Annotated in this window: 51 protein-coding genes, 1 tRNA gene and 1 pseudogene (1 of these 53 cut by a window edge); 24 read left to right on the forward strand and 29 right to left on the reverse strand. The window is 70.1% G+C overall.

The window, feature by feature from the left end:
• From FLW16_RS02620 to FLW16_RS02635, 4 genes are all read left to right on the forward strand, one after another.
• Positions 1-108 carry the 3' end of a cyclase family protein gene (locus FLW16_RS02620; RefSeq protein WP_142557141.1) on the forward strand. Its footprint begins 666 nt before the window's first position, so only the last 108 of its 774 coding nucleotides appear in the window; the start codon falls outside the window, past its left edge; it ends in the stop codon at positions 106-108.
• Positions 105-1853 carry a thiamine pyrophosphate-binding protein gene (locus FLW16_RS02625; protein WP_142557143.1) on the forward strand — a complete coding sequence of 583 codons (1749 nt, stop codon included), beginning with the start codon at positions 105-107 and terminating at the stop codon, positions 1851-1853. Before FLW16_RS02620 ends, FLW16_RS02625 begins: the two co-directional genes overlap by 4 nt.
• Positions 1854-1948: 95 nt before the next feature.
• The gene (locus tag FLW16_RS02630; RefSeq protein ID WP_142557145.1) at positions 1949-2686 is read left to right on the forward strand and encodes a 1-acyl-sn-glycerol-3-phosphate acyltransferase; all 738 of its coding nucleotides are present in this window, start codon (positions 1949-1951) and stop codon (positions 2684-2686) included.
• A gap of 116 nt (positions 2687-2802) precedes the next feature.
• Positions 2803-5697: a LuxR family transcriptional regulator gene (locus FLW16_RS02635; protein ID WP_142557146.1), complete on the forward strand. Its 2895-nt coding sequence runs from the start codon at positions 2803-2805 to the stop codon at positions 5695-5697.
• 61 nt (positions 5698-5758) lie between these two features.
• On the opposite strand, the gene FLW16_RS02640 is transcribed toward FLW16_RS02635, so the two are convergent.
• A complete protein-coding gene (locus tag FLW16_RS02640) occupies positions 5759-7987 on the reverse strand; it encodes a M4 family metallopeptidase (RefSeq protein WP_142557148.1) in 2229 nt (742 codons plus the stop codon).
• 410 nt (positions 7988-8397) lie between these two features.
• On the opposite strand from FLW16_RS02640, the gene FLW16_RS02645 reads away from it, so the two are divergent.
• Positions 8398-8823, forward strand: coding sequence for a PPOX class F420-dependent oxidoreductase (locus tag FLW16_RS02645; RefSeq protein WP_142557150.1), 426 nt, complete (start codon positions 8398-8400; stop codon positions 8821-8823).
• Positions 8824-9004: 181 nt separating this feature from the next.
• Here the strand turns inward: FLW16_RS02645 and FLW16_RS02650 are convergent, their stop codons facing one another.
• The 4 genes from FLW16_RS02650 to FLW16_RS02665 all read right to left on the reverse strand — a co-directional run bounded on the left by FLW16_RS02650 (position 9005) and on the right by FLW16_RS02665 (position 11361).
• Entirely contained in the window at positions 9005-9817 is an 813-nt protein-coding gene (locus FLW16_RS02650; RefSeq protein WP_142557152.1) for an SDR family oxidoreductase, read from the reverse strand.
• Positions 9814-10287, reverse strand: coding sequence for a DUF6789 family protein (locus FLW16_RS02655; protein WP_142557154.1), 474 nt, complete (start codon positions 10285-10287; stop codon positions 9814-9816). The genes FLW16_RS02650 and FLW16_RS02655 overlap by 4 nt, the downstream gene beginning before the upstream one ends.
• 20 nt (positions 10288-10307) lie before the next feature.
• Positions 10308-10718 carry a hypothetical protein gene (locus tag FLW16_RS02660; RefSeq protein WP_142557156.1) on the reverse strand — a complete coding sequence of 137 codons (411 nt, stop codon included), beginning with the start codon at positions 10716-10718 and terminating at the stop codon, positions 10308-10310.
• Between the two features lie 226 nt (positions 10719-10944).
• The gene (locus tag FLW16_RS02665) at positions 10945-11361 is read right to left on the reverse strand and encodes a CBS domain-containing protein (protein ID WP_142557158.1); all 417 of its coding nucleotides are present in this window, start codon (positions 11359-11361) and stop codon (positions 10945-10947) included.
• A gap of 138 nt (positions 11362-11499) precedes the next feature.
• On the opposite strand from FLW16_RS02665, the gene FLW16_RS02670 reads away from it, so the two are divergent.
• On the forward strand, positions 11500-11688 hold the full coding sequence (locus tag FLW16_RS02670; RefSeq protein WP_142557160.1) for a hypothetical protein: 189 nt from the start codon (positions 11500-11502) through the stop codon (positions 11686-11688).
• A gap of 127 nt (positions 11689-11815) precedes the next feature.
• Positions 11816-12481, forward strand: a complete 666-nt coding sequence (locus tag FLW16_RS02675) for a triacylglycerol lipase (protein WP_142557161.1) — start codon at positions 11816-11818, stop codon at positions 12479-12481.
• A 49-nt stretch (positions 12482-12530) separates the two neighbouring features.
• On the opposite strand, the gene FLW16_RS02680 is transcribed toward FLW16_RS02675, so the two are convergent.
• On the reverse strand, positions 12531-13199 hold the full coding sequence (locus tag FLW16_RS02680; protein WP_142557162.1) for a hypothetical protein: 669 nt from the start codon (positions 13197-13199) through the stop codon (positions 12531-12533).
• A gap of 127 nt (positions 13200-13326) precedes the next feature.
• Between FLW16_RS02680 and FLW16_RS02685 the strand changes: the two genes are divergently transcribed.
• Complete coding sequence (locus FLW16_RS02685; protein WP_142557164.1) at positions 13327-14400, forward strand: hypothetical protein; 1074 nt, start codon at positions 13327-13329, stop codon at positions 14398-14400.
• Here FLW16_RS02685 and FLW16_RS02690 read toward each other — a convergent pair.
• Positions 14383-14952 (reverse strand): hypothetical protein, encoded by a 570-nt coding sequence (locus tag FLW16_RS02690; protein ID WP_142557166.1) that lies wholly within the window; start codon positions 14950-14952, stop codon positions 14383-14385. The two genes, FLW16_RS02685 and FLW16_RS02690, sit on opposite strands and share 18 nt — an antisense overlap.
• Before the next feature lie 122 nt (positions 14953-15074).
• On the opposite strand from FLW16_RS02690, the gene FLW16_RS02695 reads away from it, so the two are divergent.
• The 3 genes from FLW16_RS02695 (at position 15075) to FLW16_RS02705 (ending at position 17760) form a co-directional block, all read left to right on the forward strand.
• Positions 15075-16061 (forward strand): serine hydrolase, encoded by a 987-nt coding sequence (locus FLW16_RS02695; RefSeq protein WP_142557168.1) that lies wholly within the window; start codon positions 15075-15077, stop codon positions 16059-16061.
• An 11-nt stretch (positions 16062-16072) separates the two neighbouring features.
• Positions 16073-16405, forward strand: coding sequence for a putative quinol monooxygenase (locus FLW16_RS02700; protein ID WP_142557171.1), 333 nt, complete (start codon positions 16073-16075; stop codon positions 16403-16405).
• Between the two features lie 314 nt (positions 16406-16719).
• Positions 16720-17760, forward strand: coding sequence for an NAD(P)-dependent alcohol dehydrogenase (locus FLW16_RS02705; RefSeq protein ID WP_142557172.1), 1041 nt, complete (start codon positions 16720-16722; stop codon positions 17758-17760).
• A 120-nt stretch (positions 17761-17880) separates the two neighbouring features.
• Here the strand turns inward: FLW16_RS02705 and pruA are convergent, their stop codons facing one another.
• Both pruA and FLW16_RS02715 read right to left on the reverse strand, forming a co-directional pair.
• A complete protein-coding gene (gene pruA / locus FLW16_RS02710; RefSeq protein ID WP_142557175.1) occupies positions 17881-19554 on the reverse strand; it encodes an L-glutamate gamma-semialdehyde dehydrogenase in 1674 nt (557 codons plus the stop codon).
• The gene (locus FLW16_RS02715; protein WP_142557177.1) at positions 19554-20465 is read right to left on the reverse strand and encodes a proline dehydrogenase family protein; all 912 of its coding nucleotides are present in this window, start codon (positions 20463-20465) and stop codon (positions 19554-19556) included. The genes pruA and FLW16_RS02715 overlap by 1 nt, the downstream gene beginning before the upstream one ends.
• An 83-nt stretch (positions 20466-20548) precedes the next feature.
• Between FLW16_RS02715 and FLW16_RS02720 the strand changes: the two genes are divergently transcribed.
• The gene (locus FLW16_RS02720) at positions 20549-21604 is read left to right on the forward strand and encodes a CdaR family transcriptional regulator (protein WP_260614793.1); all 1056 of its coding nucleotides are present in this window, start codon (positions 20549-20551) and stop codon (positions 21602-21604) included.
• A 4-nt stretch (positions 21605-21608) separates the two neighbouring features.
• On the opposite strand, the gene FLW16_RS02725 is transcribed toward FLW16_RS02720, so the two are convergent.
• The 6 genes from FLW16_RS02725 to FLW16_RS02750 all read right to left on the reverse strand — a co-directional run bounded on the left by FLW16_RS02725 (position 21609) and on the right by FLW16_RS02750 (position 28658).
• Entirely contained in the window at positions 21609-22049 is a 441-nt protein-coding gene (locus FLW16_RS02725) for a hypothetical protein (protein ID WP_142557180.1), read from the reverse strand.
• 93 nt (positions 22050-22142) lie between these two features.
• On the reverse strand, positions 22143-23291 hold the full coding sequence (locus FLW16_RS02730; protein WP_142557182.1) for an RNA polymerase subunit sigma-70: 1149 nt from the start codon (positions 23289-23291) through the stop codon (positions 22143-22145).
• A 45-nt stretch (positions 23292-23336) separates the two neighbouring features.
• Positions 23337-24599 (reverse strand): glycoside hydrolase family 16 protein, encoded by a 1263-nt coding sequence (locus FLW16_RS02735; protein ID WP_142557184.1) that lies wholly within the window; start codon positions 24597-24599, stop codon positions 23337-23339.
• A 90-nt stretch (positions 24600-24689) separates the two neighbouring features.
• Positions 24690-25742, reverse strand: coding sequence for a glycosyltransferase (locus FLW16_RS02740; protein ID WP_142557187.1), 1053 nt, complete (start codon positions 25740-25742; stop codon positions 24690-24692).
• Between the two features lie 114 nt (positions 25743-25856).
• The gene (locus tag FLW16_RS02745) at positions 25857-26786 is read right to left on the reverse strand and encodes a sensor histidine kinase (RefSeq protein WP_185949205.1); all 930 of its coding nucleotides are present in this window, start codon (positions 26784-26786) and stop codon (positions 25857-25859) included.
• A gap of 66 nt (positions 26787-26852) precedes the next feature.
• Positions 26853-28658 carry a SpoIIE family protein phosphatase gene (locus FLW16_RS02750; RefSeq protein WP_260614794.1) on the reverse strand — a complete coding sequence of 602 codons (1806 nt, stop codon included), beginning with the start codon at positions 28656-28658 and terminating at the stop codon, positions 26853-26855.
• Between the two features lie 97 nt (positions 28659-28755).
• Between FLW16_RS02750 and FLW16_RS02755 the strand changes: the two genes are divergently transcribed.
• Positions 28756-29466: a GAF and ANTAR domain-containing protein gene (locus tag FLW16_RS02755; protein ID WP_142557191.1), complete on the forward strand. Its 711-nt coding sequence runs from the start codon at positions 28756-28758 to the stop codon at positions 29464-29466.
• 81 nt (positions 29467-29547) lie between these two features.
• On the opposite strand, the gene FLW16_RS02760 is transcribed toward FLW16_RS02755, so the two are convergent.
• A complete protein-coding gene (locus tag FLW16_RS02760; protein ID WP_260614795.1) occupies positions 29548-29904 on the reverse strand; it encodes an STAS domain-containing protein in 357 nt (118 codons plus the stop codon).
• A 187-nt stretch (positions 29905-30091) separates the two neighbouring features.
• On the opposite strand from FLW16_RS02760, the gene FLW16_RS02765 reads away from it, so the two are divergent.
• The 3 genes from FLW16_RS02765 (at position 30092) to FLW16_RS02775 (ending at position 32722) form a co-directional block, all read left to right on the forward strand.
• Complete coding sequence (locus FLW16_RS02765) at positions 30092-30871, forward strand: SigB/SigF/SigG family RNA polymerase sigma factor (protein ID WP_142557195.1); 780 nt, start codon at positions 30092-30094, stop codon at positions 30869-30871.
• A gap of 120 nt (positions 30872-30991) precedes the next feature.
• A complete protein-coding gene (locus FLW16_RS02770) occupies positions 30992-31408 on the forward strand; it encodes an ATP-binding protein (RefSeq protein ID WP_185949206.1) in 417 nt (138 codons plus the stop codon).
• Between the two features lie 15 nt (positions 31409-31423).
• A complete protein-coding gene (locus FLW16_RS02775) occupies positions 31424-32722 on the forward strand; it encodes an NAD(P)/FAD-dependent oxidoreductase (RefSeq protein WP_142557200.1) in 1299 nt (432 codons plus the stop codon).
• A 45-nt stretch (positions 32723-32767) separates the two neighbouring features.
• Here the strand turns inward: FLW16_RS02775 and FLW16_RS02780 are convergent, their stop codons facing one another.
• The 6 genes from FLW16_RS02780 to FLW16_RS02805 all read right to left on the reverse strand — a co-directional run bounded on the left by FLW16_RS02780 (position 32768) and on the right by FLW16_RS02805 (position 38903).
• The gene (locus FLW16_RS02780; RefSeq protein ID WP_142557202.1) at positions 32768-34765 is read right to left on the reverse strand and encodes an ABC transporter ATP-binding protein; all 1998 of its coding nucleotides are present in this window, start codon (positions 34763-34765) and stop codon (positions 32768-32770) included.
• Positions 34762-36495, reverse strand: coding sequence for an ABC transporter ATP-binding protein (locus FLW16_RS02785; protein WP_142557204.1), 1734 nt, complete (start codon positions 36493-36495; stop codon positions 34762-34764). Before FLW16_RS02785 ends, FLW16_RS02780 begins: the two co-directional genes overlap by 4 nt.
• Before the next feature lie 152 nt (positions 36496-36647).
• The gene (locus FLW16_RS02790) at positions 36648-37064 is read right to left on the reverse strand and encodes a CBS domain-containing protein (RefSeq protein WP_142557206.1); all 417 of its coding nucleotides are present in this window, start codon (positions 37062-37064) and stop codon (positions 36648-36650) included.
• Between the two features lie 138 nt (positions 37065-37202).
• Positions 37203-37397: a hypothetical protein gene (locus FLW16_RS02795; protein WP_030509495.1), complete on the reverse strand. Its 195-nt coding sequence runs from the start codon at positions 37395-37397 to the stop codon at positions 37203-37205.
• Between the two features lie 7 nt (positions 37398-37404).
• On the reverse strand, positions 37405-38265 hold the full coding sequence (locus FLW16_RS02800) for a hypothetical protein (RefSeq protein WP_142557208.1): 861 nt from the start codon (positions 38263-38265) through the stop codon (positions 37405-37407).
• Positions 38262-38903, reverse strand: coding sequence for a hypothetical protein (locus FLW16_RS02805; RefSeq protein ID WP_142557210.1), 642 nt, complete (start codon positions 38901-38903; stop codon positions 38262-38264). Before FLW16_RS02805 ends, FLW16_RS02800 begins: the two co-directional genes overlap by 4 nt.
• 118 nt (positions 38904-39021) lie before the next feature.
• Between FLW16_RS02805 and FLW16_RS02810 the strand changes: the two genes are divergently transcribed.
• On the forward strand, positions 39022-39357 hold the full coding sequence (locus tag FLW16_RS02810; protein ID WP_079319766.1) for a DUF6458 family protein: 336 nt from the start codon (positions 39022-39024) through the stop codon (positions 39355-39357).
• A gap of 9 nt (positions 39358-39366) precedes the next feature.
• Here the strand turns inward: FLW16_RS02810 and FLW16_RS02815 are convergent, their stop codons facing one another.
• Positions 39367-39801 carry a hypothetical protein gene (locus FLW16_RS02815; protein ID WP_142557212.1) on the reverse strand — a complete coding sequence of 145 codons (435 nt, stop codon included), beginning with the start codon at positions 39799-39801 and terminating at the stop codon, positions 39367-39369.
• 92 nt (positions 39802-39893) lie between these two features.
• On the opposite strand from FLW16_RS02815, the gene FLW16_RS02820 reads away from it, so the two are divergent.
• Positions 39894-39967, forward strand: a tRNA-Pro gene (locus FLW16_RS02820).
• A 466-nt stretch (positions 39968-40433) separates the two neighbouring features.
• Positions 40434-41171: a DUF6461 domain-containing protein gene (locus FLW16_RS02825; protein WP_142557214.1), complete on the forward strand. Its 738-nt coding sequence runs from the start codon at positions 40434-40436 to the stop codon at positions 41169-41171.
• Between the two features lie 554 nt (positions 41172-41725).
• Here the strand turns inward: FLW16_RS02825 and FLW16_RS02830 are convergent.
• A complete protein-coding gene (locus FLW16_RS02830) occupies positions 41726-42688 on the reverse strand; it encodes a cytochrome P450 (protein ID WP_396684880.1) in 963 nt (320 codons plus the stop codon).
• 464 nt (positions 42689-43152) lie between these two features.
• Positions 43153-43884, reverse strand: coding sequence for a class I SAM-dependent methyltransferase (locus FLW16_RS02835; protein ID WP_142557218.1), 732 nt, complete (start codon positions 43882-43884; stop codon positions 43153-43155).
• A gap of 316 nt (positions 43885-44200) precedes the next feature.
• Here FLW16_RS02835 and FLW16_RS02840 point away from each other — a divergent pair, with 316 nt between their 5' ends.
• The gene (locus FLW16_RS02840; RefSeq protein ID WP_142557220.1) at positions 44201-45004 is read left to right on the forward strand and encodes an ISL3 family transposase; all 804 of its coding nucleotides are present in this window, start codon (positions 44201-44203) and stop codon (positions 45002-45004) included.
• A 1628-nt stretch (positions 45005-46632) separates the two neighbouring features.
• Here the strand turns inward: FLW16_RS02840 and FLW16_RS02850 are convergent.
• Positions 46633-47750: pseudogene (locus FLW16_RS02850) on the reverse strand (IS1380 family transposase); the annotation flags it as partial.
• 838 nt (positions 47751-48588) lie between these two features.
• Here FLW16_RS02850 and FLW16_RS02855 point away from each other — a divergent pair.
• Complete coding sequence (locus FLW16_RS02855) at positions 48589-50073, forward strand: hypothetical protein (RefSeq protein WP_142557224.1); 1485 nt, start codon at positions 48589-48591, stop codon at positions 50071-50073.
• Here FLW16_RS02855 and FLW16_RS46100 read toward each other — a convergent pair.
• A complete protein-coding gene (locus FLW16_RS46100; RefSeq protein ID WP_142557226.1) occupies positions 49965-50279 on the reverse strand; it encodes a LuxR C-terminal-related transcriptional regulator in 315 nt (104 codons plus the stop codon). The genes FLW16_RS02855 and FLW16_RS46100 overlap by 109 nt on opposite strands.
• Before the next feature lie 753 nt (positions 50280-51032).
• Here FLW16_RS46100 and FLW16_RS02870 point away from each other — a divergent pair.
• Together FLW16_RS02870 and FLW16_RS02875 are read left to right on the forward strand one after the other, a co-directional pair.
• Entirely contained in the window at positions 51033-52091 is a 1059-nt protein-coding gene (locus tag FLW16_RS02870; RefSeq protein ID WP_221890849.1) for a cytochrome P450, read from the forward strand.
• A gap of 636 nt (positions 52092-52727) precedes the next feature.
• A complete protein-coding gene (locus tag FLW16_RS02875; protein ID WP_185949210.1) occupies positions 52728-53918 on the forward strand; it encodes a JmjC domain-containing protein in 1191 nt (396 codons plus the stop codon).
• An 81-nt stretch (positions 53919-53999) separates the two neighbouring features.
• On the opposite strand, the gene panC is transcribed toward FLW16_RS02875, so the two are convergent.
• Positions 54000-54869: a pantoate--beta-alanine ligase gene (panC, locus tag FLW16_RS02880; protein ID WP_185949211.1), complete on the reverse strand. Its 870-nt coding sequence runs from the start codon at positions 54867-54869 to the stop codon at positions 54000-54002.
• Between the two features lie 806 nt (positions 54870-55675).
• On the opposite strand from panC, the gene FLW16_RS02885 reads away from it, so the two are divergent.
• Positions 55676-56446, forward strand: a complete 771-nt coding sequence (locus FLW16_RS02885; RefSeq protein WP_142557234.1) for a hypothetical protein — start codon at positions 55676-55678, stop codon at positions 56444-56446.
• A gap of 361 nt (positions 56447-56807) precedes the next feature.
• Here FLW16_RS02885 and FLW16_RS02890 read toward each other — a convergent pair.
• Positions 56808-57006: helix-turn-helix transcriptional regulator (locus FLW16_RS02890; protein WP_142557235.1), on the reverse strand; the 199-nt coding region annotated here is incomplete at its 5' end.

A 57006-nucleotide genomic window follows, 5' to 3' on the forward strand; every position in this document is an offset into this window, starting at 1 on the left:
AACCTCGACCGGCTGCCGCCGACCGGCGCGGTTGTGATCGCGAGCCCGCTGCCGATCGTCGGCGGCTCGGGCAGCCCGGTCCGCGTGCTCGCGCTGGTGGAGCGGTGAACGTCGCGGAGGCCGTCGGCGCGGCCCTCGCCGCCCTCGGCGTACAGGCGGCCTTCGGCGTTGTCGGCAGCGGCAACTTCCACGTCACCAACGCCCTCGTCGAGCACGGCGTGCGGTACGTCGCGGCGCGGCACGAGGGCGGGGCCGCCACGATGGCCGACGCCTACGCCCGGATGAGCGGCACGGTCGCCGTGCTCACCGTCCACCAGGGGCCCGGCCTGACCAACGCGCTGACCGGCGTCACCGAGGCGGCCAAGAGCCGCACCCCGCTGCTCGTGCTCGCCCCTGAGGTGACCTCGCCCACCTCCAACTTCCGCATCGACCAGACCGCGCTCGCCGAGGCCGTGGGCGCGCACTGCGCCAGGGTCGCGTCGGCCGCCACGGTCGTGGACGACACCGTGATGGCCTTCCTGGCCGCCCTGCTCGGGCGCCGGACGGTGGTGCTCAACCTGCCCCTGGACGTGCAGGCCGAGACGCTGCCCGACGAGGCCGCCGAGGCCGTACGGGAACTGCTGGCCGGCCGGGGCGGCGCGCACCGCGCCGTGGCGAGCCGCGTGCCGCCGGCGTGGGGGCTGACGTTCCCCATCGAGCCCGGGGACGACGCGGAACCGGAGGGCCTCACCGCGGAGCCGTCCGACGAGCTGACGCGGTTCGCGCGGATGCTGGCGGAGGCGGAGCGGCCGGTCTTCGTGGCCGGCCGGGGAGCCCGCGGCGCGCGGCGGGAGCTGGAGGCCCTCGGCGAGCGGGTGGGGGCGCTGTTCGCCACCTCGGCGGTCGCCAAGGGTCACTTCCACGGCAGCCCCTGGGACCTCGACGTGAGCGGCGGCTTCGCCACCCCGCTCGCGGCCGAGCTGATCCGCGGCGCCGACCTCGTCGTCGGCTGGGGCTGCTCGTTCACCATGTGGACCACCCGGCACGGCGCGCTGATCGGGCCGGACACCAGGGTCGTCCAGGTGGACCTCGACCCCGACGCGCTCGGCGTGCACCGCGAGATCGACCTCGGCGTGGTCGGCGACGTACGCGAGACCGCGCGGGCGGTCGCCGCCCTGCTCGGCGGACCGGGGGCGGGGGGCGGGACGGGGACGCGCGGCTACCGCGCTCCGGAGATCGCCGGGCGCATCGCGCGCGAGGGGCGCTGGCGCGACGTGCCCTACGAGGACCTGAGCGCGGAAGGGCGCATCGACCCCAGGACGCTGACCGTCGGGCTCGACGACCTGCTCCCGCAGGAGCGGCTGGTGGCCGTCGACTCGGGGAACTTCATGGGATATCCGTCGATGTTCCTCACGGTCCCGGACGGCGGCGCGTTCTGCTTCACCCAGGCGTACCAGTCGATCGGGCTCGGCCTGGCCACCGCGATCGGCGCGGCCGTCGCGCGGCCCGACCGGCTCGCGGTCGCCGCCCTCGGTGACGGCGGGGCCCTGATGGGCGTCGCCGAACTGGAGACGGTCGTACGGCTCGGCCTCCCGATGGTGGTCGTGGTCTACGACGACGACGGGTACGGCGCGGAGGTCCACCATTTCGGCCCGCACGGGTTCCCGCTCGGCGCGGTCACCTTCCCGCCCGCCGACATCGCGGGAATCGCGCGGGGCTTCGGCTTCGAGGCGGTGACCGTACGGCGGGAGGAGGACCTGTCGGGGGTCGCCGAGTGGCTGAAGGGGCCGCGCGACAAACCCCTGCTCGTCCACGCGAAGGTCACCGCCGACCGCCCGTCGTGGTGGCTGGAGGAGGCCTTCCGCGGCCACTGACCCGGCCCGGAGCCAAAGCGGAGCCAAGCGGAGCTCGCGGGAAAGAGGACCTTCGGCCCGTAAAAGTTACGGACGAGTAGGTTACGGTTTCAGACATGGCTGAGATCGTGTACCCGCCGGTCCTGCGGACCGCGCTGACCGCCTTCAAACTGCTCGACCTGAGGTTCCGCATGGAGGGCACGGAGCGGATACCCCGCAGCGGCGGCGCGGTCCTGGTGAGCAACCACGTCAGCTACCTCGACTTCATCTTCGCCGGCTTCGCCGCCTACCCCGCGGGGCGGCTGGTCCGGTTCATGGCGAAGAAGGAGGTCTTCGAGCACCCGGTGTCGGGCCCGCTGATGCGCGGCATGCACCACATCCCCGTGGACCGGTCGGCCGGGGCGGGCGCCTACGACGCCGCCGTACGGGCCCTCAAGGACGGCGAGATCATCGGCAACTTCGCCGAGGCGACGATCAGCAGGTCGTTCACGGTCAAGGAGATCAAGAGCGGGCCGATCCGGATGGCGGCCGACGCCGGGGTGCCCGTGATCCCGGTCGCCCTGTGGGGCGGCCAGCGGCTGTGGACGAAGGGCCGGCCGCGCAAGCTGCTGCAGCGGCATGTCCCGATCACGATCCTGGTCGGCGAGCCGATGCTCGCGGGCCCGGGTGACGACATCGGCGCGCTGACCGGCGACCTTCGGCGGCGGATGGCGGACCTGCTCGACGAGGCCCAGCGGACCTACCCCGACCAGCGGCGGGGCGTGTGGTGGCAGCCGGCCCACCTCGGCGGCACCGCGCCCACCCCGGAGGAGGCCGCCGCGCTGGACGCCGCCGCCCGGCCCCGCCGGGAGTAGGGCAGGGCGTCTGTCCGGTTCCGCAACACGGCCGTTACGCCGAAGGGTTGACCGGCGGTCAAGGGACGGGGATAACTGAGCCCGGGGGACTCGCAACCCGTACCTTGGAGCCGTGGATGAGCATCGTGCCCCCGCCCCCGCTGGTCGGACGCGCCACTGAGCTGCGGACTCTCATCGACGCGGTGACCCGCCCGCCGGCGGTCGTGCTGGTGGAGGGCGAGGCGGGCATCGGCAAGACCCGGCTCGTCCGCGCCGCGCTCGACCGCCTGCCGTCCGGCGACCGGGCCGTCCTCCTCGGCTACTGCCACCAGATCCGCGAGCCCTTCCCGTACGGGCCGGTCTTCGAGGCGCTGCGGGACATCAGGGGACGGCTCCCCGCGGCACACCGGCTCAACCCGGTCACCGGCGCGCTCCGCGCCCACCTCCCCGAACTGGCCGGCGCGCTGCCGCCGTCGCCGCAGCCCCTGGACGAGCCGCGGGCCGAACGCCACCGGGTCTTCCGCGCGATACGCGCCCTGCTGGCGGCCGTCGGACCGGCCGTGCTCGTCGTCGAGGACCTGCACTGGGCCGACGACGGGACGCTCGACCTGCTGCGCTTCCTGACCGGGCAGCCGCCGCAGGGGCTGGCGGTGGTCGCGACGTGCCGCAGGGACGGCGTCGCGGGTCCGCCGCTCGGCCGGGCGTACCGGCACCAGCCGGACACGGCCAACGTGGTCGTGCGGCTGGCGCCGCTGGACGCGTCCGGCGTGGCAAGCCTGGCCGGTGCGCTGCTGGAGCGGTCCGACCTGTCTCCCGGGTTCGTCACGCGGCTGCACGAGCGCACGGCGGGCATCCCGTTCGTGGTGGAGGAACTGGTCCGGTCCCTGCCCGCCTCGCCGCCGGGCGCGGACGACCCGGACGCGCTCGACCGTGCCGTCGACCGGGCAGGCGCCCCGCTGCTGCTGCGCGAGGCGATGGCCGAGCGGATGGCCGGTCTGTCCGCGGCGGCGGCCGGAGCGGTCAGGGCGGCGGCGGTGCTGCGGCTTCCCGCGGGTGAGCAGCTGATCACCGCGGTCGGCGGCGACCCGGCCGCGCTGAACCCCGCCACATCGGGTCTCGCCGGGCCGGGTTTCGCCGGGCCGGGCTCCGTCGGACTGGCTGAGGCGCTGCGCGCCGGGGTCCTGCACGAGCACCCCGGCGGCCGGTACGGCTTCCGCCACGCGCTGGCCCAGCAGGCCGTCTACGACGCCATCCCCGGCCCCGAACGCCGGTCGGCGCACGTGCGGGCGATGGCCGCGCTCGCCGCGACGGACGCGCCGCCGCTGGTGCAGCTAGCCTTCCACGCCCGGCAGGCCGGGGACACCGACGCCTGGGTGCGCCACGGGACCGCCGCCGCCCAGCAGGCCGCCGCGCTGGGCGACACCGCCCTGGCCGTGGAGGTGGTCGAGGGCATGCTCGACGACCCCGACCTGCCGGTGCGCGACCGGGGCCCGCTGGTGCTGATGCTGAGCCGTTTCGCGGCGACGGGCCTGTCGCACCAGCGGGTGGTGCGGCTGCTGCGCCAGGTGCTGCGGGGCGACTTCCTCTCCCGGGACGTGCGGGGCGAGGTGCGGCTCAACCTCGGCGTCGTCCTGTCCAACCAGGCGGGCGACGCCGCCGCGGGGCGGCCGGAGATCATGGCCGCCCTCGCCGAGCTGAACGACCGGCCGACGCTGGCCGCCCGAGGCTGGGCCAGCATGGCGATGCCCGAGTGGGGCGCCGAGTCGCTGGCGGAGCACGCGGAGTGGATGGCCCGCGCGGAGGCGCTCGTCGCCACCGCCGACAACCCTGAGCTGTCGGCCGCGGTCCTGGCCAACCGGGCCTCCTTCGAGATGACGACCGGCTCTCCCGGCGCGTTCGACGTCGCCGCCAGGCTTCCGGCCGAGGACCCGCGCACGGGGGTCCGGCGGGAGGTCGCGCGAGCGTACTGCAACCTCCACGACTCGGCGACGACCGTGGGGCTCTACGCGGCGGCCGAGCGGTTCGCCCGGGAAGGGCGGCGGCTCGCCCTGGAGACCGGCGCGCAGTATCCGGCCTTTCTCCTCGACGCCTCCGCGATCCGCAGGGAGTGGCTCACCGGGCGGTGGGACGGCCTGCGCGACCGGGCGGCGTCGCTGGGAGAGTCGGCCACGGAGACGCCGCTGGTCGCGGTGGACCTGTGGCTGGTGCTGGGGCTGCTCGCCCTGGCGACGGGCGAATGGGAGGAGGCGGTCAGGCAGTTCCACCGCGCGGGACTGGACGCGCCGGAGGCCCGCAACGTCCCGGTCGTGACGGCCGCCGCCGGAGGGCTCGTCGATCTGCACCTCGCCCGGGGAGCGGGGGACGAGGCCGTCGCGGAGGCCGAGCGGGCGGTCGCCCGGCTGCGCCGCAAGGGCGTGTGGGTGTGGGGCGCGAGTCTGGTCCCGTCGGCCGTCGCCGCGTTCGCCAGGGCCGGGCGCATGGAGACGGCGGCGGAGCTGGTGGACGAGTACGCCGCCGGGATCGCGGGCCGGGTGGCGCCCGCCGCGCACGCCGCGCTCGACGCCGCCCGCGGCGCGCTCGCCGCCGCAGAACCGCGGCACGCCGACGCCGCCGCCTTCTTCGCCCGGGCCCGCGAGGCGTACGCCGCCCTGCCCCAGCCCTACGCGGCGGCGCGGTCGGCCGAGGGCGAGGCGCGGTCCCTGCTCGCGCTCGGAGACGGCGCCGCGGCGGCGGGCTACCGGGAGGCCGCGGAGTCGTACGGCCGGCTCGGCGCCACGCACGACGCGGCCCGGTGCAGGCGGGTGCTGCGCGACATCGGAGTGGACGTCCCGCTGCCGCGCGGCGGGCGGCGGGGCGCCGGCGCGCTGTCGCAGCGGGAGCGGGAGGTCGCCAGGCTCGTCGCGCTCGGCCGGACCAACCGCGAGATCGCCGACGTGCTCTTCCTGTCCACGCGCACGGTCGAGACGCACGTCGCCACCGTGCTGCGCAAGCTCGGCGTACGGTCGCGGACCCAGATCGCACCGCCCGCCTGACCGCCCCCGGGACGCGGAAACCCCCGGGACCGTGCGGTCCCGGGGGCTGCGCCGCCGTGGCTCAGACCGTGATGCTCCACGAGTCGAGGTAGCCGGTGTCGTAGGTGTACTGGTCGCGGACCTCAAGGGTCCAGGTGCCCGCCGCCGTCTGCGTGACCGGGACGGAGTAGGTCCTGGTGCCGAACGACGTGCAGCTCAGGCCGCCGCTGGACTTGACCGTGTACCAGGTGCCGTTCGGGCCCTGGAGCCTGATCCGCAGGTCCTCGGCGCAGGTGTGCGAGATGGTGATGCTGAGCTTGACCGGGGAGACCGCGGTGCCCGTGGCGGTCGAGGTGATCGGGCTGGTGATCGTGGTCAGGTCGTTGATCGTGTAGTCGGTGCCGTTGGTGAACGTGCGCCCGCCCGAGGTGCCCGACACCGTCAGCGTGTACGACGCGGTGTGGCTGCCCGAGGATCCGCTGCCGGTGACGGTGACCGTGTAGGTGCCGGCCGGTGTCGACGCGCTGGTGGAGACGGTCAGCGTGGAGGAGCCGCCCGAGGTCACCGACGACGGGCTGAAGCTCGCGGTGGCGCCTGAAGGAAGCCCGGAGGCGCTGAGGCTCACCGTCTGCGCGCTACCCGAGCTGGTCGACGTCGCGACCGTGGCGGTGACCGACTGGCCGGGTGTCACCGTGCCCGCGGTGGGGTTGAGCGACAGCGAGAAGTCGTTGCCCGAGGAGGAGCAGCTCGCCTCGTTCGACTGCGCCGGCACTCCGGCCGCGCTCCACGCCGCCTTGGTGGCCGCGCACTCGGGGCTGCTCGCGCCGTACAACTCGACCGCCGCCGCCAGCGACGCGGTCCTGACGTTGACGTACTTCCAGGTCGAGGTCTTGCGCTGCAGCGCGCCCATGTAGATCTTGCCGGCCTTCTGGATGCCGATGCCGGTGACGGAGGAGGGGCCGCCCGAGCAGATCGGGCTGCTCGGCTTGCCGCCGCCCGGCGACGAGCCCTCGGCGAGCAGGTAGAACCAGTGGTTCAGCGGACCGGCCGCGGAGTGGACCTCGGTGCTCGGGATTGAGGAGGAATAGCAGTTGGGGTCGCCCGCGAGGGACGGGTTGTACATGTAGCGGATGGGCCCGTCACCGACGAGGTTGACCTCCTCGCCCACCTGGTAGTCCGGCGGGTCGTTCGGGTTGTTGGCGTACGCCTCGGTGAGCGCGCCGAAGATGTCGCCGGTGCCCTCGTTGATGCCGCCGTTCTCGTTGCCGGAGCCGGCGGCGCCGGGGGTCGTCTGGAAGATGGCGTGACCGAACTCGTGCGCCACGACGTCGATCGGAGTGGCCTGGCGGGCGTTGTCCTGCGAGTGGCCGAAGTTGGTGTAGCTGCCGTTCCAGTACGCGTTGACGTCGGCCAGGCCCACGCGGGTGGGGAAGCCGCCGCCGCTGCCGTTGATGCCGTTGCGGCCGAGCCAGTCGCGCAGCATGTCCCACTCGCGCTGGACGCTGTAGAGCGCGTCGACGCAGGCGGTCTCCAGGTTGGTCCCGCTGCCGTTGCCCCAGGAGTCGTCGGTGCCGGTGTAGGCCGAGCCGTTCTGCCCGCCGCACCTGAGCCCGCTGCGGGTGGAGTCGGTCATCGAGTACGAGGAGCCGGAGCCGCTCGTGTTGATGGTGACCGTGCCGTAGTAGTAGCCGTTGCCGGTGCCCGCCTTCACCTGGTCGTAGGAGTCGGCGATCTCACCGGTGGTCGCGTCGACGAAGACGTGCTGGATGCTCGGCTTGCCGTCGGCGATGCCGGAGACCAGCGCCTCCCACGCCAGGCGCGGCTTGCCGCCCCAGGCCAGGACCACCAGGCGCGGGGCCGCGGTGTCGTCGACCCGGGACAGCACGGTCTTCGCCGTCGAGGTGGCGGTCTCGGCGGTGACCGCCGGCGAGGTCGGCACGCCCAGGGGAAGGGCGCCGGACGCCGCCTCGGTGTCGCGTACGCGCCCATTGGAGTCGGTGACCACGACCGCGTCGCCGCCCACGATGGGCAGGCCCTTGTACGCGCGCTCGTAGGTGACGTAGTACATGCCGCCGCCCGGCGTGACGGCGGTGCGCCGGTAGGTCTCGTTGGGGGACACGCGCAGGTCGTCCAGGCCGCTCGCGACGGCCTGGTCGGCGGCGGCCGCGGCCCGCTGCGCCGGGTCGTCGGCGAGGGACCTGACCGCGCCCTGGCTGCCGGGCGGGGGCTTGGCGGCGGCGGCGGTGGCGGGTGCCACCACGCCGGTCACGGCCAGCGCGGCGGCCGCCGCGAGCAGTGCTGTGCGCCTCATGGGCGTCTTCCTTTCTCTGCCTCCACGTGGCGTCCGCCTTGTGGGCGGGCGCCTGCGGTCGCGCCTCGGGAGACCGGCCCGGGCGGCGGACACAGTGGGATTTGGGGGGTGATGAGAGAAATGGATGATGCTTTCCGCTCGGGGCACGAGCGGAGACGTCTCTCCCATGGCGGAGACGGCTGGGAGAAAAGAGGGGAGCTCTACGTCACGGGACTCCTCGTTTCGCCGACCCGGCCGGGGAAACCGGCCCGTGCGCGACGTTAGAACCCTGGTCCGGATGCGAACATCCGTAGAGATATCCGTACATCTACGGAAAAGCGACGGCCTTTGTGCGTAGGGCGTAAGAAAACGGCCACCACGTGGGGGAGGGGAGACGAGACGAACAGGTGAGGAGCGCTAGGTTCGACGCCATGGAAAGGATGACCGAGGCGGAGTGGCGCGAGTTCGCGATGAGCGGCACCAGGACCGGAAAACTCGCCATAACCAGGGCGGACGGGCGGCCGCACGTGACGCCGATCTGGTTCGCGCTCGATGGGGACGACGTGGTGTTCACCACCCACGAGAGCGGAGTGAAGGCCAAGGCGCTGCGCCGCGATCCCCGGGCGGCCCTGTGCGTCGACGACCAGGCCCCGCCGTACTCGTATGTGATGCTCGAGGGAGAGGCGACTCTGTCGGACGACCTCGCCGAGGTGCGCCACTGGGCGACGGTGCTCGGCGGCCGCTACATGGGGGAGGACCGGGCCGAGGAGTACGGCCGGCGCAACGGCGTCCCGGGGGAGTTCCTCGTGCGGCTGCGCGTCGGCAAGGTCGTCGCCTTCAAGGACGTCGCCGGCTGACCGCCTGCGACGACGGCCGGTCGCCGCCCCGCCGTTCCCCCGCCGTGCCTCCGCCGCGCCCCGCCGTGACCTCGTGCGGACGCGAGGGCGCGGCGGAAGGCGGGTCTTCGCGAGGCTCGCGCGGCGGCACGTCCCTCCGCCGCGCGTCGACGGCTCTCCGCGGCGCTCCGGCCGGATGCGGCTACTCGTCCTTCTCGGACGTGCCGCCCTTGCCGGGTTCGGCCATGCGGCGGTGCATGGCGGCCTTGGCCGTGTCCGGGGTGACGCGGCCCGCCACGCCCTGGACCTTGTTCAGGAAGGACCCGGCGACGATCTTGTCGTCGCCCTTCATCAGCGCGTCGAAGCCCTGCCGGGCGACCTCGGCCGGGTCGTCCTTCTTGCCGGAGCCCACCCGCGTGTCCTCCATGCCGGCCCGCTCGAAGAACTCGGTGTCCGTCGGGCCCGGCAGGAGCGAGGTGACGGTGACCCCCGAGTCCTTCAGCTCGTTGCGCAGAGCCTCGGCGAACGAGTGGAGGAACGCCTTGCTCGCGGCGTACACCGCCTCGAACGGCCCGGGCGTGAGCGCGGCGACCGACGACGTGAACAGGATCCTCCCCTCGCCGCGGGTGGTCATGGCGGCGACGGCGCGCTTGGCCAGGTGCACCGAGGACGTGACGTTGAGCTCGACGAGCTTCAGCTCGGCCTCAAGGGAGGTCTCGCGGAAGGCACCGCCCACCCCGACGCCCGCGTTGACCGCCACGGCGTCGAGGGGCCGTCCGGCCGCGACGGCCGCGGTCCACAGCCGCTCGACCTCGTCGTACCGGGTGAGGTCGGCGCGCACCGGTATGACCTGCCCGCCGTACTCCTTCAGCGACTCGGCGGCGGCGTCGAGCTCCGCGTCCTCCGCCGTGACCACCACGTCGAAGCCGTGCTGGGCGAACTGCCTGGCGAGCTCATACCCGATGCCGCTGGAGGCGCCGGTCACGAGGGCCAGCGGCCGTTCCGTCGTCGTCATCTCTCCTCCTTCTCGTCGTGCCGTCCGTCCGCCCCGCGCATGGCGCGTACCGCGAGGGCCAGCGTGGCGCCGTACGCCACGTGCGCCGCGGCCATGACCACCGGGCGGCCGCGCGCGGGGTCGCGCGAGGCGGGCGGCAGGATGTTCAGTGCGGGCACCCAGCCCTCGTAGGCGCCGAGCCAGATCAGCAGGGCGTAGCCCACCCCGAGGGGAACGCCGGCCCTGCGCCCGCGGGTGAGCAGCGCGAACGCCGCGCCGCAGCCGGCGCCGAATCCCAGGTGCGCGGCGGCGCCGAGGACGTTCTCGCCGGGTTTGGGCCGGTTCCGCCGGCCCGGCAGGGCCGCCCTCACGATGTGCTTGGGCGGCTGGCCCGGCATCAGGCCGCTCTTCTGCCCGGCGAGCATCACCGCGCTCATCGTGAGGGTGGACAGCGCTCCGGCGGCCGCGCCGCGTGCCAGTTGGCGGATCAAGGATCTTCCTCCAGGAGCTTCTACAGACGCCGGGAGAGCTTCTCGGCGAGTCCCGCGGGGTCGGCGACCGTCACGGTCAGGCCGGGGTGGCGCAGCAGCCCGAGCGGCTCGCCACCCCGGATCGGCTCGTGGAACCGCACGCACAGCCCTTTGCGGGCGTTGGTGGCGAACGTGAGGCCGCGGTCGGCGAGGGACACGTGGACCCCGATCGCCCGGAACGGGGAGTAGGGGCCGGTCGTCTCGACGCCGGAGACGTTGGCCAGCGGGGTCTCGATCACCCAGGGCCCGAAGCGGACCCGCAGCGTGCCGGGGCCGGCCAGGACCCCGGCGGTGTCCGGGCGGATGCCCAGGACGGACAGCAGGGGGGCGAATCGGGGGTCGAAATCGAACGCGAAGCGTTCCGGTTTGCCCGCGGTGGTGTCGTCGGTCATCGCTACCCCTCCCGGCACCTCGGTCGTCGATGGGTCCGGCCGCCGGGTCTCGGCGCGGAGGCCCGGCGCCTCGCCCCCGGTCGCGGCGGCTCCGTCTCCGGCGACGTCCCGCCGGGATAGAGCGCGCAAATGCCGCCATACCCCCTCGGTCGGGATCAAACAGGGCCCCCGGCCGGGGAGGGCCGGGGGCTCCGGCGACCGCCTGCCGTACGGCGGCGGACGGACGTCAGTCCGTGCTGATGGCGTCCACGAGGTCGCCCACCGGACGGTCGGGAAGGGCGCGGGCCACGTCGGCCAGCGCGACGATGCCCACCAGCGTGTGGCCGTCGACGACGGGCAGGCGGCGGACCTTGTGCGTGGCCATCGTGCTCAGGATCTCGGCCGCGTCGTCGTCGGCGCCGATCGTGACGGCCTCGCCCTGGGCGAGCTCACCGGCCTGGCACGACTTGGGGTCCTTGCCCTGGGCCAGCACCTTCACGACGATGTCGCGGTCGGTCAGCACGCCCTTGAGCCGGTCGTCGGCGCCGCAGATCGGCAGCGAGCCCACGCCGAGGCGCGCCATCTTCTGCGCGGCGTCGAGGACGGTCTCGTCCGCGTTCACGCACTCGGCCCGGGGGGTCATGATGTCGCGAGCGGTCGTCATGCCTTCTCCTTCCTGTCGTGTGTGGTACGCGCGGCCGGGGGGACCGGCCGCGGCACGCCGCCTACCCCCGGCTGCGCGGCGTACACGGCGCCCCCGAGCTCACACGTGCCGGGGAACGCTGCGTACGCTTGCGCGGCCATGAGCGTGGAGGTGCGGAACAACGTGCGAGTGACCGGACGGCCGGACGGCCGGGCGACGTCCTCGGCCTGCCGCCCAGGGTCAGGCTGGCGGGGGATCGCCGAGGCGGTCGTCAACGAGGCCGTCGCCTTCCAGCCCGGGCTGCCCCGCGACGACATCGCCGTCGTCGTTTTCAAGATCCCCGCCTGATCGCGCCGTTTCTTCCGGCGGAGGACCCGCCCCCGGTGAGACGGGGGACGGCGACTGGTGATTTCCCCGATGCCGTGACCGGTCCTGATCGCGAGACTCCTGTCATCCCCCACGGCAAGGAGATCTCATGCGTAGGATCGTCGGCCCCCTCATCGGCATCCTGGCCCTGCTCGGCTTCTTCGCCCCCGCCGCCCCCGCGCAGGCGGCCACGCACAACCCCGTCGTCTTCGTCCACGGCTACACCGGAAACAGCACCAACTTCGCCACCCTGCAGGCCTACCTGGTGGCCAACGGCTGGTCCGCCGGCAGGCTGTACGGCTACAACTACAACTGGGCCGGGTCGAACGTGATCAGCGCCCAGGGCCTGGCCGCCCTCGTCAACCAGATCAAGGCCAGTACGGGCGCGTCCAAGGTCGACATCGTCAACCACTCGATGGGCGGCCTGGTGACGCGGTATTACCTGCAGAAGCTCGGCGGCGCCGCCAACGTCGATCACGTCGCCTCGCTGGCCGGCGCCAACCACGGCACGACGTACGCCAGCGCCTGCACCATCTACGTCTCGTGCATCGAGATGCTGCCCGGCTCGGCGTACATCACCTCGCTGAGCGGCGACGAGACGCCCGGGTCGGCGAAGTACGGCACCTGGGTGTCGCCCTGTGACGGCATCATCATCCCCTACACCAGCACCCGGCTGTCCGGGGCGGACAACCACACCCTCGCCTGCGTCGACCACATCTCGATCCTGAGCAACATCGAGGCGATGTCCGGCATCCGAGACCTGCTCAACAGCTGACCGCCCCCGCTCCCCGGCCGGGCCGCCACGAGGCCGCCCGGCCGGGCCGTCACCCGCGGCCGGCTCCACCGTTCAGGCCGCCGCCGCGGAACATCGAGAGGCCCGCGGCGACCAGCCATATGTACGCGGCGAAACGGGCGAGCGTCATGGGCGGGCTCGCTTCGAACCACGCCAGCGACAGGACCGACGTCGTCCCCGGCACGGCGATGAGCAGTCCGAACACGCAGAGCCACTGGGGCAGCGCCCGGGTCCGCAGCGCGGTGAGCGACACCGCCCCGGCGAACAGGCCCAGGAACGTCACATGCGCCGGTGCGCCGATCAGGAAGCCCAGCAGATGCACGGACTCGTACGCCTCGCTTCCCATCTCCGGCCGCAGCACGGCCAGATCCAGCGTCGCGCCGATCAGCAGCATCGCTGCGGCCAGGGTTCCGGCTGCCAGAGGCAGACCACTCCACGCGCCCCGGCGGGCAAGGTAGCGGGCGCACGCACAGCAGAACCACAGCAGCGTGAGCGCGGCGGCGGCCTGGAGCAGCCCCGCGGCCCGGCCCCGGCCGGCGGCCTCGGCCACGAACCGCTGGATGCCCGCCGAAGTCGCCCCCGGCACGGGGAACGCCGGTTCCGAGGTGAACGACAAAGCCAGCGCCCCGATGATGAGCGCGACGGTCGCCGCACCGGCCAGCAATCCCGGATCTCTCCGGGTGGATGAGTCGAAGACCATCTTCCCAAGCGTGGGGCGGTCCACGGCCCCTGTCGTCCTGCCTCGGTAGTAGCCACGATTACATCGTCCGATGTACCGGGCCGCGCCGCCGTTGCGGATCTCGGGCGCTTTGTGGCGAAATGGCGGAATGGGACAGGGATCACGGGGACCGACGGTCCGGGACGCGCGGGCCGCGGCGGCCCGCTGGGTCGCCCGCGAGGCCGCCTCCGCCGCGAACTTCGCCGGGGCCTACCTGACCGGGTCGGCGGCCTGGGCCGATCCCGACGCGGTGCTGCCGCCCACGTCCGACGTCGACGTGGCGGTCGTGGTCACCGATCCCGTCCCGCCGCCCAAGCTCGGCAAGGTCCCCTGGGAGGGCGTGCTCGTCGAGGTCACGTACGTGTCCTGGGACGGGCTCGCCTCGGCGCACGACGTGCTGGCCTCCTGCCACCTGGCCGGTGCCTTCCGCACCGACACCGTGATCGCCGACCCCACCGGGCGGCTGGCCCGGCTCCAGGCCGCCGTCGCGGCGGGCTTCGCGGAACGGCGCTGGGTCCGCCTGCGGTGCGAGGACGCCGAGCGCCGCATCACCGGCGGGCTCGCGGCGCTCGATCCCCGCAAACCGTTCCACGACCAGGTCACCGCCTGGCTGTTCCCGGCCGGCATCACGACCCACGTGCTCCTCGTCGCCGGGCTGCGCAACCCCACCGTACGGCTGCGCTACCCGGCCGTCCGTGAACTCCTGCGGGCGTACGGCCGGAGGGACGTCTACGAGGAGCTGCTTGGCCTGCTCGGCTGCGCGCACCTGACCCGCGAGCGGGTCACCGCCCACCTCGCCACGATGACGAGGGCCTTCGACGCGGCGGCGGCCGCGGCCCGCACGTCGTTCCCCTTCTCCGCCGACGTCACCGGGGCGGCCCGGCCGGTGGCGGTGGACGGCAGCGCGGACCTCGTCGCGCGGGGACTGCACCGCGAGGCCGTCTTCTGGATCGCCGCGACGTACGCCCGGTGCCTGAAGATCCTCGCCGCGGACGCGCCGGGGGAGACGGGCCACCTCGCCGGGTTCGCGGACCTGGCGGCCGACCTGGGCGCCGGCTCGCCGGACGACCTGCGCGACAGGGCGAGAGAGGTGACCGCGTACCTGCCCCGCCTGCGCGCGGTGGCAGAGGAGATCATCGCCGCGAACCCCGAGATCCGGGACGGGTCAGCTCCCGGCGGGTGACGGGCTCGGCGAGGCGGCCGGCGATGAGCTGGGCGAGGTGGCCGGCGACGGGCTCGGCGACGCGCCCGGCCAGGGGGAGAAGGTGGTCCTCCACGCTCCCGGCGGCAGGACCGGGACGTCGATCCGGGCCGTCCCCGCGTTCTGGAACCGGAACGTCACGGGGATCGTGCCACCGCTGCCCAGCGGGCGGGTGAGGCCGGCGAGCAGGACCTGGGGGAGGGCCGTCCCGCCGACGTACCTCCCGCCGGGGATCTCCAGGCCGCCTGCGGGCAGGCGGGCCTCCCGGAACAGGCCCCCGGTGTCCACCGACACCAGACGGTCGGTGCGGCCGCTCTCGTTGAGCAGCATCATGTACATCGGCATGTCGGTCCCCGGCGGGGCGGGCTGCTGCGAGCCGATGACGAAGGCGTTGCGGAGCAGCAGGCCGGGCAGGTTCACGTTCGCCCCCTCGTTCTGGGGCATCGTCTGGGTGTAGTAGTCCTGCTTGATGTCGCCGCAGGCGGCGGTGACAGCCGTGGCCGCGATGCATAGAGCCGCCAGGATCCTGCGCATGTCGACCTCGGCTCGCTCGGAAGGCGTCTTTCGAGGCTGGGTACCCCCTCTGCCGGTTGTTTACCGCCGGAAAATTATGCAAGCCTCGGGACGATGAATCCCCGAGAACGCGGAGGAAACGCATGCGGCTGATCTCCCCGGAGAAGGCCGGGTTCGCGCCGGACCTGCCCCACCGGCTGGACGCCCTCGTACGGCGGGGCGGCGCTCCGGCCCTGCACGGCGTCGTGGTGGCCCGGCACGGCCGCGTCGTCCTCGAGTGGTACGGCGGCGGCGAGGACTACGTGCTGAACACTCCGCTCGGCCACGTGGACTTCGGGCCGGACACGCTCCACGACCTGCGCTCCGTCAGCAAGAGCCTGGTGGCGCTGCTGTACGGCCTGGCGCTGGAGTCCGGCCTGGTGCCGGATCCCGGCGAGCCGATCCTGTCGGTCTTCCCCGAGTACGCCGACCTGGCGGCCGATCCCCGCCGGGCCGGGCTGACGATCGGCCACGCGCTGACGATGACGATGGGCCTGGAGTGGGACGAGAGCGCGCCGTACACCAGCCCGGCGAACAGCGAGATCGCGATGGAGCTGGCGCCGGACCGCTGTCGCTTCGTGCTGGAGCGCCCGTTCGTGGACGAGCCGGGCGAGCGGTGGCGCTACAGCGGCGGTGCCGCGGCCCTCGTCGGCGCGATCGTGGAGAAGGGCACGGGCCTGCGGCTTCAGGAGTTCGCCCGCACCGCGCTGTTCGAGCCGCTCGGCGCCGGGGCCTTCGAATGGTCGGCCGGCTCCGACGGGAGTGCTCTGGCCGCCTCCGGCCTGCGCATGACGCCCCGCGGCCTCGCCAGGATCGGGCAGGCGGTGCTGGACCGGGAGGTCGCCCCCGGCTGGATAGGGGAGATGCTGCGCCCGCGAGTGCCCGCCTGGGAGGACGTCTCCTACGGGTACATGTGGTACGCGGGCCCGGACGGGCGGGCGACGGCCATCGGCAACGGCGGCCAGCGGCTGTTCCTGCTGCCCGATCTCGGCCTCGTCGTGGCCGTCACCGCCGGCGACTACAACGGGGCGGGCCAGGACACGGCGCCGAGGGCGGTCCTGGAGGACGTCGTCCTGCCCGCGATCACGTGAGGAGACGCCAGATGATTTTCATCACCGCCAAGTTCCGTGTGCTCCCGCAGTACGCCGACCGGTGGCCGGAGATCACCCGTGAGTTCACGGAGGCGACCCGCGCCGAGCCGGGCTGCCTGTGGTTCGACTGGTCGCGCAGCCTCGACGACCCGGCCGAGTACGTCCTCGTCGAGGCGTTCCGGGACGACGAGGCCGGAGCTGCGCACGTCGGGTCGGAGCACTTCCTGACGGCCCGTCGGACGCTGCCGCCCCACCTGGCCGAGACCCCGAGAATCGTCAATGTCACGGTCCCGCAGGACGACTGGTCCCTCCTCGGCGAGATGGCCGTCCCGGCCGGGGACTGAGACGAACTCGGAAGGCATCCGGAGGCCGCGGCCGCGACGCCGGAGGGGCGGGCCGGGGCCGGCTGTGGTCGTCGTGGCCGGGGCGGACCTCGGTGCGGCCGTCCACGTCCTCAGGCTGGGTAACCTTCCTCATCGCAGGGGTGCCCTGCCAGTACACCTTTCACCGGTGCCTTCCTCCACCTCCGGCCGGCGCTTTGAATGGGTGGTGGCCGCCTTGCGCCCGGACCAGTGAGCACAGCCCAGTGAGCACAGGCCAGTGAGCACCGGCCCGGTGGGCATTCGGGGGGTGGGCCTATACCGAAGGAGCAATCACCATGCGTGTTCATGCCTATGCCGCGCCGGCCGCCGCCGAGCCGCTGGCCCCCACGATCATCGAACGGCGTGACGTCGGTCCCAACGACGTGCTCATCGAGGTCGAGTACGCGGGCATCTGCCACTCCGACATCCACACCGTCAACGGCGACTGGGGGCCCCAGCCCTATCCGTTGGTCCCCGGCCACGAGATCGTCGGCATCGTCACCGAGGTCGGCGCGGCCGTCACCCGGCACCAGGTGGGTGACCGCGTCGGAGTGGGCTGCATGGTCAACGCCTGCGGTGAGTGCGCCAACTGCCGCAAGGGCGACGAGCAGTACTGCCTGGACGGGATGGTGCCCACCTACGGTGGCGTGGACCGGGACGGCACCATCACCCAGGGCGGCTACTCCACGCACGTCGTCGTCGACGCCGACTTCGTCCTGTCGGTGCCCGAGGGCCTCGACCCGGCGGCCGCGGCGCCGCTGCTGTGCGCGGGTATCACCACCTACTCGCCGCTGCGCCGCTGGGGGGCCGGTCCGGGCAAGAAGGTCGCCGTCGTCGGCCTCGGCGGGCTCGGGCACATGGCCGTCAAGATCGCCCACGCCATGGGCGCCGAGGTCACCGTGCTCTCGCAGTCCTTGAAGAAGCAGGAGGACGGCCTGCGGCTCGGGGCCGACCACTACCACGCCACCGGCGACCCCGACACGTTCGAGCGGCTCGCCGGCCGGTTCGACCTGATCGTGAACACGGTCAGCGCCGTCATCGACCTCGACGCCTACCTCGGCCTGCTCGCCGTCGACGGCACCCTGGTCAACGTCGGCGCCCCCGGCGAGCCGTTGAGCCTCAACGTGTTCTCCCTCATCGGCGCCCGACGCTCCTACGCCGGGTCGATGATCGGCGGCATCGCGGAGACGCAGGAGATGCTGAACTTCTGCGCCGAGCACGGCATCGGCGCCGACATCGAGCTGATCCCGGCGGACCGGATCAACGAGGCCTACCAGCGTGTCCTGGCCTCCGACGTCCGCTACCGGTTCGTCATCGACACCGCCACCCTCGGCTGACGCGCACCTCGACCGCCTGCACGTATAACCCGATTCGGGTGCACGCCAGAGCGAGCCGGGACAAGCACCGACGTGATGCCCTCGGAACCCGCGCCGGGGTTCCGAGGGCATCACGATCCGTCAGTAGCCGAGGTCGCCGAGGTCGGGCTGCTGCCAGCCGCCCTGCGGCACGTCGCCCTTGTACGGCCCGCTCACGACCGGGGGCACGAAGGTCTCCTTGATCGTGCGGGCGTTGACCCAGCGGATCAGGTTGAAGACCGAGCCGGCCTTGTCGTTGGTGCCCGAGGCGCGGGCCCCGCCGAACGGCTGCTGCCCGACGACCGCGCCGGTGGGCTTGTCGTTGACGTAGAAGTTGCCCGCCGCGAAGCGCAGCCGCTCGGTGGCGTCGTCGATCGCGTACCGGTCCTGCGCGATGACCGACCCGGTCAGCGCGTACGGCGCGACGCTTTCCATCTGGTCGAGCACGGCGTCGTACGCGGTGTCGTCGTAGACGTGGACGGCGAGGATCGGGCCGAAGTACTCCTTCGCGAAGACCTCGTCCGTGGGATCGGCGCACTCCAGCACGGTCGGCCGCACGAAGTAGCCGGCCGAGTCGTCGTAGGAGCCGGTGAGCACCTCGATCGAGTCCGCCGACCGCGCCCGGTCGATCGCCTCCTTGTGCTTGGCGAAGGCCCGCGCGTCGATCACCGCGCCCATGAACGTGGACAGGTCGCCCGACACGTCGCCCACGGTGAGCGACTCGGCCGCCGAGACGAAGTCGTCGCGCATCCGGGTCCACAGCGAGCGCGGCACGTACGCCCGGGAGGCCGCCGAGCACTTCTGGCCCTGGTATTCGAACGCGCCCCGCAGCAGCGCGGTCGCCAGCACACCGGTCTCCGCGGACGGGTGGGCCAGGATGAAGTCCTTGCCGCCGGTCTCGCCGACGAGCCGCGGGTAGCCCCGGTAGCCGGAGATGTTCTCCCCGACGGTGCGCCACAGGTGCTGGAACGTGGCCGTCGAGCCGGTGAAGTGGATCCCGGCCAGCTCGGGGTGGGGCAGGGCGACCTCGGAGACGGTGGCGCCGTTGCCGGTGACCATGTTGATCACGCCGGGCGGCAGCCCGGCCGCCTCCAGCAGCCGCATGGTGAAGTGCGCGGAGAACTGCTGCGTCGGCGACGGCTTCCACACCACGACGTTGCCCATCAGCGCCGCCGACGCCGGCAGGTTGGCCGCGATGGAGGTGAAGTTGAACGGCGTGATCGCCAGGACGAAGCCCTCCAGCGGCCGATACTCCATGCGGTTCCACACGCCCGGCGCCGACTGCGGCTGCTCGGCGAGGAGCCGCCGGGCGTAGGCGACGTTGAACCGGAAGAAGTCGATCAGCTCGCACGCGGCGTCGATCTCGGCCTGCTGCGCCGACTTCGACTGGCCGAGGATGGTGGCCGCGTTGAGCGTGGCCCGCCACGGGCCGCTGAGCAGCTCGGCGGCCCTGAGGAACACCGCGGCGCGCTCCTCGAACGGCAGGGCGCGCCAGCGCGGCGCGGCCTCCAGCGCCGCGTCCACCGCCGCCCGCACGTCGGCCGTGGTGGCGTCGGCCGTACGGCCGAGCACGGCGGCGTGGTTGTGCGGCTGCACGACGTCGATCGGCGCGCCGCCGGCCATGCGCCGCTCGCCGCCGATCGTCATCGTCAGGTCGAGGGACGCCCCCGACAGCTCCTTGATCCGGGTCTCCAGGGCCGCGCGCTCGGCGCTGCCCGGTCCGTACGCGTGCACCGGCTCGTTCGCCGGCACCGGGACGTCGGTGATCGCATCCATCATTTACCCCTCAGAGCGCGAAGGAAGAAGGCGACGTTGGCCGGGCGCTCGGCGAGGCGGCGCATGAAGTAGCCGTACCAGTCGTCGCCGTAGGGGACGTAGACCCGCACCCGCGACCCGGCCGCGGCCAGCGCCGCCTGCCTGTCGGCCCGGATGCCGTAGAGCATCTGGAACTCGTAGTCGCCGGTGCCGCGCCCGGCGCTCACCGCGAGCGACTCGGCGATCGCGATCAGCCGGTCGTCGTGCGTGGCCACCATGGGATAGCCCGTGCCGTTCATGAGCGCCCGCAGGCACCGCACGTACGCGCGGTCGACCTCGGCCTTGCTCTGCCAGGCCACCGAGGCGGGCTCGGCGTAGGCGCCCTTGACCAGCCGCACCCGCGACCCCGCGAGGTCGCGGCAGTCGGCCTCGCTGCGGAACAGGTAGGCCTGGATCGCCACGCCCGTCTCCGGGAAGTCCTCCCGCAGCGCGCGCAGCACGCCGAGCGTCGCGTCGACGGTGGTGTGGTCCTCCATGTCCAAGGTGACGGTGGAGCCGCACTCCCGTGCCGCCGCGCAGATCTGCCGCGCGTTCTCCAGGGCCATGCCCGGGTCGAGGGCCTGGCCGACCGCCGACAGCTTGACCGACACCTCGGCCCGGGCGCCGAGGCCGAGCGGCCGCAGCTCCTCGAGCAGCGAGACGTACGCCTTGGCGGCGGCGACGGCGGTCCCGGGGTCCCGGACCTCCTCGCCCAGATGATCGATGGTGACCGACAGCCCCGAGCCGGTCAGGCGGCGCGTCGCGGCGACGGCGTCCGTGGTGGACTCCCCGGCCACGAAGCGGTCGACGACCTTGCGCGTGAGCGGGAGCCCCGACACGGCCCGGCGGGCGAGCGGGCTGCGTGAGCCCGCGAGAAGCAGGGAACCGAGCATGACCTCAGGCTAAATCCGCACGTCAGGGAAGTTCCACGGACATCCGCCACAGCATTTTTCGACAAATGCACAAGAATGTCAGCATGCAAGACATCGTCGATGAGATCTCCCGGCTGCTCGACGCCTCCGTGACGCTGGAGGACCGCTCGTTCAACCTGCTGGCGTACGGCGCGCAGAGCGGGGACATCGACCGCGTGCGGCAGGAGTCGATCCTGCGCAGGCACGCGTCCGACGAGGTGCGGGCCCACTTCGAGGCGTACGGCATCGCCACCGCGACGGGCCCTGTGCGCATCCCCGGGCTCCCCGGGCTGCTCGGCCGCGTGTGCGTGCCGCTGCGGCACGGCGGGGTGACCTACGGCTACCTGTGGGCGCTCGAATCCGGGGCGCTCACCGACGAGCGGCTGGCCGCCGTCGCGCCGCTGGTCGGCCGGGCGGCCGCGCTGCTGGCCACGCAGGCCCGCGGGCGGCACGCCCCGCTGCGCCAGTTCTTCTCGGCCGATCCCGCGGTCCGCGCCACCGCCGGGGTGGACGTCGAGGGACCGGTGACGGCGGTGGCCGTGCGGACGCCCGCGGAGGTCCCAGGACCGCCGCGCACGCTGCCGCGCGGCGTGCTGGCCGACCCGGACGTGACCGACACCGCCGTGGACGCGCCGCTCCTCGCGGTGCTGGCGCCCGCCGCGCAGGCCGCGCACGTCGCGCGCCTCCTGCACGGCCTGTACGGCATGGCCGCCGGAGTCGGGGGCCCGCGCGACGACCCGGGGGAGGCGTGGCAGAGCTGGCGGGAGGCGCTGCTCGCGCTGCGGGTGGCCGAGCACGTCGAGCGGCACGCCCCGGTCGCCGACTGGAGCGCGCTCGGCGTCTACCGGCTGCTGGCCCGGCTGACCCCGCGCGACCTGGCCGACCTCGCGGCCGAGTCGGCCGCCCTCACGCCCAGGATCGCGGCGAGCGTGGAAACCTACCTCGACCACGCCGGGCAGGTCCAGGAGACGGCGGCGGCGCTGGGCGTGCACCGGCAGACGCTGTACTACCGCCTGGGCAAGGCCGGTCACCTCACGGGGCTGGACCTCGCCGACGGGGAGGACCGCCTGCTGCTCCATCTCTCGCTGAAGGCGGCGGCCCTCCTCCCGACCCACCCGTGACGGGCTATCCGATTCTGGTCATGTTCGACTCGTAGCCCCCGCCGCCCGGGTAGTTCCAGCGGCCGGTCATGGCGTCGCCGTCGGCGGTGAAGGTGCCCCGGAAGTACGCCGGAGATCCCTTCTCGCCGAACCAGATGGTCAGCGTGTCGCCGTCGAGTTCGTAGACGTAGTCCAGCGTGTCGCCACTGCTGCCGTAGTAGCGCGACTTGACGTCCTCACTCGGCTTGTCGGCCCCGTAGGACCTCTCACGGCCGATGACCTCGAGGCCGACGATCGACTGGCCGTCCTGCTCAAGCCGGATGTCCTGGATGAGGAAGAAGCCCCCCTCCATCCAGCGGTAGGTGACCGTGCCCTCCGCGCCGCCGGTCACGCGCCATGAGCCGACCAGCCGGTCCAGCGCCCTGACCTGCTCGTCCGGCTGCGTCGTCTCGATGATGTCCGGCATGATGTTCTCCTTCTCCGTCGGTGGCGTCCTGCGATACCGCTCGTACGACGGCGCGGGCCGGGAAAGGGAATCGGTCCGCGCGGTCGTCTCGCATCACGATCCGGTAACGGCCTGTTCGACGGTGAGAGGTTCGACACGGAGCGGCAGGCCGAACAGGGGCAGCAGCTCGGGGCCGAAAGTGGTGATCTCCGTGATGAGGCCGTCCTCGGCGCACAACACGTCGATGTTGACCGCGGTGTAGGAGGTCTCGCCGGGCCGCCGCACGTAGTTCGCCACCGCGGGCTGCCGGTTCACCGCGAGCGGGACGCAGTGCCACTCGCCCCAGCGCTCCTCGCCCTCCAGGACCGGACGCCACATGTCCAGCACGGCCGCCCGCCCGTCGTACACCAGGGCGGCGGGCGGCATGGCCTGCAGGACGTCCTCGCGCAGCAGCGCCGCCAGCGCCGTCAGGTCGGCGTTCCTGGAGGCGGTGACGTAGCGCTCCAGCAGGTCGAGCTCGTCGCGGCTGGGCCGGGTGGCCGCGGCCCAGTCCGCCCGCCGCCTGGGCAGCCGCCCGCGCAGCGTCGCGCGGGCGCGCTGCAACGCGCTCTTGACCGAGGCGACGCTCATCTCCAGCGCCTCGGCGGTCTCGGCCACCGGCCGGCCGACGACGTCGCGCAGGATCAGCACGGCCCGCTGCCGCGGCGGGAGGTGCTGGATCGCCGCCAGGAACGCCAGCTCGACGGTCTCCCTGGCGATGGCCACCGCGTCCGGCCCGCCCTCGTCCGGCGCCGCCAGATCAAGCAGGTCGTCCGGATAGGGCTGGAGCCAGGGGACGTCGGCCGATGCCGGACGCCCCGGGCTCTCCGGGACGTCCGCCGCCACCACCTCACGGGCGCGGGCCGGGCCGGACAGAGCGTCCAGGCAGGCGTTCGTGGCGATCCGGTACAGCCACGCCCGGAACGTCGAGCGTCCCTCGAAGCTCTCCCGCGCCCGCCAGGCCCGCAGCAGCGTCTCCTGCACGAGGTCCTCGGCGTCGGTGAACGACCCGAGCATCCGGTAGCAGTGCACCCGCAGCTCGTGCCGGTGACGCGCGGCGAGCGCGCCGAACACGGCCTCGTCACCCGCCCGGACCGCCTCCGCCGCGGGTTCGGCGCCGGAATCCGCTGGGGGTTCCGTCGTGGGTTCCGTCGTGGGTTCCGCTGTGGAATCCGCCGTTGGATCGGCTGGGGGTTCCCCGGCCGTGCCGTGCCGTTCGCTCACACCCGCCCCGCGTCTCCGTCACGCATCCGAGATCGTCCGGGAAGGCTACCGCTGCGGAGCCCGGTAGATCCGCACCCAGTCGACGTACACCGTGCCGCCGGAGGCGTCGTTGCGCAGCACCAGGCCCATCGGGGACCGAGGGACGTACGGGCCGGTGTAGTTCCACACCTGCCTGCCGTCCAGCCAGAACGTCACCCGGCCGGGCAGCCAGTCGACGGTGACCGTGTGCCACTGGGTGAGGTCGGCCCCCAACTCGGCCCGGGCCAGTTCCCGGCCCTGCCGGACGGAGAGCTCCGCGCGCCGCCCGCCCGCGATGCCCGCCACGCCGATCGCCGCGTCCTCCGTCCCCGCGCCGTCCGTCTCGCCGAACTGCGAGATGTCGTCCTGCGGGCCGGCGTATTCCGATTCGTCGCGCCACGATTCGTCGTACAGCGATTCGTCGTATTGGGAGCCCTCGTATCGGGAGTCGCCGTATCGGGAGCCGCCGCGCCGCGAGTCGCCGCGCCGTGAGTCTTCGTCCTGGGCGGCGCCCGACTGGGCGGACCGCAGGAGCGCGACGGGAAGCGCGCCCCCCTCCGCCCGCAGGCGGACCTCCCAGCGGCCGTACCGCTGGACCGACGTTCCCGACAGGTCCACGCCGCCGCCACCCCCGGCGAGGCGCAGCGCCTGCCCGCCGAAATCCTCGGCCAGGGCCGGGTCGCCCCAGCCGCCCGCGGAGGCGCCGGACCCCGCGGAGGCGCCGGACGAGCGGGGCAGCGGCGTGGCGGACGGCGTACGCGACGGCGGGGAGGACTCCCGCGCGGCCCCGTTCGCGCCTTTGGGGATCGCCCGGGCGGGCGCGCGCTCCGCCCTGGGCACGTCTTCCGGTTCGATGGCGTCCACCACGACCGGCCGGTCACCGGTGCGCACGGGCCGCGCGAGCCGCATCGGCGGCTCGGTCCCGGTTTCGCCCGTGGGCGCGGGCGTCGCCCGCGGGCCGGACGAGAGGCCGGAAGACGGAAGGGGGGAGGGGCGCGGCGACGGGGCCGCGGGGACGTCGCCGATCTTCTCCGCGACAGTGGTGTCGCCCGTCTTCTCCGCGGCCTCGTCGCCCTTCCGGCCGGCGTCCTCGCCGGCGGGTGCGGCGGCCGCGGTGGCGGTCTGCGTCGCGCTCAGCCCCGCAGCGTTCGCGTTGCCCGGCAGCGCGCCGGACGAACCGGGGGAGGACGCCGACCCTTGTGCGGTGGACTCGCTCCCGGCGTTGAACACCTTGGTGGAGTCTCCGCTTGAACAGGCCGTGGCGGCGGCGATGAGCATCGCCGCCGCCACCGCTAAACCAGGCCCATGACGTGACATGAGCCGAGTTAATCACATCAATTCACTCGGATAACGGCCTTAATCCGGTAATATCGCTTGCCTTTACGCACACGTCTTCTCGTAAACGCGGAGCAGTTCCATGCTGATTCGCTCGACCGAATAGCGGGAACGGGCGCGGTCGGCGGCCGCGTAGCCGATGGCCGTGCGCAGGGTGGCGTCGCCGAGCAGGCGGCGGATCCGGTGGGCGATCTCCAGCGGGCGGTCGGGCCGGGTCAGGAATCCGGTCACGCCGTCCACCACCGAGTCGAGGTGCGCCCCGGCGGCCGAGGCGATGACCGGGATGCCGCAGGCCATGGCCTCCAGCGCGGCCGTGCCCGTGGGGACGGTCGGCGGCAGCGACAGCACCAGGTCGGCGCTGCGCATGAGCTTGGGCATCGCGGTGTGCGGGACCATGCCGAGCATCTCCACGCGGTCCGCCACGCCGTGCTCCCCGGCGAGGGCGCGCAGCCGCTCGACGCTCTGGTCGTCGCCGCCCGCGATCACGAGCTCGGCGTCCGGTACGGCACGCAGGGCGTGCACGGCCCAGTCGGCGCCCACGTGCCCCACGTGGAGGAGGCGGGGCCGCTCCCCCCTCGGGAAGGCCGGGCCCTGACGGCGGAAGCGCTCGATGTCAACGCCGTGCGGGATGACCGAGATGTTGCGGCGCGGCACGCCCATCCGGATCAGCTCGGACTCCTCGTCGGCGCAGGCGGCGATCACCGCCCTGGCCCGGCGGCCGATCGCGCACTCCAGCCGCCGCACCGGCGCGGCGCTCCGGGCGTCGTCGTAGTGACTGTGGAAGGTCTGGGTGACCGGCACGCCCAGGCCCTCGGACCCGGCGATGGCGGCCAGGCCGCTGGACCACGAGTAGGCGTGGATGATGTCCGGGCGGTGCTCCCGCCACCTGCGCCGCAGGCCGTCGCTGAAGTCCGAGATGTAGGGGAGGAGGTCGCTTTCCGACAGCTCCACGTCGGGTCCGGCGGGCACATGCTCGACGCCGTCCCCCTGGACCTTCGAGCGGGTGTAGACGGTCACCCGGTGGCCCCGGCCCAGCTCACGGGCGATGGCGGGAGTGTCGGGAGTCAGCTCGTGCGCGGAGACGATCGCGATATCCATGGCACACCTCAAGACAGGAAGGCGTCTGAAAGGGTGTGCCTGCGTCCTAGGCACGATCGATGTAGATGATGTTTACCTTACTCTGATTCGCGCTAAACGCCTAATCGGGAAAAATCACGCGGACTCCTGCAGCCGCGACGTGGCCGCCTGCAACCTGATCCGGCAGCCGCCCTCCTCCTGCCGAATGTCCAGGTAGTCGCAGATCTGACGGGCCACCCACAGGCCGTCCCCGGGCCGCTCGGCCGGGCCCGGGGGAGTGAAACCGGCGAGCGGATCGCACTCCGTCTCGCGGCCGGCCCACAGGTCGCACACCAGCGCCCCGAACGTCTCCCACATCCGGGCGGTCACCGGCAGGCCCAGGTAGCGGGCCGCCTCGTGCACGGCCACGCACAGCATCGCGGCCCTGTCCTCCGCCAGCCCGTGGAGCCGGGCCTGCTCGCCGGCGAAGTGCCGCACGCGCCGCAGGTGGCCGATCGTCGCGACCGCCGCGTCTCGGGGAATCTCCGGCAGCGGCTCGCGGTCGCACTCGCCGATGAAGCGCGCCGGGTCGGTGTACGTGGGGGAGGGCCGCCGCTCCCGGCCGCCGACGCTGATCGAGGGGTGGGTGCGCAGCGCGTCCTCGACGAGGCCGGGGCCTGCCGTCCTGGTGTCGTACGGGCAGATCATCCACACGCCCGTGCCGGCGAGGATGACGTTGAGCCCCGACTCCATCCGCTTCCAGGTCACGACGTCGCGGGCCGAGCGGCCCGCCCACACCGGCTCGGCCAGAACGCGGACCCGGCCGCGCGCCGCGTTGCGCTCCCAGTAGCGCAGGAACGCGGCCGCCCGCTGCGCGGTGCGGCGGCCGAAATACGCGCTCTCGGCGTAGTCCACGCGCCGGGCGTCGTCGCCCAGCGCGGCACCGAGGAGAGCGAGGTTCCCCGCCGTCGTGGTGACCATCACCGGCTCGCCCCGGTCCAGCCCGTCCCGGACGAACGGCACGGCCATCCCGAGGAACTCGTCGTCGGAGCCGTACAGCCCGGCCTCGTGGATGAACTCAGTCATGCGACCGCCCCCCACGCATCGCATTCACCTCAGTCCACCACCTCGCCGGGGCGGCGGCAAATCCCGTCAGCGGGATCGGCGCAACGTGAGGACGGTGATCTCGTCGACCGCGTGGCTGCCGCAGAAGGCCCGGTGGTCCTCCTCGATGGCCTTGACGACCGCGCCAGGGGGCTGCCCGGCGCAGCGGGCGAGGGCCTCGGTGAGCCGCTGCTCGCCGTAGTTGTCCCCGGCGGGGCTCTGCGAGCCCACCAGGCCGTCGCTGTAGAGGACGAGCGTCTCCCCGGCCGACAGCGTGAGCTCCTCCGTCGCGGGGATCGAGCCCTCCTCGAAGCCCAGCGGGACGCCGCCGCCCTCGGAGAACCGGACGCCGCCGCCCGGCTGGATCAACGCCGTGGGATGGTGCCCCGCGGAGGCGAGCCGCACCTTGCGACCCCGGACGAAGCCCGCGGCGGCCATCACGAACAGGCCCGTGTTCTGCGCGACGAGGGCGTCGTTGACCTTGCGCAGGGCCTGCCCCGGGTCGTCCTCCCACACGCTCAGCACGCGCAGGCCGTTGCGGACCATGGCGGTGACGGCGGCCGCCTCCTCGCCGCGTCCCGCCGCGCTGCCGATCACGAAACCCCATCCGTTCTTGACGGGGAACACGTCGTAGAACTCGCCGCCGATGGCGCGCATGCCGGAGCCGGGGTGGTAGGCGGCGGCGATCTCGAAGCCGGGGATTTCGGGGAGCGTACGGGGGAGCACGCCGGTCTGCAGGGTGTCGGCGGCCTGCGCCCGGCGCTGGAACCCCTGCTGGGCGCGCATCGCCAGGCCGAGGTGCAGGCCGATCTCCTCCATGAGGCCCAGGTCGGCCAGGCCGAACGGCGGCCGGTCGCGCAGCCGCACCAGTGTGAGCACGCCGCGTGCGTCGTCGTCGGTGCGGATCGGCACGCTGAGCAGCGAGCCCGCGCGCATCGCCTGGAGCACGTCGCCGCCGAGCAGGGAGTCGTCGGTCAGCATCTCGTGGACGACGCCGCTCTGCGTGGTCATCACCTGCTCCACGACCGGAGTCAGCGCGGGAGGGGCCTCCTCGACCGTCCGCTGCAGCCGCCCGACCGGCTGGTCGCTCGGCCCGATGACGACCGACCGGACCAGGCCGCCGTCCCTCGCGACGTCCGCGATCACCCAGTCGGCCGTCTCCGCCGCCAGCAGGCGGGCCGCCCGCAGCAGGGCGACGGGCTCGCGCAGGCTCTCCTCGTCCAGCAGCAGCCCGGTCAGCCGCGACAGCAGCTCGTGTCGCCTGGCCGCCGCCAGGACCGCCGCGTCGTCGGGCACGCCCGTCTGTACGGCCGGCTCGGGCAGTTGGACCTCGGTGGGCAGCACGACCCCGGCGATCATCTCCTGCGGCTCGCCCGGCATGCGCAGGCGGCTCAGCACCAGCCGTACGGTGTGGGCGCGGCCCTGGTGGGCCAGCCGGGTCTGGAACGAGGCGCTGTCGTCGCCGTGGAGGACGGCGGCGAAGCGCTGCCGGAACGCGGCCCGGGCGGTCACGTCGACGAGCAGGGGGAAGGCGCGGCCGATGAGGTAGCCGGCGGGGCTGCCGAGCAGGCGTGTGGTCTCGTTGTTGATACGGCGCACCGTGCCGCCCGTGTCCATGATGATCACTGGGATCGGCAGCGCGCGGAACACCTGGCGCAGCAGCTTCTGCTCGCGCTGGCTGCCGCCGTCCCTGCGCCTGCGGCTGCGCGCCAGCTCGCTCAGGGCCTTGCGGACCAGTTCCTCGGCGGCGTCCAGCTCCCGTAGCATCGCACCCGGATCGGGGTCTTCCCGTAGGGTGGCGATGCGGTCGGCGAGCCCGCTCAACGCGCGCTCGAGCTCGGCGGTGTCGGGCAAGCTGCCCCCCTCTCTCGACGTAGACGCTACGCCAAACCCCGGGTCTAATCGATCCAGCCTGGATTAACCCGAAAACTATGGGAATGGACTTTCTACCATGGAGACGACATCCATTCTCGCGCGTGACCTCGCGGCGCTGGGCCGTGTGACAGAGGGCACGTCGGCCGAGAGCGTGCTGCGCGGCATCACCGAGGCGGTCGCCCACGGCGTCCCCGGCTGCGCCGGCGGCACCGCCGAGCTGTGGATGGAGGAGCGCGTGCTGCTGGCCGCCTCCCACAGCGAGCTCACCGTGCTGATCGACCGCGAGCGCGACCTGCGCGAGGGCCCGTCGAGGGAGGCGCTGTCCACCGGGCGCCCGGTGACGATCCCCGACGTGATGCGCGAGTCCCGCTGGTCCCGCTACGCGGCCACCGCCGTGCGGCACGGGGTGCGCTCGGTCCTCGTCGTGCCGATCGCCGTGGAAGGCGCCGTCGTGATCATCGGCCTGTACGGCGTGCGCCCCGGCGTGTTCAGCTCCGGCGGCGCGCTCATGGCCCTGCTGCGCGAGCAGGTCACCGTGGCGCTGGCCAACATCTGGGAGTTCGACGACGTCCTGACCGGTGCGGCGCAGATGCAGGAGGCCCTGGCGGGCCGGTCGGTGATCGACCAGGCCAAGGGCATCATCATGTCGAAGAGCGGCTGCTCCGCCGAGGAGGCGTTCGAGGAGCTCAGGCGGGTGTCGCAGCACCACCAGGTCAAGGTGGCCGACCTGGCCAAGCTTCTGGTGACCGAGCACCAGCAGAAGCACGGGGGAGCCGCCCCGGCCTGAGCGGGGCCGTACGCGCGGGAGGCGGCCGGCGCGGGGTGGCGGCGGGGACGGCGACGCGGGTGGCGGCGGGGCGCGGCCGGCTCAGGCGGCGAACGCCGTCAGGGCCTCGTCGAGGGTGTCGAACAGGGGCAGCCGCTCGGACAGCCCGGTGACCCACATCACCTTGGAGTTCGGGTATTGGACGGAGATCAGCGCGAAGTTGCCGCCGGCCGTGGTCGAGCGCTGCCAGTGATGCACGATCAGGCCCAGCGCCCGGGAGTCCATGAACGTCACGCCGCCCAGGTCGAGGACCATGTCGGGGCCGTGGTCGTCCGCCGCGGCGTCCAGATAGTCCGAGAACTGCTCACGTGTCGTGGCGTCGAGAACACCGTTCACATGGATCACCACGATGTCCCCCGCCATGCTGGACGTCAGGGACAGCAGTCCGTTGTTAGACACCTCGCGCCTCCTCTGCGGCAACATTACTGGTGCCGAAGGGGTGGTGATACTCCTGATTTTGGGGCAATATACTGAAGCAGAGGTCCAGCAGAGGGCCTCGTCTCGATACTGTAGCGAGGCGTGCCTTCTGCGTGGTCACCCCAGCGCGTAGGCGCCCTCGCGAGAAAAATACGAGGGGACTGCGCAGATGGCTGCCGAGGTCCGTGCAGAGACCGTCAGCAATCCGACCGCCGAAGAGCTCCTGGCCGAGCTGGCCGAGGACGGACTGTCCGAGGAGCGGCGGGAACGCCTCCGTGAAAAGATCGTGGAAATGCACCGTCCGATGGCGAGGGACATCGCCCGGCGGTACCTCAACCGCGGCGAGCCGATGGAAGACCTCCTCCAGGCCGCGTACGTCGGCCTCATGAAGGCCATCAACGGCTTCGACCCCACCCTCGGCCACAGCTTCCGCGGGTACGCCATGGTCACCATGACCGGCGAGGTCAAGCGGCACTTCCGGGACCGCACCTGGGCCGTCCGGGTGCCCCGCCTCTACCAGGAGCGCCGGGCCGAGCTCAACCGGCACGTCGCCGACATGACCCAGGAGCTGGGCCGGTTCCCCACGGTCGCCGAGCTCGCCAAGAAGATGGGTCTGTCCGAGGAGGACATGCTCCTCACCATGGACGCCTCCGCGGCGTACAGCACCCTCTCCCTGGACGCGCCGATCGGGGCCGACGACGACGCCGCCGCTCTCGGCGACGTGATCCCCGAAGAGGACGACGCGCTCGACACCCTGGTGGACACCGAGGCGCTGAAGCCTCTCATCGACCTTCTCCCCGAGCGGGAGAAGAACATCCTTCTGCTGCGTTTCTACGGCAACATGACGCAGGCCGAGATCGCGGCGGAGTTCGGGATATCGCAGATGCACGTCTCACGGATCCTCCGCAAGACCCTCGACCAGCTCCGGGCGGAGCTCGTCGCCGGATGAGAGGATGCGATGATGCCCGGGACACCGTCTGTGCCAAGGCGGTGTCTCGGGGTATCTTCGTCCTGCCCACAGCCCATAGATCCTGAGACGTCCAGATTTCCGGCGGGAGGCGTGTACCGGGTGAAAGATGACGGCGTTCCCGCGCACGTCACCAGAGCGGCAAGGGAGCGTGCCTTCTCCTTAGCCGATCTGCCCGATCTGCGGGAGTTCGCCGCCGCCGAGGCGCTCCGTCGCGGTATGCGGGAGGACGCGATCGGCGACTTCCTGGTCGCGCTCAACGAGGTCGCCACCAACGCGGTCACCCACGGGTCGACCAAGGCACGGCTGGGCATCTGGCGTGAGGGGCCGGCCCTGGTGGTCGCGGTGCACGACGACGGCCGGGAGTGGCGTCTCGAGGGCGAGCCGGGCCACGACCCGCCTCCCGAGGACGCGACCAGCGGCATGGGGCTGTGGGTCGCGCGCATGTTGAGCAACGACCTCCACGTCACCACCGGTCCCAGGGGGAGCACGGTGACGATGCGTTTCCTCCTCGAGTAGGGGTAGGGGACAGCCATGGCTGTCCCACGGATTCTGATCGTCGGCGGCGGATACGTCGGCATGTACACAGCACTCCGCCTGCAGCGCAGGCTCCGCCGCGGCGAGGCGCTCGTGACCGTCGCGGACCTCGACTCCTACATGACCTACCAGCCCTTCCTGCCGGAGGCGGCGGCCGGCAACATCGAGGCGCGGCACGTCGTCGTCCCGCTCAGGCGGGTGCTGAACCGGTGCCAGATCCTCAGCGGGCGGGTCACCCAGGTGCGGCTGGGCGACCGGAAGGCGGAGTTCACCCCGCACGAGGGGCCCGGCCTCACCATCGACTACGACTACCTGGTCGTCGCGCCGGGCTCGATCTCACGGCTGCTGCCGGTGCCCGGCCTGGCCGAGCACGGCATCGGCTTCAAGACCATCGAAGAGGCCATCGCCCTGCGCAACCACGTGCTCGGCTGCCTCGACATCGCCGCGTCCACGCCGGACCCGCAGGTCCGCCGCAGGGCCCTCACCTTCGTCTTCGTCGGCGGCGGCTACGCCGGGGTGGAGGCCCTGGCCGAGCTGGAGGACATGGCGGCGGGCGCGCTCAAGTACTTCGCCGGGCTGCGCCGCGAGGACATGCGCTGGATCCTGGTCGAGGCCACCGACCGCATCCTGCCCGAGGTGGGCCCCGACATGGGCAAGTGGACGGCCCTGCAGCTGCGCGAGCGGGGCATCGAGATCCGCATGGGCACGCTGCTGAAGTCCGCGGAGGACTGCCACATCGTGCTGAGCGACGGCGAGGAGTTCGACGCCGACACCCTCGTCTGGACCGCGGGCGTCAAGCCCAACCCGCTGGTCGCCGCGGGCGACCTGCCCCTGGACAAGAAGGGCAGGGTCAGGGTCGATCCCTGCCTGCGCGTGCACGGCACCGACTTCGCCTTCGCCGCGGGCGACTCCGCCGCCGTTCCCGACCTCACCCGGCCGGGCGAGTTCTGCCCGCCCAACGCCCAGCACGCCGTACGGCAGGCCAGGAAGCTGGCCGACAACCTGCTCGCGGCGCTGCGGGGGGAGGTCCAGCGGCCGTACCGGCACAAGTACGCGGGGTCGGTGGCGAGCCTGGGGCTCTACAAGGGGGTCGCGCAGATCTACGGCCGGGAGCTTCGCGGCTTCCCCGCCTGGTTGATGCACCGCACCTATCACCTGACGCGGATGCCGACCTTCAACAAGAAGACCCGGATCCTCATGGACTGGACGCTCGGGCTGTTCTTCCCGCGGGAGATCGTCTCGCTGGGGGCCATCGAGGAGCCGCGTAAGGAGTTCACCCTGTCCGCCCGCTCGTGACCCGCTGTGGGGAGTGCCGCGTGACCCGAGGCCACGCGGCGCTCCTCAGCCCACTTCCGTGCGGGTGTCGTCGCCGGCCAGGGCCCCGGCGAACTGCGCCGAGTAGAGCCGGTGGTAGGCGCCCCGGGCGGCGAGTAGTTCGTCGTGGGTGCCGTGCTCGACGATGCTGCCGGCCTCCATCACCAGGATGAGGTCCGCGTCGCGGATGGTGGACAGCCGGTGGGCGATGACGAAGCTGGTCCTGTCGCTGCGCAGCGCGGCCATCGCGTGCTGCACCAGGACCTCGGTGCGGGTGTCGACCGAGCTGGTCGCCTCGTCCAGGATGAGCAGGGACGGGTTGGCGAGGAAGGCGCGGGCGATGGTCAGCAGCTGCTTCTCGCCGGCGCTGATGTTGCCGCCCTCCTCGTCGATCACGGTGTCGTACCCGTCGGGAAGGGTGCGGACGAACCGGTCGACGTACGTCGCCCGCGCCGCCGCCTGGATCTCCTCCTCGGTGGCCCTGGGGTTGCCGTAGGCGATGTTGTCGCGGATCGTCCCGCCGAACAGCCAGGTGTCCTGGAGCACCATGCCGATCTGCGAGCGCAGGTCCTCGCGGCGCATCGCCGTGATGTCGACGCCGTCGAGGGTGATGCGGCCCGCGTCCAGCTCGTAGAAGCGCATGATCAGGTTGACCAGCGTGGTCTTCCCCGCGCCGGTCGGGCCGACGATCGCGATCGTGTGCCCGGGTTCGGCCACCAGCGACAGGTCCTCGATGAGGGGCTGCTCGGGGTCGTACCTGAAGGACACGTGCTCGAACTCGACGCGCCCCCGCCGGGTGGCGGGCAGCACCGGGTCGGCGGGGTCGGGCTCCTGCTCCTCGGCGTCCAGCAGCTCGAAGACCCGTTCGGCGGAGGCCACCCCCGACTGCAGCAGGTTGGCCATCGAGGCGACCTGGGTCAGCGGCTGGGTGAACTGCCGGGAGTACTGGATGAACGCCTGGACGTCGCCCAGGCTCATCGACCCGCTCGCCACCCGAACGGCGCCGACGACCGCGATGGCGACGTAGTTGAGGTTCCCGATGAACATCATCGCCGGCATGATGATCCCGGAGATGAACTGGGCGCCGAAGCTCGCCTTGTACAGGGCCTCGTTCCGCTCCCGGAACACCTGCTCGACCTCTGGGCCCCGCCCGAAGACCTTCACGAGCTCGTGGCCGGTGAACGCCTCCTCGATGTGGGCGTTCAGCGTGCCGGTGTGGGCCCACTGGGCGACGAACTGCTTCTGCGAGCGCTTGGCGATCTGCCCGGTGACGATCATCGTGACCGGGATCGTCACCAGTGCGATTACCGCGAGCAGCGGCGAGATCACGAACATCATGACCAGCACGCCGATCACGGTGAGCAGCGAGCTCAGCAGCTGGCTCAGCGTCTGCTGCAGGGTCTGCGACACGTTGTCGATGTCGTTGGTGACCCGGCTGAGCAGCTCGCCGCGCGGCTGGCCGTCGAAGAACTTCAGCGGGAGCCGGTGCAGCTTTTCCTCGACGTCGGCCCGGAGGCGGAACACCGTGCCCTGCGTCACGTCGTTGAGCAGCCGGCCCTGCAGCCACATGAACAGCGACGCCGCGACGTACAGCCCCAGCACCCAGGCCAGGACCGTGGCCAGCGCGCCGAAGTCGATGCCGTGGCCGGGGACGACGTCCATCCCCGAGAGCATGTCGGCGAAGTCGCCGTGGCCCGAGGCACGCAGCCCCTGCACGGCCTGCTCCTTGGTCGTTCCCGCGGGCAGCCGTCCGCCGATCACACCGCTGAAGATGACGTCGGTCGCGCGGCCGAGCAGCTTCGGCCCGATGACGGAGAACACCACGCTGATCACGGCGAGGCCGATCACGGCCAGGATCTTCGGCCGTTCGGGGCTCAACCGGCGCAGCAGCCGCCGGAGGGAGGGGCCGAAGTTCATCGACTTCTCCGCCGGCATCTGCCCGCCGCCGAAGGGCCCGAAACCGCCGCCTCCGGCGGGCCGCGGTCGCGCCGGTGCTGTGGGCCGTGCCGTGGGCCGGTCGCTCATACCGCACTCCCCGCGGTCAGTTGGGACTCGATGATCTCGACGTACGTCGGGCAGGAACCGAGCAGCTCGTCATGGGTGCCGATGCCGGCGACGACGCCGTCGTCCAGGACGACGATCTGGTCGGCGTCGGCGATGGTGGAGACCCGCTGGGCGACGATCACCACGGCGGCGCCGGCCGTGTACGGGCGCAGCGCGGCGCGCAGCCTGGCGTCGGTGGTCAGGTCGAGCGCCGAGAACGAGTCGTCGAACAGATAGATCTCGGGTTTGGCGACCAGCGCGCGGGCGATGGACAGGCGCTGGCGCTGCCCGCCGGACACGTTCGTGCCGCCCTGGGAGATCGGCGCCTGCAGGCCCTCGGGCATCGCCTCGACGAAGTCGCGGGCCTGGGCGATCTCCAGCGCCTCCCACAGCTCCTCGTCGGTGGCGTCCGGGTTGCCGTACCGCAGGTTGCTCGCCACGGTGCCGGTGAACAGATACGGCTTCTGCGGCACCAGGCCGATGCGCGTCCAGAGCATCTGGGGGTCGAGGTCGCGTACGTCGGCACCGTCGATCAGCACGGCGCCGGAGGTCGCGTCGAACAGCCGGGGCACCAGGGAGACCAGGGTCGTCTTCCCCGACCCGGTGCTGCCGATGATCGCGGTGGTCTGTCCCGCGGCCACGCGGAAGGAGACACCGGACAGCACCGGCGCCTCCGCGCCCGGATAGCGGAACTCGACGTCACGCAGCTCCAGCTCGGCCCGGCGGTCCACCTGCCGTACGGGATGCTCGGACGGGCGCACCGACGACTCGGTGTCCAGCACCTCGGCGATGCGCTCCGCGCAGACCGCGGCGCGCGGGATCATGATCGAGATGAAGGTGGCCATCATCATCGACATGAGGATCTGCATCAGGTACATGAGGAACGCGGTGAGGGCGCCCACCTGCATCTCGCCGCTGTCCACCCGGGCGGCGCCGAACCACAGCACGGCGACGCTGGAGGCGTTGAGGATCAGCATCACGGTGGGGAAGATGAGCGCGGTCAGCCTCCCGACGCGCAGCGCCGTCCCGGTCAGCTCGTCGTTCGCCCCGGCGAACCGGTCGGTCTCCTCGCGCTCCCGGACGAAGGCCCGCACCACGCGGATGCCGGAAAGCTGCTCGCGGAGCACCTGGTTCACCACGTCGATGCGGGTCTGCATGGCGCGGAACTGCGGGACCATGCGGAAGACGATCAGCCCGATCGAGATCAGCAGCACCGGGACGCAGACCAGCATGAGCCACGACAGCCCGACGTCCTGACGCAGGGCCATGATGATGCCGCCGACTCCCATGATGGGCGCGGCGACCAGCATCGTGCAGGTCATCACCACGAGCATCTGGATCTGCTGCACGTCGTTGGTGTTGCGGGTGATCAGCGACGGAGCCCCGAACTCGGCGACCTCCCGCTGGGAGAACCCGCTCACGCGGTGGAAGACCGCCGACCGGACGTCCCGGCCGAACCCCGCCGCCACCCTGGCACCGTGATAGACCGCCGCGATCGAGCAGGCGATCTGCACGAGGGACACGGTCAGCATCCAGCCGCCGGTGGCCAGGATGTAGCCGGTGTCGCCGGTGGCCACCCCCTGGTCGATGATGTCGGCGTTCAGGCTGGGCAGGTACAGGGAGGCGATGGTGCCGACCAGCTGGAACAGCACCACCGCCGTGAGCGCGGGCGAGTAGGGCCGCAGGTACGTGCGGAGCAGGCGGCTCAGCACGGCCGTGGCCCAGGGGAGCGTCGCGGGGAGGGCAAAATCATGCCGAACACGCTATATGAGCAGCTAGCTCACTCACGCATGATTTTCGGCAGGAGCGAACAGGGCGCCGGCGTCCGTCCTCCTGCGCCAGGGCGGCGCCGTACGGGGACCGTTCAGGCGGGGGCGTAGTCGGGAGTGACGCCGGGGGCGAGGTCGGGGGCGAGGTCGGGGGCGAGGTCGGCCAGGGCGACGACGCCGACCGGGCGGCCGTCCACGACGACCGGAAGCTGGTGCACGTCCTTGTCCCGCATCAGCCGCGCCGCCTCGGCCACGTCCTGGTCGGGGCCGACGGTCACCACGTCGGAGGTGCACAGCGTCGCCAGGGGAGTGGTCGTGAGATCCCTGCCCTCCGCGACCGCGCGTACGACGATGTCCCGGTCGGTCACCAGCCCGCGCAGCCGGCCGTCCCCGACCACCAGCACGTCGCCGATCCCGCGGTCGCGCATCAGCTTCGCGGCCTTGACCACCGGAGCCTCCTCCGGCAGCGTGACCGGATCGCGCGTCATGACCTCTTCCACCGTGTGGGGCATCTCGGTCTCCTGAGGGGGCCGGTGGGGCGGATTTCTGCGGTTGTACGCTCCAGCGGTCTCGTGGGAGGAGTGCTCCCGCGAGACCGCTTCGGGTGTTCAGGGATGTGTTTTCGGGTGGAGACGTTCGGATCGCGGATGTCAGCGACGGACGCGTCCGCCGCGCCAGCCGCCGCGCCAGGAGTTCACCCCGGCGGTGCCGACGCCGGCCTGGTGCAGAGACAGCAGGCACAGGCCGAGGGCGAGCAGCGCGGTCAGGCCGATGCCGATGCTCGCGTTGAGTAGATCGAGGAGGAAGGCGATCCCGAAGACGACCGCCGCGGCGATGGCGAGCATTGTTACCTCACTTCCGGGTCAGGTGGGCCAGTAACGCGTGGTACTCGTGCAGGGCCAGGCGCAGCGCCTCGGTGTCGCCCCGCTCGTTGTCCTTCCACTTGTCGAGCAGCGCCTGGCGGCGGCTGGTGAGGGCCGACAGGGCCTCCTCCACGAGCGCGTCCGCCTGCTCGACCGACTGACGGGGATCGTCGACGAAGCCCGTCTTGATCTCGCGCCACCGGCTGTCCAGCGCCTCGTCCAGGACGGACGCCGCGCCGGAGGCGGCGGTGGTGGTCGTGACGGGGTAGGCCACCGGCCCGTCGACGGTGGCGCCGGTGGTGGCGTCGCCGCCGGTCACACCGTCCCGGGCGTAGCCGGTGCCGTCCGTCTCGGCGTCACGGTGCGCGTCGTCGCCGTAGGTGCCGTACGCGCCGGTCGCGTCGTCGGACCGACCCGCCTGGGTGCCGGGCTCGGTGTAGTCGTCCGTACGGCCGCCTGCGACGAGGAGGTCGCCCTCGGCCGTGTGCCTGCCGCCGCTCTGGGGCGACGTGAGGACGTCGTCGCCCGCCTGGCCGTACGGCTGGCGGAAGCGGGAGCCGTCGCCGTCCGCGTCCGTCGTTTCGTCCGTCTGCGCGTCACCGCCGGTTTCCGGCGTCGTGTCCCGCGGGTACACGCGCTCGTCGGCGTCGCGTGCCGTGCCGTCCGTGTAGCCGGCGGTGTACGCGTCGCTGGGGGAGTAGACCGGGCCGGGACCCTCGTGCTCGTCCCGCCCGGCGTCCGCGACAGCCCTCTCTCTGCGAGCCTCCTCCTCGAGGGGCTCGGGGGTCTCGGGAGTCGGCTGCTCGGCGAGGTTGTCGCGCTCGTCGTACCTGTTCGTCCGCATGGTCATCGCCCCGCCTTCCGTACGTCCGCGTGGTGGCCGTTCATCGAGGCGCCGTCGTAGCCGTCGGTGGTGTACGCGGCACCGTTGACGTGGTCGTTCAGAGCGACGCCGGCGCCGTCGCCGAGAAGCTCCTGGAACAGCGCGCGGTAGTGGACCATCGCCTGGCGGAGTTCTTCCGTGGTGGCCTCCTGCCGGGCGGCGCGGCTGCTGATGTCGTGGGCATTGCGGTAGTGGTCGAGCGTGGCGGCGTGGGCCACCGACAGGTCGCTCAGACGCTGCTCGAACTCGTCCGTGGGATAGCCGCGCTCGGCCATCACCGCGGTGACCAGCGCGTCCGCCTCGGTCACGGCGAAGCCGGGAGCGTCCACGAACCGCTCCTGCACCTCGGCCCACTTCCTCGCGTACCGTTCCCGGGTCTGCGGGTCGAGCGGGCGGATGTCCAGCTTGGCGTGGCGCTCCTCGCGGGCGAGCAGTTCCTGCTCGGCCTCTTTACGGCTGTCGCTCTCCCGCACCGCACGTTCGTACTCGGGCCCGAAACGGTCCTGCAGGTGGCGCCGGCGGTTGCGTGCCGACACAAGGTAACCGACTGCCAGGATCACCAGCACGGCGACGATCACGACGGCCACCCATGCTACGGCGGTCATATCTGCCTCCAGGGGTGAGTGCGTTGTTCATCCGCACTGCCCGGGAATGCGGCCTTCACGCCTTGCGTAATCGCGGATTCTGCGGGTAAAGGGCGGTTGACCAGCAGAGGAGGTAGCCATGGGCTTCGGGGCCAGTCTCGCCTTCATCGCGGTCGGCGCGGTTCTCGCGTTCGCCGTCAAATGGGACGTTCCTGGAATCGACCTGCAAATGATCGGCTGGATTCTCATGGCCGTCGGGGTCGTCGGCATGGTGTTGACCGGTCGCTACACCCGGCGCCCGCGAACCGAGGAGACGGTGGAGACCATCGAGCCGGACACGATGTACACCGTGGACCCGGCGGCCGAGCCGCACGTCCACGTCCAGGAGACCGAGTCGCACACCGCCGTCCACCCGGGCGAGCGCCACGTGCACGTACGCGAGGAGACCACGCCCCTGCCGCGGGACGGCGTGTGAGCCGTACGGTCAGGGAGTGGTGCCCGCCGCGTCCGTGGCTTCGCGGGCCTCGGCGAGGACCCGGGCGACGTGTGAGTCGTCCCCGGCGGGCACCTCGTGGAAGCCTCGCTCGGGGTCGTAGGCGATGTCGAGCCCGTTGTCGACCAGCCGGTTCGCCCACCGCAGGGCGGTGTTGAGCCTGTCCTTGGGGATCCGGCGGCCCTGGGCCGCGGCGGAGAGGTTCCGCAGGTTGGTGGCGGGGCCGCTCTGGCTGTGCTCGCGCCGGAGCTTCCACGGCAGGGCGCGGCTGTGGTCCGTCATCGGCTTGGACAGGCCGGCGGCTCGCTTCGCCTGGAGGATGCCCGACTCCGTTACACCGAAGTGCTCGGCGAGACGGGCGTTGGTCCACCCTTCGGCGGCCAGCCGGACGAGTTCTTCCTGGTCGATGCGCGCCTTCCTCCCCATGATCGCCAGCCTAGGCCCACTGGCGCGGTTCGTGTACGCACGACGGCGGAAACTGCGCTAAGGTTTGGGTGTGCCCGGGGAGACCAGGGCAACGGGACGTAGCGCAGTTTGGCAGCGCACTTGACTGGGGGTCAAGGGGTCGTGGGTTCAAATCCCGCCGTCCCGACACTGTTGTAGCAGGTCGGAGCCACAGTTCCCAAGATCGGGGATTGTGGCTTTTCTGTTGTGTCACCCAGGTGTCATCAAGAGTCGCCCTCCCGGACCGTGCCGCCCGGTGACAGATGTATGTCCAGCGTGTCACCGCATTCGCCGGTCCTCTGGCCGGGGGAGCGCATCGTGTTCAAACGGACTGAGAGATCTACACCGTAAAGGACCCCGCTTCTGAGCGGTTCGAACTTGATCGACAACGTATTGTCTGCGGGGGACCATTCGCAGACGCCCGTGGCTGCCGTGGCGACCTTCCTGGCTACGACTTGGTGACCGTCGTTCGCCACACCGACGCGGAGTGACGTGGAGAGCTGCGAGCCGCGGCTGGGAGCAGTGCGTTGTCACCTGTAGTGGGCATCGGTAGGTTCCGATCATGTCCGACGCCGACTTCACTCCGCTCCGTGTCACCCAACTCGTGTTCGGGCGTGACATCAGCATTGCGATCCGGGAGTGGGCGCGGGGCCAGCGGGTATCCGGTCAGCGATCGCGGCCGGGTCGCTTACGAGCTCGTCGAGGCCTTCTTCGCCGCCAACCCCGAAGCGTACGAGCAGGCCGAGAAGACCGAGTCGGTGCACGCCATGGCCCGCACGCCCGGCGCCTCGCCGGAGGACTACGCGTGGCAGGACGAGGGTCCCCTGGGACCGATCTACACGATCACCCTCATCAGGGGAGTCGAGGAGCATGAAGTTCTCCTGCGCCTGGGCGCCGCCCCCGAACACATCCGCATGATCGGCCTGGGCGAGTACCCCGACTTCAGCCGCACCGAGATCGTCACGGTACGGCGGGCGGGAGACTGGACGATCCTCATCGAGGAGTGCGGGCGACGCGGCGTGCGACGCGAGGTCATCGGCGAGCTGTCCCGCGATGGCGGTGAGGCTGTCGCGGTGATGCGACACGATTACGCCGCCGGCCACGACTTCGCCTTCGCCCTCGAGGGTGAGTTCGTCACCGGTTTCGATCCGAGCCGGCCCGGAACCCGGTGGGGTACTGCCCCTGACCGGCTCAACCGGCATCTTCGCGAGCTCGGCATCGACCCGGCCTTCGACGAACGGATCGACAACGCCATCCCGGCCGTCCTCGCGCTCGCCAGCCGAATCACCGGCGTCATGGTCACACCCGAGCACGCCGAGCGTCCCGTTCTCGGCGTCGCGTTCTTCCGTTGAAGCCGGCTCTGCCGCCTCGGTGCCCGTGTGGGCCAGATCAGGTGCGCCGGTGGCGGATGGCGGCGCATAGGCCGGATGGTCGACTGCGAGTTCTCCGGGCCGACTCAACGCCAGACGATAGTCGGAGGTGCTTCCACTGAGGTCATGGGTCGGGTACGGAAGGCGTCGAATTCTTATCGTGTTTTTAGTCCTGCCCGTAACTGTGGTTCAAGTTGATAACGAGGGGATTGCTCGAACAGTCGGGCAAGGGCGTTCGAGGCTAGTTATTCACTGGTGCTTCTTGATTGAATCCACACGGCAGCAGGTTCAAGCTCCCCGCCACGCAGTTCCTGCCCCAAAACGGACGCATTGAGTTCTTCCGCCGCGGCCTGACGAAGGGCTTCTCCTGGTCCTGCTGGAAGTGTGACCGCAGGGGTCGACATGTTTCGGGGCGAGCACTCCCGGCTGGCGACCGGCGCACTCTTCGGAGAGGCCGGCGGAGACGAGTACCAAGGACAGTCGCTGGTCGCTGTACCGGCTCGGCTTCCGGTCGCGTCCGCTCTGGCGGCCTTACGTCAGGAAGGTGCCACCCATAGTTCCGCGGGCGCCTTCAATTGGCTCATCGGTTTGTAGACGAGGGGATTGTGGTCGACTCGCCGCAGGAGGGGGAAGCGCTGTGTGAGTGACTCCAGCATGATGACCAGTTCTGCCTTCGCGAGCGCAGCGCCGACGCAGTGGTGGATGTCGTGCCCGAAGGCGAGATGAGGACTGGTGGACTCCCGATCGATCCGAAATCGCTCAGGGTCCTCGAAGTTGGCGGGGTCGTGGTTGGCCGAAGCGAAGAGGAGTATCAGCCGGTCACCCTTGTTGATCCGCACCCCGCCGACCGCGGTGTCCACGCTGGCCGTACGGAACAAACCGATGGCGGGGGTGTCGTATCGCAAACCCTCGGGCACGATGCTTTGCACATCGGCCTCGCCCCTGGCCAGGGCTGCCCATTGCTCACGGTGCTCCAACAGAGCTGCCACGGTGCTGGCGAGAGTGCTAGACGTGGTCTCCCATGCGGCGGACAGCAGCGTGAAAGCGTTACAGACGACCTCTGACGGCGACAGCTTCTTGCCCTGGACTTCGTTGTGGAGCATGACGCTGATGAGGTCGTCGCGCGGTGAGGCCATGCGGTCCTCCACCAAGCGCTGTAGGTAGGCGAACTTGGCATTCAACCTTTTGCTCCGCGTGTTCAATTCCTCCGAGTCGAGGGCGTGATGGCCGAGGACGATGGCCAGCAGATCGTCGGCCATTTCCCAGGCGGCGGCGTAGTGCTCTTCCGGAAATCCGATGACGTGCATGATCGCGAGCAGGGGGGCCAGGTTGGAGAAGTCCGCCACGAGATCGAAATTCTTATCTCCGGGCAAACGCTTGATGAAGCGGTCGACCATCTCTCGGATCATCGGCTCGTAGGAAGCCACGTTTTTGGGCTTAATGGCTTCGTGTACCAGTCGGCGAACGGGTCGGTGCTCGGGCGGATCGAGCCGGGTGATGACCGGTTTGTCAAAGAATTAGTCCATGGCGCGCTGGGTTTCGGCAGGCATACCTGTCGGCTTGGAAAACGCGTCACGAGAGGAAAATATCGACGGTGAACCGCTGGCGGCTTTGATGCCGTCGTAGGTGGTGACACACCAGGCGTTCAACGCCTCGGAAAGAATGCCGGTTCTTTCTCTCGCGCTTGCTTGAAGAACTCGTAGGCCACGGGCATACGTGGGCCGTACGGGTTGAAGGAGCGTAGCTCATGGGATGTCATATCGCGCCGCCGCACGAGATGGTCTTTCAGTAGGGTCGGAAATCTAGGGGGCGCACTGGCCGGAAGATGACGACCGGTCCATCCGATGTCGAATCTGACGACTTCCAAAGTGTGTACGAGCCGGGCTCATCAGGGCTGCGGCGCCGCCGGCTCGTCGAGCACGTCCATGGCGGGCTGGCGCATACCCTGCCGCCCCCACTGTCTTCAGGTGTCGCAGGTGACGTACACCACGTGGGGGTTGGTGATGTAGTCGTCCCAGTAGCCGGGAGGACGTTCGGCGAGGCCCTCGGGAGAGACCTCGTACTCGTGCCAGGTCAGGTTTGTGAAGCCCGCGTCCTCCAATGCCTGCTCGTAGGCCTCTTGCGACCAGTGGTAGACCGTGAAGCCGGCCGGAGGGTCCAGCAAGACCTCGACCCAGATCGGCGCGCCGTCGCGTTTGTTCTCCGGGAGCTTCACGGTCATTCCGTACTTCGCCATGTCCGCGCGAGCGGGATCCATGTGCGGATTGAAGACGAGGGTGACCAGGCGCCCGCCCTCCTTGAGGTTCGCCCGAAGAGCACGACACATGCTCTCGAGGGCTTCCCTCGTCGGCGCGTACTGGAGAAGGTAGATGGCCGTCACCAGGTCGAACTGGCCGATCGATTCGAGCTCGGCCGCGTCCTGGACCTGATAGCGGATGCCGAGGTTCTGCTCGTCCTCGATGCCCTTCGCGATCCGGATCATCTCGGCCGACTGGTCAATGCCGATCACTTTGGCACCGCGCTCGGCCAGAGCCCGAGAGTAGACGCCGTCACCGCAGGCCATATCGAGCGCCGTGAGACCCTCGACCGTCCCGGTGATCTTCCAGAAGTTGTGCCTCTCCACGTGCGTTCGATATGGGCGGAGCCTCTCGCTCATGGCGGCGTAGAGGTCGGCGAGCTTGTCGTACTGGGCCATCGGGCAGCTCCACGGTGTCGCCCCGGAGGGTTGTTCCCTTCTGACGAAGGTCCCCCCAATACACCATGGAGGAAGGGCCTGGACGTCAGGGCGAGCCCTTAGACGGAACCCCAAGATTGAATAGGTCTGCCCGGTGATGGAGTTTTTCCAACGGCCTCGCCGTAGTCATCAACCACACGTATGCGCTGATCTGCTGGCTGGCGCTGCTGCTGACCCTGTGGACGACGCGTGAAAACGGATCAGGCGCACTTTCCGTGATCGGACCCGGGCTGAGCTGTTCACGGTTCTGGTGTTCTAGCCAGTAGCTCGCCTTGTAGTGACGACGATCTGCGGCGTGTTGATCAGTGAGATGGTCGCGGTCTTGTTCCCCCACCTGGCCCGCGTGTGCATTGACCAGGTGTTCCGCGCGGGAACGACGGTGCGGATCCGGGCCAGAACCGGCACCATGGAGGCCGCGTGCCCGGACTGCGGAATTCGGTCGCGGCGCAGGCACAGTCACTACGAACGGCGGCTGTCCGACACCGCAGCCGGCGGCCAGGAACTACTCATCCACCTGCAGGTACACCGATTCTTCTGCCGCAACGCCACCTGCGTAAGGACGACGTTCGCCGAGCAGACTCCGGGCCTGACCGTGCGATACGGGTGCCGCAGCATTCCAGCGGCCAAGGCGTTGCGGGCGAGTGCGCTTGCGCTGGGCGGTCGCGCCGGGGCCCGCCTCACCCAGCACCTGGCCAGCTCAGTCAGCCGGACGACCCTAATCAGATTGATCCGCGGCCTGCCCGAGCCGCCCCTCCCGGCGGGCCCACAGGTGCTCCGCGTGGACGACTTCGCCGACCGGCGGGGCCACTTCTACGGCACCATCCTGATCGACATCTCCACCAGCAGGGTGGTCGACGCGCTGCCCGACCGGACGGCCGACACCCTCGCGGACTGGCTAGAGGCTCACCCCGGCATCGAGATCGTGTGCCGGGACCGGGCCAGCGCCTATGCCGAGGGCACCGCGCGCGGCGCGCCACACGCGATCCAGGTGGCAGATCGCTGGCACCTGTGGAGGAACCTCGGCGAGGCCGTCGAACGCACCCTCACCCACGCCGTACCTGATGGACATGGTCGTTGGTGAACGGGTCAAGGCGCTGTCTCCGGAGGCGAACCTGGCGCTGCGCCTGGTGGCCCTGGGCGAGCCGCTCGGATATCGGCTGCTGTGCGAGTTGGCTGGGGAGGAAGCCCTGCGGGACCTGGAGGACCGCCGCCTCGTCGAGGTGCGGAGGCGCGAGCTGCGCAGGGAGGTGAGTCTCGCCCACCCGCTGCTCGGGGAGGCCGTGCTCGGGGTCTCCACCTTCCTAGCGGCCGTAGCGGGCAGCCGGCCGCGGTGTCGTACACCCGCCGCTCGTAGCTGCTGTGCAGGCGCTGGGAAATCATGCCGCACCGCGGGCACGTCGCCTGCGAGGAGCTGGTCCTGGCCCGGATCCGCACCGACCTACTCGACCGGCACACACCGTCGATCTACAGGTCGGCCAGGTGAGGCAAGAGGACCGCGAGCAACTCCGAGACCGTCACGCAGCAAGATCAGCAACGCCCTGCAGTCGCGCGTTGGAAGATCACAGAATCAGTGCCAGAGCCAGAATCCGAGTGTCGTTGACATCAAGATGTCCTGATGCGGCACACCGATGTGCGAGGAGTCGGCGGGCCGAGGAAGGGGAGCGTCTATCGCCGACGCCGCCCTCGTTTGCTGCCGCCAGGGCAACGAGAACCGAGGCCGGGGCCCAATTCGCCGAGGTGAAAGATTCGGGTGGAACCCCAATCTTGTTCCCTAAGTATTGCGGTGACCCACCCCTTGAGTTCGTCCGTGATATCCCCGGTGACCTGGTCGGATTGTGTTGAGTCGGGACTGACGGGTCATTGTGTGAGATGCAAACGTTACGTTTTCCCTGTAGACGTAGGTGCCGTTGGCCGCAGACATGTCCAGAGACATCAGATATTCAAAGGAGAGTTCGTGGCTATGAAGCTATGGGGCGGGCGTACGGTTGGCCTCATGACGGTTGTTGCAGTGGCCGGAGCGATTCTCGCCGTCGGTGGATCCGCCACGGCCTCGTCGGCAAGCGACACCGTCTATTACGCCTGTGTCAACAAGAAAACGCGGTACATGCGTATGGTCACCATGACTGCGAAGTGCCGCTCTTCGGAGACCAAGGTCTCCTGGAATAAGCAGGGCCCAGCGGGCCCCCCTGGGGCCAATGGGCCTCAGGGGCCTCAGGGGCCTCGGGGGTCTCAAGGGCCGAAGGGGCCGGAGGGCGACCCTGGACCGGCCGGACCAAAGGGTGAAAAGGGCGACTCCGGCCTACGCGAGATTCAGGTTGTTTCAAAGGCATTCGACTTCCCTGGTGGTGTCGTGGATATGCCCTGCCCTGCGGGATTGTTCGCGATGGGCGGCGGCTTCACTATCGCAAGCAGCAAACCGCCGGCTAGGGTGACCGCGAGTCTTCCAATCCGGGAAAACGGCAAGCCGGTTGGCTGGCGACTTTCGGTGGAGGATGCCTCGGGAGGTATATACGCAATCTGCGTAAGCGGGTCGTAATGCTGACGTTAGCCTCGATCTTTCGCGCCCGTCCGGTGGCTGGCTGAGCTATTCGGCTGGAGTGTGATTTTGGAGTTGTGGTCAGGCCGATGGCCCGGCTGTCGCGCCGGGGATGCGGGGTTCCACGGGCCCGCGGGGTGTCCTTCCTGGTAGTCGGGATGATTTGGCGCTGGTCAGGTCGGTGCTGGCAGGGCCTGGAGCCGGGTGACGGCGGTGACCAGCTGGCCGGCCCAGGGCCAGTATGCGGCGATGCGCAGGCGCAGGCGGCGTCCCCCACGGACGAGGCGTGCGGCGACGGCGAACAGATGCGGCCGCAGCCGTTTCGGTTCGTAGCGGCGGGCCGGCCCGCCCAGGGCGAGCATCTGCATCCGGGTCAGGAGTTCGCAGGCCAGGGCGACGATCTCCACCCAGATCTGGTTCTGGGCGAAGTCGTGCAGGGGCAGGTTGCGCAGGCCGGTGTCCTTGGCGGCGCGGATGCGGTCTTCGCAGCGGGCGCGGCGGCGGTGGCGTAGCTCCAGGTCGGCGAGCTGGCCCCGCTTGGTGTTGGTGACGAAGCAGGTGAAGCGGTGCCCGTCGATGTCGGTGAAGCGCAACTGGGCGCCCGGGTGCGGGCGCTCCCGGCGGACGATCAGGCGCATTCCCCTCGGCCAGCCGTCCAGCTTCACCAGGCCGGTCAGTTTGGCGATCCACGCACCGGGCCGTACCTGGCCCTCGGCGTCGTAGGCGGGTGTCCACGCCTGCTGGGGCAGGGCCAGGATCGCGGCCTGGACTTCCTCGGTGAGGACGAACCCGATGGAATACGACAGCCGCCGCCCGGGGCGGGTCAGCCAGGACAGGAACTCGTGGGTGCCGCCGCCGGAGTCGGTGCGGATCAGCACCTGACGGCGGCGCTGCTTGGGAAGCTGAGCCGCGGCCAGGCGGGTCGCGGTGATGTGGTCGGCGGCGGTGTTGGACCCGGCGTTGCCGGGCCGTAGCACGATCGCCAGCGGTTCCCCGCTTCCGCCGGGGCCGTGGTCGGCGAAGACCGTCACCGGATGGAACCCGAAGGTCTTCTTCCAGGTAGGCGCGGCCTGGTCCTTGTCGGAGTGGGCGATGACGATGGTCGCGTCGATGTCGATCGGGATCAGCTGACCGTCGGTGCCGGGGGCGCGGATCGCCTTCAGCGCGCGGATGGGATCGGCGGCCAGCCGGTCGATCAGCCGGAGCACCGCGGGTCGGAGGCGATCGAGCCGAACAGCTGCGGCTGGGCGCGGAACATTGCGATGTCGGTCAGGCAGTCCCTGCTCAGCGCCTAAGTAAGGGCCAGATCGGCGCGCATCCCTCATTCGGCGCCGGGGTCGATACGCCGGCGGCCTGTTGGTCGTCAGCGACCGCGGCAGTGCCCGTGAGGAGCGCGATTACGTCCGAACGGATTGGGATTCACCCCAATCCCCCCACCCAATCCCCTCCCGAGAGTTATCAGAGGTAGCCGCGCTCTACTGCGAGGACGCGAGTTGGCAACCGTCCCAGGGCGGGCACTGTGATCGTGACGTATCGCGACGAACCAACGGAACTGGGCGCCCGCACCTCCGCCAGGCGCCGAGAACTAAGTTTCGGGTGTCCGATAGGGATGTCCCGGATCTCGGCTGCCTTCCTTCTCATGAAGATTAAGGACATGTGAAACGGCGGGAAGGTGCCAGCCGATTAAGCGGCCTTACGCTGCCTGTGATCGACGGCCGGGGAGGCCGCACATGGCGTACCGAGCAGATTCTTCCTCTCCGTGATCGGATCAAGTGCCGCGGGGACTGGAGCGGATCGCCACGTCAGCCGTACTCCCGCCGCGCGGCGATCACTTTGATGAGGGCGCGTATGCGTCGCGAGGGCGGACGGTTGGAGCTACTCGCATTCGCAATGGCGGCGACCTTCGCCTTTCCTCCGGGGGCTTCTCGTCGGTTGGCGCCTGTTCCTCACCGGAAGGGGCCCGCCCCCGGGAGGGAAATTTAGGCCGTTGAAACTCAACCTGAAACCGGGATGTTCAGATGATTGACTTCGGATCAACCGATCCTACGGGCCGCCCTGCCCGCCCCTCGCCCGGACTTATGCTGCGGAGGGCTGCAGCGGTGGTCAGGCGCAGGCTGACTGCGGTCGTCATGACCGCGGCGATGGCACTGGGAATCGCCTTGGGGCAGGTCGCACCCGCTCATGCGGGCGACTGCGCCCAGGTCCCGGAGACGTTGTACCTGGGCGAGCATCCGAGTGACGCTGAGCTCGGGTATGTCGACAACCTGCAGGGTGTGGCTCATGACTCCAAGAACTGGTACTTCACCGGGCAGGGGTACGCGTTCCTCATGAAGGTGCCGGTCTCGGTCGACCTCGACAGCGACATCGACCCGAAGGATCCCGGCACCTGGCCGCCAGGAGTGAGCGCGATCATGATGCCGGCCTCGTTGAAGGCGGCCGGGTACGAGGATCTCAAGGACCTCGATCAGTTCGACGGCTTCCTCTTCGTGCCGGTCGCGGGCCAGGATCCCGCGACCGGAGCCGCCAAGGCGGGCATCGCGGTCTTCCAGGCTGCCAACCTGTCGTACAAGGGTGTCTTCACGCTCGAGGGATGGACGCACGCCTCGGCCGCCTTTTACAACATGAACGAGCATCTCCTGTACGTGTCGAGGTCGAAGGTATCGCGATCGGTGCCGCTGGCCCGGTTCGCGGTGGACACCTCGATGCTGGCGAGCGGTCTTGTGGCTACCGCCTTCCATCCGGCCGGCGACCGTTTCCTGACCGATGAGGACGGCGGCCCGCTCGATCTCCTCTTCGACAACGTCCAGGGCGCGACTTTCACACCGATGGGAGACCTGTACCTCGTCAACGGTGGGTACTCGCCTGCCTCAGCTGATCGTGGTGGCATTCATCTGTTCGATCCGGACGGGCACCTGGTCGACGAGTCCGCCAACGGCGGCTCGGACCCGTTCAACTTCCAGTACGACCCATCCGAAAGCCTTACCAGCGAAGAGCCGGAAGGGGCCGATTGGTGGAACCGGGACGCTGTGCCTGGCTCACCGCACATCGAGGGTCAGCTGCACGTGATCCTGCTTGACAACGATCTGGTCAGTACGGATCAGATCTTCTTCAAGCACTACAGGGTCGACTATTCGTGCATTGCAGATGCGGACCAGGACCAGGACGGGCTGACCAACGGCGTCGAGATCTACGGCACCGGTACCGCGGCCCGGGAGCGTGACACCGACGTCGACGGTCTCGATGACGGTGCCGAGGTCGACGTCCTCGGCACTGACCCGTTCAAGCGCGACAGCGATGGCGATGGCGTCCAGGACGCCGATGAGGACCTCGACGGCGACGAGCTGTCCAACGTTGCCGAGATCTATATCCACCACACCGATCCGGTGGAGGCCGACACCGACGGCGACCTGCTCGGCGACGGTTTCGAAGTCGCTCACGACAGCGACCCGCTCGACCCGGACACCGACGACGACGGAATCCTCGACGGTCTGGACGTCCAATTCGTTCAGATGGCAACCTCGTCGACCTGCTCTGGACCACGGTCCGATGACGCAGGGGCTCCGGGACGTCGGCCCCATAACAGGTGGATTTCGACGGTTCTGATGGTGATGTAGAGGCGTTGGGCGATCTGGCGGTTGGTCAGGCCGGTGGCGGCGAGGTGGGCGACGCGTGTTTCGCCCAGGGCCACTCTGGAGCCTTGCTTGCGCGCCGCAGCGATCAGCTCGCCATAGGTGGCGACGCCCTCGTGGAGGTCGCCGACCACCAAGGCGAGATGACCCGCGATGCTCGGGGAGGCTCCGCTGGTGGCGGCGGTCAGCATCTGGGGGTGGGTGAGTGCGGCACGGGCCCGGGGCAGTGCACACCTCACCGGCCCCCATGCACTCACCCCGAGTGTGCCCGCCTGCTACGGGTCCTGGTCAGCGGTGTATCCGCCGTTTCGGCGCTATCAGCGGGACGGTACCTGGCAGGAGATTCTGACTGCGTTGCAGGCGCTGGCGGACGAGGCCGGGTGCATCATCTGGGACGTCAGCGTGGACTCCGCGGTTGCCCAGGCGTATCAGCATGCCGCCGGGGCGGGGAAAACGGGGATCTGCAGGTTGAGCCCCGCCGGCAGGTATGGCCCTGCGACCCTGCGGTTTACATACAGCGCCCCGCTGTCGAGTGCGGTATCAACCGGCTCAAACGCCACCGCGCTGTCGCGACCAGGTACGACGAACTCGCCGTCCGCTACGAAGGCACAATCCTCATCGCCGCGATCAACGAATGACTCTGACCGGCATTGCTACAGGCTCTCTAGGGGGTGAATGCTGGGGTGATCCCTGATGCATTCGACAGGGCGCGACTGTGATCGTGGATGCTTAACACTGTTCAGTCCCGCTAGTGCGGACCGCTCGCGGATGGGGGTCCGGTGGCCGGGCATCGCAGCGGAGGACATCGCATGACAACAGCTCAGTCGCCAGCCGCCCCGTATAGCGCTGAGTACTTCCAAAACCCTCACCCGACCTGGGCGTGGATGCGGGAGCACGCCCCAGTTCACGAATTCAGGTTTCCGATCGGCGACGTTCCCATGTGGATGGTCACCCGCTATGACGACGTGCGCGATCTCCTCGCCGACTCCCGTTTCAGCACAGACGCCGACTTCGCCAGCGCCGAGTTCCACGGGGCAGGCCTGGGCTGGTCGCCCGTAGGGAAGATCATGGCGGTCGCCGACCCACCTAACCACACGAGGCTGCGCAAGCTGGCCGCGAAGTCGTTCACTCCTCGCAATGTCAGGATCTGGCGTGAGGTGCTCAGCGAAGAGATCGGCGTGCTCCTGGACTCCCTCGAGGGCAGGAGTGAATTCGACGTCGTGAGCGACTTCGCCCCAGAGATTCCGGCGCGAGCACTCGGCCGGATCCTGGGCTTCGAAGTTCACCGGCATGAGTACGTCGCGGCGAACGCGCAGGCGATCAACTCCGGTGATCCCGAGCGGATTCCCGATGCCGCCAAGGCGCTGCTGAATCTCGCCGAAGAACTGATCGAGATCAGGCGGCAGGCGCCCGGAGACGATCTCATCACCCACCTGATCGCCGCGCGCGAGGGTGAGGACCGCCTCAGTGAGGACGAGCTGGTGGCCATGATCGCAAATTTGGTCCTCGGCGGGTACGACACGACGCAGACGTTCCTGGCCAACGCGATTCTGGCCCTGCTCGACCACCCGCACCAGCAAGAGGTCTTGCGCGACGACCCCGGAATCGCCTCGTCCGCAGTCGAGGAGTTCCTCCGCTACGAGGGATCCCTGACCACTCTGAACTGGCGGTTCGCCAAGCATGAGCTTGAGCTGGCAGGCACCGGGCTGCCCGCCGGGGCACCGGTCCTGGCGGGTGTCATGTCGGCCAACCGGGACGCCTCGCGCTTCCCGGACCCGGACAGGCTCGATCTCACGCGGAAGGACGTGCGGCACCTCGGTCTCGGCCACGGCATCCACAACTGCATCGGTGCGGCGATGGCGCGGTTGGTCGCCGAACTGGCCATTCCCGCGCTGGTGACACGTTTCCCGACGATAAGCCTCGCCGTCCCCAGAAGCGAGATCAACTATCGGCCGAGCTTCTTCGTCCGCAGTATCGAGGCGCTGCCGCTGACCGTCGGCTAGGACCTGTATCGAAGTCTGCTCCGGTGCGTGGGGCGGTTTGAGGGCGGGGAGTCGGAGAGGTCGTGTATCGACAACCAAGAGGTCTCCGGTATTTCGCTGATCGACCAAGAACAACCTGAATCCGGTGTCATCGCCTGAGCGCCATCCTCCTCTTCCCAGCGCCCGCGCCTCCCACCGGTGGCCTGACCTGCTGCCTGCGACGGGGTCGTCGGAGAAGACTCAGGGGTGAAGATAAGGGTCGACCCCTATATCGGAGACGCTCGTGCGAGCGGACGATCCTGAAGGGCGACTCCGTTGGGGTCGCTGCTCCTCGGCGGTGCACCAGCCCGCTGAAGCGGACGAGGGGAGGTGCCGGCATGGAAGACGCGTTCATCGAGATCGAGGTCGAGGTCGACGCGATCGAAGAGTTCAAGATTCCGTAGCTCACCTGGGGCGGGGCTCTCCCTGGGTTGTGGCATGTTCGCCCGATGGGCAGGCGATGCGACGGTCGGGGCAGACCAGCGCGACCTGCCTCCTTGGCAGAGACACCATCCCAGCCCGATCCCTGTGCGGGAGCGGACGGCACGCCCGTCCGCTCCCGCCTGTTCCTGCTCACGGATTCGATGGAAAGTCTCAGACCTGTTCGAAAGGGGACCCATGTACGTTCCCTCGTTCGCCGAGCTCGTCGGCGATGAAGACGATTTCTTCGCATATCACTTCAGCAAGGCTCCGTACGTCCGCCGTAACGCGCTCGCGGCGGACCCGAAAGAAGTCCTGTCGGTGGCCGACCTCGACGAGATCCTGCGGCAGGAGACTCTCCGGCCGCATCATCTGAGAATCGTCAAGGCGGGATCGCTCGTCAGCGACGAGACCTACGTGCGAACGAGTCACGGTCGCTCCGATGGCGCGATCGTCACCGAGAACGTCTACACGCAGTTCCGGTCGGGAGCCACGATCGTGTGGAACTCTGTACAGCATTTCCGGCGCAACCTGCGGGCGCTCGCCGAGACGGTGGCGGAGAAGCTCGCGGCCCCGACCGACGTCTTCGCGTTCCTGACACCGGCCGGAGGCCGCGGCTCGGTGCCGCACGATGACCGGGGAGACGTGTTTGTCCTGCAGCTCAACGGAACGAAGATATGGCGTGTCTGGCCGGCTCCGGAGATCCGGAGCGATGGTGCGGCCAGCTACAACACCGAATCGCTCGGGACGCCGGAGCTGGAGACAGCGTTGCAGCCCGGTGATGTCCTGTTCATTCCCCAGAACGCCCCGCATGTCGCGATGGCCGAGGACGCCGTCTCGCTGCATGTCTCGCTCACAGCGCAACCCGCAACCTGGTCGGCGCTTGTCCGGCTGACGGTGGATAAGATCATCGAAGACGGCGTCCGGTTGCGGACCTGTCCGCATCTGAGCGACGGAAACGTTCTGGCGCACGCCCAGCAGTTGAGAGGGGCGTTGGACGGGCTCGCCGACCGCCTCCGTCAGGTGGACGCCGAGCGGGAGATACGACGGCTCACGGCGCTGCACACGAGCCGCCCGAGCGCCCTGGACGAGCGAGCTTTCCACAGCATCGCGCGTATCGACGAGTGCCGTGAGACCAGCCGAGTCAGCCGCACGGATGCCGAGCTCACGTTCAGGAAGTCGGCGGACGGCCGGGTCGAGTTCGGCCTCGGCGGAGCGACGGTATCGCTTCCCGAGTCGGTGTCGAAGGCGCTTGACGCCATGGCGAGCGGCGACTCACTAATTGCTAGGGACTTTCTGTCCCGCGTCCGCCCCGAGGAGTCCGTCGAGGTCGTGAAGAAGCTCGCCCGCCTCGGGATCCTGGCGATCGAGCAGAAAGCGGCCAGGTGACGGGTGGCGGCGTTCATCAGGCCGGGCGCATCGACCACGACTGTGGGGCGAAGGACCGCACCACTGGAGGGTGGGGCCGGGTCAGGCGACCGTGGGGGTCGCCGGAGGGTGGGTGCGGGCGATGTCGAGTAGGGGGACTCCGCCGACGCGGGCGCCGATCGCGATGACGGCGGGTTCACTGAGATCAGTGATGACGCGAAGGGTGCGGGCGTTGAGGATCTCGACGTAGTCGACCTCGACATGGGCAACGGCGAGTTCGGCCAGCGCACGGTCACGGGCCAGTTGGGGATCGCGCATACCCGAGCTGGCGGTGTCCAGCGCGGCCCGCAGCGCGCTGGGTACGCAGCCGGCCCGCTCCCTGTGCTCGCCGAGATGGACGTTGCGGCTGGACATCGCAAGGCCGTCGCATTCACGCACGGTGGGAAGCACGACGATCTCAGCGGGGAGGTTGAGATCAGCCGCCATCCGCTCCACTGCGATCCAGTGCGGCAAATCCTTCTCGCCGAAGAACACCGTCGTCGGCTGCACGATGTTGAGCAGCTTGACGATGATTGTGCACATGCCCGTGAGCTGCCCGTCCATGCTCAGCTTCGTCTTCAGCAGTGTGTCGGCCAGCTCGCCCTCGACGGAGACCACGGTGGCGAAGCCCTTCGGATAGATCTCTTCCACCAAGGGGGCGAACAACATGTCCACGCCCTCGGCCTCTGCCATGGCGGCGTCGCGCCGCTCGTCTCGGGGGTAGCGGTCGAACACCGCCCGGTCGGGAAACTGCGAGGGGTTGACGAATAGCGACACCACCACGATGTCGTGTTGCTGACGTGCCGCGCGCATCAGCGACGTGTGCCCTTCGTGGAAGGCCCCCATCGTTGGCACGAATCCCACGGTGGAACCTGCGTCGGTGTGCTGCTTGAGCTCGGCGCGAAGCTCGGTTATCGTGCGCAGGATCTTCACTCGGCGTCTCCTATGTGGGTGGACGAGGGTTGCGAGTGCCCCTGGTGGCGGTGACGGCGGCGACAGGGGCGACCGCTTTCGACGGCAGCTCGTTGTGCCGGACCGCCGGCTGATGGTCGGATCGGTCAGAGCTCGGGCGGCGCCAGGCTCTGACCAGTAGCCCGGCCGTTGCCCGGCCATGGTGAAGGGGCGGATTCTCAGCGTCCGGGCCGGAGTATCGGCCTGGCGAGGGTGGCGGCCGGGCCCGAGCGGACCGGGTCGTTGCCTTTTCGAGACGGCGCTACACATCGATGATGTGACCATTACATGGAAGAGCCCGTGCGATATCAGGGAGAACCCTAAGACGGCTCCCCAGTTTCAAACCGCCCCAACGATGGATCGGCCCTGCGGGCTGGGCTGTGAAACGGAAGCGCCTCCCGTCCTGCGGCCAGGGTCTCTACCGATCCTTCTAGAGACCAGAAGCTGAGGGCAGGCTGAACGCGGTGGCGTGGAGTTTCGGGTATCTTCTAGGGGTTTTGCCCATGTCTTAGTTGTTGCCGGGTAACGAAACTGGCCGTATCGGCACGATGAGCGTGGCCGCAGTCTTCCCGCCTCGCCGTGCCGACAGGCTCCGGCCGGGTGTCTCAACGGACCTTAAAGGGTTTGTGGGGCCTCGCCGGGATCGCGCTAGTTCGGGGGTGAACCCGGTCCCGTAGCGCATGCACCCTCATCTCAGGAACAGGTGGGAATGACGATTCCCCCGACCGGACTTGACCGGCCAAAATTACAAGAATTTCCAGCGACCGATTCCGTCGTAGATCAGCGAAGTGGAGTTGATGATGAAAGGTAAATGGTGGCTGAAGCTGACCGCCGCCGTCATGGGCGCCGGTGTTCTCGCCCTCCCGCCCTCGCCCTCGGTCTCGGCCTCGCCCTCGGCCTCGGCCTCGGCGAAGGGATACCTCATCAAAATCACCTATGAGACGTACAAGCCGTACGATATCCACGACTGCCCCACGCCGTTGGATTCGGTGTCATGCAATCACCTGGAGATCTATGGACATATCCGGGCGCGGAAAATCAACGCACAGGGCACTTCCGACTCCTGGAATACCCGGTACCTGGCCGCCTTGTTCGACGAAAAAACGCCGTGGGACGAGTGCGAGATGGACTTGAACATCAACGGGGTCGCCTGGGGGCAGATGACGGAGCTGTCGGGAAAGATACCGGACAAGACTCTGAACACCACCAGGTGCATGAAGGGCGTGGACGACGGTGTCACGTACAACTGGGCCGACACTCCATTGTGCACCGGCGGTTATGACAAGCCATATCCATGGTGGTGCTACGCAAAGGGCATGAACTACATGATCCTCAAGGTCTTCCCCGGCGAGAGGATCAATGTTGACACCAACCTCAAGGACTACGACGAAACCAGCCCCAACGACCCTGTCTGCACGATAAACAAGACGTACGGGCCGTACAAAGACGCCGAGCTTCAGAATCTGAACGAGTGGCATACAGAGCATGACTGGTCTCACCGGGGCGACGCTCTGTGCGATGTCGAGATCTCCGTCACGACATACGGTACGTTGCCCTAGCCTGGCGCACACCGCCCTGGCCGCGTGCATAGTCACACCAACCCACAACTCGCCGACCCCACACGATCAGCTGCGAATTGGACCACTCCGCGGGACGTCACCCTGGGAGGGGGCCGCGAAGGTGAGCCGGTCGTCGGTAGGCGACGCGAGGTAACGGCTGGTCCGCGTAGGGTGATCTCCGCGTGCGGCCGGCGAGAAATTCGTTACGGGCGCCGTTCAGGTGTACTCAAGCGCGTTCTGAGGGCGCTGACAGGTTCAGTGGTTCCCTGCACACCTCCTTTTTCGCGTATCGCTTCATCCCTTAGGGCGAGGAGGCCGTTTTCGCGACTTGTCCGGAGGTGCAGCGTGTAGTGTCCGCGGTTCACCTGCTGGGGAGGTTGGCGAGTAGGGCGCCGAGCTCGTTCCGACGCCGCACCCCTAGTTTTTGGTAGGTGTTGGAGAGATGGACTTCCACGGTCTTCACCGTGACATAGAGGCGTTGGGCGATCTGGCGGTTGGTCAGGCCGGTCGCGGCGAGCCCGGCGACGCGTGTCTCGCTGGGGGTGAGTGCTTCGGGGCCG

The sequence above is a fragment of the Microbispora sp. KK1-11 genome (assembly GCF_006874435.1).
Taxonomy (GTDB): Bacteria; Actinomycetota; Actinomycetes; order Streptosporangiales; family Streptosporangiaceae; genus Microbispora; species Microbispora catharanthi.

Bases quoted from the DNA above. Each gene is read 5' to 3' on its own strand.
- FLW16_RS02630 (WP_142557145.1), top strand. From the start codon at position 1,949: ATGGCTGAGATCGTGTACCCGCCGGTCCTGCGGACCGCGCTGACCGCC.
- FLW16_RS02635 (WP_142557146.1), top strand. From the start codon at position 2,803: ATGAGCATCGTGCCCCCGCCCCCGCTGGTCGGACGCGCCACTGAGCTG.
- FLW16_RS02640 (WP_142557148.1), bottom strand. From the start codon at position 7,987: ATGAGGCGCACAGCACTGCTCGCGGCGGCCGCCGCGCTGGCCGTGACC.
- FLW16_RS02645 (WP_142557150.1), top strand. From the start codon at position 8,398: ATGGAAAGGATGACCGAGGCGGAGTGGCGCGAGTTCGCGATGAGCGGC.
- FLW16_RS02650 (WP_142557152.1), bottom strand. From the start codon at position 9,817: ATGACGACGACGGAACGGCCGCTGGCCCTCGTGACCGGCGCCTCCAGC.
- FLW16_RS02660 (WP_142557156.1), bottom strand. From the start codon at position 10,718: ATGACCGACGACACCACCGCGGGCAAACCGGAACGCTTCGCGTTCGAT.
- FLW16_RS02665 (WP_142557158.1), bottom strand. From the start codon at position 11,361: ATGACGACCGCTCGCGACATCATGACCCCCCGGGCCGAGTGCGTGAAC.
- FLW16_RS02670 (WP_142557160.1), top strand. From the start codon at position 11,500: ATGAGCGTGGAGGTGCGGAACAACGTGCGAGTGACCGGACGGCCGGAC.
- FLW16_RS02675 (WP_142557161.1), top strand. From the start codon at position 11,816: ATGCGTAGGATCGTCGGCCCCCTCATCGGCATCCTGGCCCTGCTCGGC.
- FLW16_RS02680 (WP_142557162.1), bottom strand. From the start codon at position 13,199: ATGGTCTTCGACTCATCCACCCGGAGAGATCCGGGATTGCTGGCCGGT.
- FLW16_RS02685 (WP_142557164.1), top strand. From the start codon at position 13,327: ATGGGACAGGGATCACGGGGACCGACGGTCCGGGACGCGCGGGCCGCG.
- FLW16_RS02690 (WP_142557166.1), bottom strand. From the start codon at position 14,952: ATGCGCAGGATCCTGGCGGCTCTATGCATCGCGGCCACGGCTGTCACC.
- FLW16_RS02695 (WP_142557168.1), top strand. From the start codon at position 15,075: ATGCGGCTGATCTCCCCGGAGAAGGCCGGGTTCGCGCCGGACCTGCCC.
- FLW16_RS02700 (WP_142557171.1), top strand. From the start codon at position 16,073: ATGATTTTCATCACCGCCAAGTTCCGTGTGCTCCCGCAGTACGCCGAC.
- FLW16_RS02705 (WP_142557172.1), top strand. From the start codon at position 16,720: ATGCGTGTTCATGCCTATGCCGCGCCGGCCGCCGCCGAGCCGCTGGCC.
- pruA (WP_142557175.1), bottom strand. From the start codon at position 19,554: ATGGATGCGATCACCGACGTCCCGGTGCCGGCGAACGAGCCGGTGCAC.
- FLW16_RS02715 (WP_142557177.1), bottom strand. From the start codon at position 20,465: ATGCTCGGTTCCCTGCTTCTCGCGGGCTCACGCAGCCCGCTCGCCCGC.
- FLW16_RS02720 (WP_260614793.1), top strand. From the start codon at position 20,549: ATGCAAGACATCGTCGATGAGATCTCCCGGCTGCTCGACGCCTCCGTG.
- FLW16_RS02725 (WP_142557180.1), bottom strand. From the start codon at position 22,049: ATGCCGGACATCATCGAGACGACGCAGCCGGACGAGCAGGTCAGGGCG.
- FLW16_RS02740 (WP_142557187.1), bottom strand. From the start codon at position 25,742: ATGGATATCGCGATCGTCTCCGCGCACGAGCTGACTCCCGACACTCCC.
- FLW16_RS02745 (WP_185949205.1), bottom strand. From the start codon at position 26,786: ATGACTGAGTTCATCCACGAGGCCGGGCTGTACGGCTCCGACGACGAG.
- FLW16_RS02755 (WP_142557191.1), top strand. From the start codon at position 28,756: ATGGAGACGACATCCATTCTCGCGCGTGACCTCGCGGCGCTGGGCCGT.
- FLW16_RS02765 (WP_142557195.1), top strand. From the start codon at position 30,092: ATGGCTGCCGAGGTCCGTGCAGAGACCGTCAGCAATCCGACCGCCGAA.
- FLW16_RS02775 (WP_142557200.1), top strand. From the start codon at position 31,424: ATGGCTGTCCCACGGATTCTGATCGTCGGCGGCGGATACGTCGGCATG.
- FLW16_RS02780 (WP_142557202.1), bottom strand. From the start codon at position 34,765: ATGAGCGACCGGCCCACGGCACGGCCCACAGCACCGGCGCGACCGCGG.
- FLW16_RS02790 (WP_142557206.1), bottom strand. From the start codon at position 37,064: ATGCCCCACACGGTGGAAGAGGTCATGACGCGCGATCCGGTCACGCTG.
- FLW16_RS02795 (WP_030509495.1), bottom strand. From the start codon at position 37,397: ATGCTCGCCATCGCCGCGGCGGTCGTCTTCGGGATCGCCTTCCTCCTC.
- FLW16_RS02800 (WP_142557208.1), bottom strand. From the start codon at position 38,265: ATGACCATGCGGACGAACAGGTACGACGAGCGCGACAACCTCGCCGAG.
- FLW16_RS02805 (WP_142557210.1), bottom strand. From the start codon at position 38,903: ATGACCGCCGTAGCATGGGTGGCCGTCGTGATCGTCGCCGTGCTGGTG.
- FLW16_RS02810 (WP_079319766.1), top strand. From the start codon at position 39,022: ATGGGCTTCGGGGCCAGTCTCGCCTTCATCGCGGTCGGCGCGGTTCTC.
- FLW16_RS02815 (WP_142557212.1), bottom strand. From the start codon at position 39,801: ATGGGGAGGAAGGCGCGCATCGACCAGGAAGAACTCGTCCGGCTGGCC.
- FLW16_RS02835 (WP_142557218.1), bottom strand. From the start codon at position 43,884: ATGGCCCAGTACGACAAGCTCGCCGACCTCTACGCCGCCATGAGCGAG.
- FLW16_RS02855 (WP_142557224.1), top strand. From the start codon at position 48,589: ATGACCGCGGCGATGGCACTGGGAATCGCCTTGGGGCAGGTCGCACCC.
- FLW16_RS46100 (WP_142557226.1), bottom strand. From the start codon at position 50,279: ATGCTGACCGCCGCCACCAGCGGAGCCTCCCCGAGCATCGCGGGTCAT.
- FLW16_RS02870 (WP_221890849.1), top strand. From the start codon at position 51,033: ATGGTCACCCGCTATGACGACGTGCGCGATCTCCTCGCCGACTCCCGT.
- FLW16_RS02875 (WP_185949210.1), top strand. From the start codon at position 52,728: ATGTACGTTCCCTCGTTCGCCGAGCTCGTCGGCGATGAAGACGATTTC.